The 57671-nt window shown below is 30.5% G+C and carries 62 protein-coding genes and 1 pseudogene (2 of these 63 running past the window's edge); 35 read left to right on the top strand and 28 right to left on the bottom strand.

All coding sequences use genetic code 11. The annotated features are described in order from the left end of the window. A protein-coding gene (gene soxB / locus B6F84_RS01135; RefSeq protein ID WP_148690516.1) for a proton pump complex quinol oxidase subunit SoxB crosses the window boundary here: on the top strand, positions 1-350 show its final stretch. Its footprint begins 1204 nt before the window's first position; only the last 350 of its 1554 coding nucleotides appear in the window; its start codon lies beyond the left edge, outside the window; the stop codon is at positions 348-350. A 58-nt stretch (positions 351-408) separates the two neighbouring features. After that, positions 409-663, top strand: a complete 255-nt coding sequence (locus tag B6F84_RS01140; RefSeq protein WP_148690517.1) for a 50S ribosomal protein L13e — start codon at positions 409-411, stop codon at positions 661-663. Here the strand turns inward: B6F84_RS01140 and B6F84_RS01145 are convergent. Next, positions 644-1081, bottom strand: coding sequence for a MarR family winged helix-turn-helix transcriptional regulator (locus B6F84_RS01145; RefSeq protein ID WP_148690518.1), 438 nt, complete (start codon positions 1079-1081; stop codon positions 644-646). The genes B6F84_RS01140 and B6F84_RS01145 overlap by 20 nt on opposite strands. After that, positions 1074-2747, bottom strand: coding sequence for an MFS transporter (locus B6F84_RS01150; protein WP_148690519.1), 1674 nt, complete (start codon positions 2745-2747; stop codon positions 1074-1076). Before B6F84_RS01150 ends, B6F84_RS01145 begins: the two co-directional genes overlap by 8 nt. A gap of 369 nt (positions 2748-3116) precedes the next feature. Here B6F84_RS01150 and B6F84_RS01155 point away from each other — a divergent pair, with 369 nt between their 5' ends. Continuing rightward, complete coding sequence (locus tag B6F84_RS01155) at positions 3117-3527, top strand: hypothetical protein (protein WP_148690520.1); 411 nt, start codon at positions 3117-3119, stop codon at positions 3525-3527. On the opposite strand, the gene B6F84_RS01160 is transcribed toward B6F84_RS01155, so the two are convergent. From B6F84_RS01160 to B6F84_RS01170, 3 genes are all read right to left on the bottom strand, one after another. Next, positions 3524-3835, bottom strand: coding sequence for a hypothetical protein (locus tag B6F84_RS01160; RefSeq protein ID WP_148690521.1), 312 nt, complete (start codon positions 3833-3835; stop codon positions 3524-3526). The genes B6F84_RS01155 and B6F84_RS01160 overlap by 4 nt on opposite strands. 75 nt (positions 3836-3910) lie before the next feature. Continuing rightward, positions 3911-4390, bottom strand: coding sequence for a hypothetical protein (locus B6F84_RS01165; protein ID WP_148690522.1), 480 nt, complete (start codon positions 4388-4390; stop codon positions 3911-3913). Between the two features lie 84 nt (positions 4391-4474). Continuing rightward, on the bottom strand, positions 4475-4954 hold the full coding sequence (locus B6F84_RS01170) for a PaREP1 family protein (RefSeq protein ID WP_148690523.1): 480 nt from the start codon (positions 4952-4954) through the stop codon (positions 4475-4477). 128 nt (positions 4955-5082) lie between these two features. Between B6F84_RS01170 and cbiG the strand changes: the two genes are divergently transcribed. From cbiG to cbiD, 5 genes are read left to right on the top strand one after another with little or no spacing between them, the layout of a single operon-like run. Continuing rightward, on the top strand, positions 5083-6081 hold the full coding sequence (gene cbiG, locus B6F84_RS01175) for a cobalt-precorrin 5A hydrolase (protein WP_148690524.1): 999 nt from the start codon (positions 5083-5085) through the stop codon (positions 6079-6081). A gap of 1 nt (position 6082) precedes the next feature. After that, positions 6083-6748, top strand: a complete 666-nt coding sequence (locus B6F84_RS01180) for a cobalt-precorrin-7 (C(5))-methyltransferase (RefSeq protein WP_148690525.1) — start codon at positions 6083-6085, stop codon at positions 6746-6748. Next, the gene (locus B6F84_RS01185) at positions 6741-7727 is read left to right on the top strand and encodes a precorrin-8X methylmutase (protein WP_236749001.1); all 987 of its coding nucleotides are present in this window, start codon (positions 6741-6743) and stop codon (positions 7725-7727) included. The genes B6F84_RS01180 and B6F84_RS01185 overlap by 8 nt, the downstream gene beginning before the upstream one ends. Beyond that, on the top strand, positions 7724-8488 hold the full coding sequence (locus tag B6F84_RS01190) for a precorrin-3B C(17)-methyltransferase (RefSeq protein WP_148690526.1): 765 nt from the start codon (positions 7724-7726) through the stop codon (positions 8486-8488). Before B6F84_RS01185 ends, B6F84_RS01190 begins: the two co-directional genes overlap by 4 nt. Before the next feature lie 9 nt (positions 8489-8497). Next, positions 8498-9550, top strand: a complete 1053-nt coding sequence (gene cbiD, locus B6F84_RS01195) for a cobalt-precorrin-5B (C(1))-methyltransferase CbiD (protein ID WP_148690527.1) — start codon at positions 8498-8500, stop codon at positions 9548-9550. A 253-nt stretch (positions 9551-9803) separates the two neighbouring features. Here the strand turns inward: cbiD and B6F84_RS01200 are convergent, their stop codons facing one another. After that, positions 9804-11306 carry a glycosyltransferase family 2 protein gene (locus B6F84_RS01200; protein ID WP_236749002.1) on the bottom strand — a complete coding sequence of 501 codons (1503 nt, stop codon included), beginning with the start codon at positions 11304-11306 and terminating at the stop codon, positions 9804-9806. 8 nt (positions 11307-11314) lie between these two features. Further along, positions 11315-12700, bottom strand: coding sequence for a tyrosine-protein kinase family protein (locus B6F84_RS01205; RefSeq protein WP_148690528.1), 1386 nt, complete (start codon positions 12698-12700; stop codon positions 11315-11317). Between the two features lie 593 nt (positions 12701-13293). On the opposite strand from B6F84_RS01205, the gene B6F84_RS01210 reads away from it, so the two are divergent. From B6F84_RS01210 to B6F84_RS01225, 3 genes are all read left to right on the top strand, one after another. Then, entirely contained in the window at positions 13294-13665 is a 372-nt protein-coding gene (locus B6F84_RS01210) for a DUF302 domain-containing protein (protein ID WP_236749003.1), read from the top strand. 107 nt (positions 13666-13772) lie between these two features. Next, the gene (locus tag B6F84_RS01215; protein ID WP_148690530.1) at positions 13773-14486 is read left to right on the top strand and encodes a hypothetical protein; all 714 of its coding nucleotides are present in this window, start codon (positions 13773-13775) and stop codon (positions 14484-14486) included. Between the two features lie 206 nt (positions 14487-14692). After that, on the top strand, positions 14693-14983 hold the full coding sequence (locus B6F84_RS01225) for a hypothetical protein (RefSeq protein ID WP_148690532.1): 291 nt from the start codon (positions 14693-14695) through the stop codon (positions 14981-14983). Between the two features lie 40 nt (positions 14984-15023). On the opposite strand, the gene B6F84_RS01230 is transcribed toward B6F84_RS01225, so the two are convergent. Together B6F84_RS01230 and B6F84_RS14165 are read right to left on the bottom strand one after the other, a co-directional pair. After that, a complete protein-coding gene (locus B6F84_RS01230) occupies positions 15024-16001 on the bottom strand; it encodes an MFS transporter (protein WP_250638082.1) in 978 nt (325 codons plus the stop codon). 26 nt (positions 16002-16027) lie between these two features. After that, positions 16028-16456 (bottom strand): MFS transporter, encoded by a 429-nt coding sequence (locus B6F84_RS14165; RefSeq protein WP_250638083.1) that lies wholly within the window; start codon positions 16454-16456, stop codon positions 16028-16030. 273 nt (positions 16457-16729) lie between these two features. Here B6F84_RS14165 and B6F84_RS01235 point away from each other — a divergent pair, with 273 nt between their 5' ends. Beyond that, the gene (locus B6F84_RS01235; protein WP_187152726.1) at positions 16730-18880 is read left to right on the top strand and encodes a molybdopterin-containing oxidoreductase family protein; all 2151 of its coding nucleotides are present in this window, start codon (positions 16730-16732) and stop codon (positions 18878-18880) included. A 39-nt stretch (positions 18881-18919) separates the two neighbouring features. Here B6F84_RS01235 and B6F84_RS01240 read toward each other — a convergent pair whose 3' ends face one another. Continuing rightward, positions 18920-20542: a cbb3-type cytochrome c oxidase subunit I gene (locus B6F84_RS01240; protein WP_148690533.1), complete on the bottom strand. Its 1623-nt coding sequence runs from the start codon at positions 20540-20542 to the stop codon at positions 18920-18922. A gap of 426 nt (positions 20543-20968) precedes the next feature. Between B6F84_RS01240 and B6F84_RS01245 the strand changes: the two genes are divergently transcribed. From B6F84_RS01245 to B6F84_RS01255, 3 genes are all read left to right on the top strand, one after another. Next, positions 20969-21526, top strand: a complete 558-nt coding sequence (locus B6F84_RS01245) for an acetate uptake transporter (protein ID WP_148690534.1) — start codon at positions 20969-20971, stop codon at positions 21524-21526. A gap of 99 nt (positions 21527-21625) precedes the next feature. Then, positions 21626-22507, top strand: a complete 882-nt coding sequence (locus B6F84_RS01250; protein ID WP_257788613.1) for an NAD(P)-dependent oxidoreductase — start codon at positions 21626-21628, stop codon at positions 22505-22507. Positions 22508-22584: 77 nt separating this feature from the next. Beyond that, on the top strand, positions 22585-23034 hold the full coding sequence (locus tag B6F84_RS01255; RefSeq protein WP_148690536.1) for an HPP family protein: 450 nt from the start codon (positions 22585-22587) through the stop codon (positions 23032-23034). 111 nt (positions 23035-23145) lie between these two features. Here B6F84_RS01255 and B6F84_RS01260 read toward each other — a convergent pair whose 3' ends face one another. From B6F84_RS01260 to B6F84_RS01270, 3 genes are read right to left on the bottom strand one after another with little or no spacing between them, the layout of a single operon-like run. Further along, entirely contained in the window at positions 23146-23709 is a 564-nt protein-coding gene (locus B6F84_RS01260; protein ID WP_148690537.1) for a DUF3501 family protein, read from the bottom strand. Further along, positions 23687-24874: a heterodisulfide reductase-related iron-sulfur binding cluster gene (locus B6F84_RS01265; RefSeq protein WP_148690538.1), complete on the bottom strand. Its 1188-nt coding sequence runs from the start codon at positions 24872-24874 to the stop codon at positions 23687-23689. The genes B6F84_RS01260 and B6F84_RS01265 overlap by 23 nt, the downstream gene beginning before the upstream one ends. Positions 24875-24878: 4 nt before the next feature. Further along, positions 24879-25310, bottom strand: a complete 432-nt coding sequence (locus B6F84_RS01270) for a rubrerythrin family protein (RefSeq protein WP_148690539.1) — start codon at positions 25308-25310, stop codon at positions 24879-24881. Between the two features lie 211 nt (positions 25311-25521). Here B6F84_RS01270 and B6F84_RS01275 point away from each other — a divergent pair, with 211 nt between their 5' ends. Both B6F84_RS01275 and B6F84_RS01280 read left to right on the top strand, forming a co-directional pair. Then, a complete protein-coding gene (locus B6F84_RS01275) occupies positions 25522-27180 on the top strand; it encodes a thiamine pyrophosphate-dependent enzyme (RefSeq protein WP_148690540.1) in 1659 nt (552 codons plus the stop codon). Between the two features lie 4 nt (positions 27181-27184). After that, positions 27185-28219 carry an NAD(P)/FAD-dependent oxidoreductase gene (locus tag B6F84_RS01280; RefSeq protein WP_148690541.1) on the top strand — a complete coding sequence of 345 codons (1035 nt, stop codon included), beginning with the start codon at positions 27185-27187 and terminating at the stop codon, positions 28217-28219. An 88-nt stretch (positions 28220-28307) separates the two neighbouring features. Here the strand turns inward: B6F84_RS01280 and B6F84_RS01285 are convergent, their stop codons facing one another. The 4 genes from B6F84_RS01285 to soxA form a co-directional block, all read right to left on the bottom strand. After that, positions 28308-28865: a DUF1404 domain-containing protein gene (locus B6F84_RS01285; protein ID WP_148690542.1), complete on the bottom strand. Its 558-nt coding sequence runs from the start codon at positions 28863-28865 to the stop codon at positions 28308-28310. A 70-nt stretch (positions 28866-28935) separates the two neighbouring features. Then, entirely contained in the window at positions 28936-30678 is a 1743-nt protein-coding gene (gene soxC, locus B6F84_RS01290; RefSeq protein WP_148690543.1) for a proton pump complex cytochrome B SoxC, read from the bottom strand. 1 nt (position 30679) lies between these two features. Next, positions 30680-32356: a proton pump complex quinol oxidase subunit SoxB gene (soxB, locus tag B6F84_RS01295; RefSeq protein WP_148690544.1), complete on the bottom strand. Its 1677-nt coding sequence runs from the start codon at positions 32354-32356 to the stop codon at positions 30680-30682. 1 nt (position 32357) lies between these two features. After that, the gene (gene soxA, locus B6F84_RS01300; RefSeq protein WP_187152727.1) at positions 32358-32885 is read right to left on the bottom strand and encodes a proton pump complex quinol oxidase subunit SoxA; all 528 of its coding nucleotides are present in this window, start codon (positions 32883-32885) and stop codon (positions 32358-32360) included. A gap of 282 nt (positions 32886-33167) precedes the next feature. Here soxA and B6F84_RS01305 point away from each other — a divergent pair, with 282 nt between their 5' ends. The 6 genes from B6F84_RS01305 to B6F84_RS01325 all read left to right on the top strand — a co-directional run bounded on the left by B6F84_RS01305 (position 33168) and on the right by B6F84_RS01325 (position 35991). Next, positions 33168-34151: a Rieske 2Fe-2S domain-containing protein gene (locus tag B6F84_RS01305; RefSeq protein WP_148690545.1), complete on the top strand. Its 984-nt coding sequence runs from the start codon at positions 33168-33170 to the stop codon at positions 34149-34151. Next, on the top strand, positions 34148-34294 hold the full coding sequence (locus tag B6F84_RS13790; RefSeq protein ID WP_187152728.1) for a hypothetical protein: 147 nt from the start codon (positions 34148-34150) through the stop codon (positions 34292-34294). Before B6F84_RS01305 ends, B6F84_RS13790 begins: the two co-directional genes overlap by 4 nt. A gap of 2 nt (positions 34295-34296) precedes the next feature. Further along, positions 34297-34485 (top strand): hypothetical protein, encoded by a 189-nt coding sequence (locus tag B6F84_RS01310; RefSeq protein WP_148690546.1) that lies wholly within the window; start codon positions 34297-34299, stop codon positions 34483-34485. Positions 34486-34540: 55 nt separating this feature from the next. Further along, positions 34541-34963, top strand: a complete 423-nt coding sequence (locus tag B6F84_RS01315) for a hypothetical protein (protein ID WP_148690547.1) — start codon at positions 34541-34543, stop codon at positions 34961-34963. A 76-nt stretch (positions 34964-35039) separates the two neighbouring features. Then, positions 35040-35444: a hypothetical protein gene (locus B6F84_RS01320; RefSeq protein WP_420807165.1), complete on the top strand. Its 405-nt coding sequence runs from the start codon at positions 35040-35042 to the stop codon at positions 35442-35444. Between the two features lie 16 nt (positions 35445-35460). Beyond that, positions 35461-35991 carry a hypothetical protein gene (locus B6F84_RS01325; protein ID WP_148690548.1) on the top strand — a complete coding sequence of 177 codons (531 nt, stop codon included), beginning with the start codon at positions 35461-35463 and terminating at the stop codon, positions 35989-35991. A 27-nt stretch (positions 35992-36018) separates the two neighbouring features. On the opposite strand, the gene B6F84_RS01330 is transcribed toward B6F84_RS01325, so the two are convergent. After that, the gene (locus B6F84_RS01330) at positions 36019-36942 is read right to left on the bottom strand and encodes a lactate/malate dehydrogenase family protein (RefSeq protein WP_148690549.1); all 924 of its coding nucleotides are present in this window, start codon (positions 36940-36942) and stop codon (positions 36019-36021) included. Positions 36943-37024: 82 nt separating this feature from the next. On the opposite strand from B6F84_RS01330, the gene B6F84_RS01335 reads away from it, so the two are divergent. From B6F84_RS01335 to B6F84_RS01360, 6 genes are all read left to right on the top strand, one after another. Then, positions 37025-38299, top strand: a complete 1275-nt coding sequence (locus B6F84_RS01335) for an MmgE/PrpD family protein (protein WP_148690550.1) — start codon at positions 37025-37027, stop codon at positions 38297-38299. Beyond that, positions 38289-39122: a methylisocitrate lyase gene (gene prpB / locus B6F84_RS01340; RefSeq protein WP_187152729.1), complete on the top strand. Its 834-nt coding sequence runs from the start codon at positions 38289-38291 to the stop codon at positions 39120-39122. Before B6F84_RS01335 ends, prpB begins: the two co-directional genes overlap by 11 nt. 25 nt (positions 39123-39147) lie before the next feature. Further along, positions 39148-39573 (top strand): CBS domain-containing protein, encoded by a 426-nt coding sequence (locus B6F84_RS01345; RefSeq protein ID WP_148690551.1) that lies wholly within the window; start codon positions 39148-39150, stop codon positions 39571-39573. A gap of 2 nt (positions 39574-39575) precedes the next feature. Continuing rightward, positions 39576-40709 (top strand): citrate synthase, encoded by a 1134-nt coding sequence (gene gltA, locus B6F84_RS01350; RefSeq protein ID WP_148690552.1) that lies wholly within the window; start codon positions 39576-39578, stop codon positions 40707-40709. Positions 40710-41083: 374 nt separating this feature from the next. Continuing rightward, a complete protein-coding gene (locus tag B6F84_RS01355) occupies positions 41084-41389 on the top strand; it encodes a hypothetical protein (RefSeq protein ID WP_148690553.1) in 306 nt (101 codons plus the stop codon). Further along, positions 41386-41847 (top strand): hypothetical protein, encoded by a 462-nt coding sequence (locus B6F84_RS01360; protein WP_148690554.1) that lies wholly within the window; start codon positions 41386-41388, stop codon positions 41845-41847. Before B6F84_RS01355 ends, B6F84_RS01360 begins: the two co-directional genes overlap by 4 nt. A gap of 20 nt (positions 41848-41867) precedes the next feature. On the opposite strand, the gene B6F84_RS01365 is transcribed toward B6F84_RS01360, so the two are convergent. The 3 genes from B6F84_RS01365 to B6F84_RS01375 form a co-directional block, all read right to left on the bottom strand. Continuing rightward, positions 41868-43217 carry an MFS transporter gene (locus B6F84_RS01365; protein WP_148690555.1) on the bottom strand — a complete coding sequence of 450 codons (1350 nt, stop codon included), beginning with the start codon at positions 43215-43217 and terminating at the stop codon, positions 41868-41870. Between the two features lie 81 nt (positions 43218-43298). Continuing rightward, positions 43299-44297 carry an alcohol dehydrogenase catalytic domain-containing protein gene (locus tag B6F84_RS01370; RefSeq protein ID WP_148690556.1) on the bottom strand — a complete coding sequence of 333 codons (999 nt, stop codon included), beginning with the start codon at positions 44295-44297 and terminating at the stop codon, positions 43299-43301. A 203-nt stretch (positions 44298-44500) separates the two neighbouring features. Next, on the bottom strand, positions 44501-44776 hold the full coding sequence (locus B6F84_RS01375) for a hypothetical protein (protein WP_148690557.1): 276 nt from the start codon (positions 44774-44776) through the stop codon (positions 44501-44503). A 307-nt stretch (positions 44777-45083) separates the two neighbouring features. On the opposite strand from B6F84_RS01375, the gene lrs14 reads away from it, so the two are divergent. From lrs14 to leuS, 5 genes and pseudogenes are all read left to right on the top strand, one after another. Continuing rightward, complete coding sequence (lrs14, locus tag B6F84_RS01380; RefSeq protein WP_148690558.1) at positions 45084-45434, top strand: Lrs14 family HTH-type transcriptional regulator; 351 nt, start codon at positions 45084-45086, stop codon at positions 45432-45434. 185 nt (positions 45435-45619) lie between these two features. Further along, positions 45620-46204: a precorrin-6Y C5,15-methyltransferase (decarboxylating) subunit CbiT gene (cbiT, locus tag B6F84_RS01385; protein WP_148690559.1), complete on the top strand. Its 585-nt coding sequence runs from the start codon at positions 45620-45622 to the stop codon at positions 46202-46204. 3 nt (positions 46205-46207) lie between these two features. Further along, entirely contained in the window at positions 46208-46870 is a 663-nt protein-coding gene (locus B6F84_RS01390) for a cobalt-factor II C(20)-methyltransferase (protein WP_148690560.1), read from the top strand. A 1-nt stretch (position 46871) separates the two neighbouring features. Beyond that, a pseudogene (gene cobM / locus B6F84_RS01395) lies at positions 46872-47654 on the top strand (precorrin-4 C(11)-methyltransferase); the annotation flags it as partial. 240 nt (positions 47655-47894) lie between these two features. Next, positions 47895-50657: a leucine--tRNA ligase gene (leuS, locus tag B6F84_RS01400; protein ID WP_148690562.1), complete on the top strand. Its 2763-nt coding sequence runs from the start codon at positions 47895-47897 to the stop codon at positions 50655-50657. Positions 50658-50677: 20 nt separating this feature from the next. Here the strand turns inward: leuS and B6F84_RS01405 are convergent, their stop codons facing one another. Then, the gene (locus B6F84_RS01405) at positions 50678-51040 is read right to left on the bottom strand and encodes a PaREP1 family protein (protein WP_148690563.1); all 363 of its coding nucleotides are present in this window, start codon (positions 51038-51040) and stop codon (positions 50678-50680) included. A gap of 179 nt (positions 51041-51219) precedes the next feature. On the opposite strand from B6F84_RS01405, the gene B6F84_RS01410 reads away from it, so the two are divergent. Beyond that, complete coding sequence (locus B6F84_RS01410) at positions 51220-51486, top strand: hypothetical protein (RefSeq protein WP_148690564.1); 267 nt, start codon at positions 51220-51222, stop codon at positions 51484-51486. A 1-nt stretch (position 51487) separates the two neighbouring features. Here B6F84_RS01410 and B6F84_RS01415 read toward each other — a convergent pair whose 3' ends face one another. From B6F84_RS01415 to B6F84_RS01440, 6 genes are all read right to left on the bottom strand, one after another. Beyond that, the gene (locus B6F84_RS01415) at positions 51488-52819 is read right to left on the bottom strand and encodes an ATP-binding protein (protein WP_148690565.1); all 1332 of its coding nucleotides are present in this window, start codon (positions 52817-52819) and stop codon (positions 51488-51490) included. Positions 52820-52823: 4 nt separating this feature from the next. Next, entirely contained in the window at positions 52824-53327 is a 504-nt protein-coding gene (locus B6F84_RS01420) for a hypothetical protein (protein ID WP_148690566.1), read from the bottom strand. A gap of 66 nt (positions 53328-53393) precedes the next feature. After that, on the bottom strand, positions 53394-54722 hold the full coding sequence (locus tag B6F84_RS01425; RefSeq protein ID WP_148690567.1) for a hypothetical protein: 1329 nt from the start codon (positions 54720-54722) through the stop codon (positions 53394-53396). Positions 54723-54827: 105 nt separating this feature from the next. Next, entirely contained in the window at positions 54828-56273 is a 1446-nt protein-coding gene (locus B6F84_RS01430; RefSeq protein WP_148690568.1) for an MFS transporter, read from the bottom strand. Between the two features lie 188 nt (positions 56274-56461). Continuing rightward, positions 56462-56872: a hypothetical protein gene (locus B6F84_RS01435; RefSeq protein ID WP_420807166.1), complete on the bottom strand. Its 411-nt coding sequence runs from the start codon at positions 56870-56872 to the stop codon at positions 56462-56464. 136 nt (positions 56873-57008) lie between these two features. Continuing rightward, positions 57009-57671: the 3' portion of a glucose 1-dehydrogenase gene (locus tag B6F84_RS01440; RefSeq protein ID WP_148690569.1), read on the bottom strand. 108 nt of this gene lie beyond the right edge of the window; 663 of the gene's 771 nt are visible here — the last part of the coding sequence; its start codon lies off the right edge, out of view; the stop codon is at positions 57009-57011.

The following is a 57671-nucleotide window of genomic DNA, read 5'->3' on the forward strand; positions in this document are numbered from 1 at the left end:
TAGCTAGGGGAATGATTGGAGGGGGAATTGGAATGTGGACTTTAGGAGCTTTAGCTTTAGGTTATACTATGAGTTATGCTGGTTATGAAGGACTTATTAGAAGATGGGTTGCTTATCCAGTAAAATTCTTACCATTCATGGAGGCTATGAGTTATTTCGCAGTTTTGATGGGTGCAAGTTTTGTAATGTATGCTATTCCTGTGCTATTTACTTTAATTCCTGTGAAGACTTCTGCGTTCTGGACTGGAGAGATTACTGCTCCAAGCAATATCTCTGGCATTATGCAAGTGAAACCAGCTGACGGAAATAAGAATGTTACGGATGAGTTTCACTCTCAAACTAAAAAATAACAAAGCTTTTTCTTCTTAAGCATAAGTTTTATATTTCATTTTTTATTTTTTTCTTCATATGGATAGACCTCAAGCAATTATTAAGAGGCCTACCTACTATTTTGAGTATTCTCATGAGAGAAAGCAAAATAGAGTCGGAAGAGGTTTTAGTTTAGGAGAATTGAAAAATGCTGGAATTACTTTGCAGGAAGCTAAAAAGTTAGGATTAAGAGTAGACATAAGAAGGAAAAGTATACATCAAGAGAACGTAGATTCATTAAAAAAGTATAAAGAAAGTTTGGGGAATCAAAAAGTTAGTCTTTCAAAGAGTTAATTTTTTCTAATATTTTTTCTAGATTGTTTATTGTTTCCATTATAAGTTCTGTATCTATTCCGTTGAGTATTTCTTCTGCTAATTGTAAGTATACTTCAATAGCTTTTTGAAATATTTTTATTCCTTCATCTGTTATTTTTACGTAAATTACTCTTCTATCTTGTTTGTCCCTTTCTCTTTTTACTAATCCATTTCTCTCTAATCTGTCTATTGCTATTGTCATAGCTGATTGAGTAACGTAAAATCTTCTTGAAAGTGATACCATAGTCGACTGTCCTTCAGTTAATGCTCTTAATACTAGAAAGTCTAGGTAGGTTAAGCCTATTTTGTCTAATCTTTTATTTAATTCTCTTTGCATTGCTCTATTTATTTTTGCAATATTACTGAACACTTTTACTTTTTCTTCATTTTTAAGCATTTTTAATCACTTCCTTTTCTTCTTTCTCTTCTGCAATAACTCTCTTTCCTCTTAGAGCTGAAGCTATTGCTGCTATAAATGTCATGATTCCTCCTATATAGAATGCATTTCTTAAGGCTCCCATAAATGCTGGTGCTATTGCTGTGGGGAACCAAGTTCTTTGTTCCATTATATGGATTGCTGTTGCTGGAATTAAATTTGACGGAACGTTAGCTAATAATGCCTTTACTGGATCATAACCTAAAAATGCTGCGAATAATGCTCCAGTAACTGGTACATTATGCACTAATGGAACTAGTTGAGGCGCTCCTGCATTTGTTACTGCAGTAGCTAATGCTGTTGGTAACGATGATTCTAATGATAGAATAACTATTGTAAAGAATAATGCTATACTAGCTGTTTGTCCTGCGTTTTGTAATGTTGATCTCATACCTGATGCAGTTCCTCTGTATTTTGCTGGTACTGAGTTCATAATTGACGCAGTATTTGGTGAAGCAAACATTCCGTTGCCTAATCCCATGAAAAATAGCATTAAGGCAAATTCTGTATAATTAAAATTATAAGGCAATGTTGTTAGTAATAGAAATCCTATTCCAACTATTACCATTCCTAATGTTGCTAGAAATCTTGAACCGTATTTATCTGATAACCATCCGCTAATGGGTCCCATTGCTACAAAACCTAGCATTAATGGTATTGTGTAAACTCCTGCCCAGAATGGTGTTTCAGAATAGGAGTAACCATGAAGTGGTAACCATATTCCTTGTAAGAATATTACTATCATTATCATTAATCCACCGTAAGCAAATGATCTCAATAAGCTGGCTATGTTTCCTGCTGCAAACATTCTGTTCTTAAATAATTCTAATCTAAACATTGGATATTTTACTTTTCTCTCAATAAAGACGAAAGATACTAAGAGTGCTGCTCCAGATATCATTGATGCCATTACGTAGGGATCTGTCCAACCTGTTTGTGAAGAACCATAAGGCATTAGCCCGTAAGTTACGCCTATGAGGAGGAGAATTAAGCCTAAACCGAATGCTGTATTTCCTGCCCAGTCTATTCCTTCTCCTTTTGATCTTAGGCCTAATTCTTTCAATTTAAGATAACTCCAGGCTGTTCCAAATATTCCTACTGGTACGCTTACTAGAAATACGTATCTCCAGTAGTATACTGAAAGAATTCCTCCTAAGATTAAGCCTATTAATGAGCCTGCTAGTGCTGCTATTTGGTTTATTCCTAATGCTTTTCCTCTTTCTTTGGCAGGGAATGCATCTGTTATTATTGCTGCACTGTTAGCAAATAGGAATGCCCCTCCTATTCCTTGTACTATTCTAAACGAAATTAGTTCTATTGCTCCTAAGTCTCCAGTATTTGGAGTGAGAAATAGTAAGATTGATCCTATTGTAAAAATTAGAAATCCTAAGTTGTATAGTCTTACTCTTCCATATATATCTGATAGCCTTCCAAAGGATACTAATAATGTGGCTGTAACAATGTTATATCCCATTAATATCCAAAGTAAGTATTGAAATGAGGTCAAAGGATTAATATCTATTCCTCTAAATATTGCTGGTAAGGAAATAATTATTATTGTTCCATTTATTGCTGCCATTAACACTCCTATTGTTGTATTACTTAGGGCTATCCATTTGTATTCCATAAATTAATAATCTGATGATTAAGTATTTAACTTTTTTCTTGTTAATGGTTTTATGTCCAATTTTGATGTTGTAAAAATGTTGAATAATTATATATTTTTATAATGTTGTATGGAAACTTTTAGCATGTTCAATATATTTTTAGTAATTGTATACTACTTTAGATAGAGATTTTGTATAGTATTTACAGCTTTGTTAGAAGTCTTATATAATCTAATACTGGAATCTTTATTTTGTTATCAGTCAAGTTTTTCTATATAGACTATATAGTTTATATAAGTTATATATGGAATTATATATTGTTTGATAATGATATATTCATTTCTTTTTCTAAGAAAAGCTTAAATTTGGTCGAATTAATATTATAATTTATGGTCACCAAGTTTTTATTTATAACTAAAGATAAGAAGTTTTATTTTGATGGAAAGAAGATTAAGGAGGTTAAAAGTCTTGATGATCTAAATGGAGTTAAGATTATTTTTGCTAGGCCTATGATTGTTTATGATATTGATAAGATTGGCCTAGCTTATTTTGAGGAAAATTACGGTAATCTAGTCGTAGGTGATTATACTGTTCAAAACTTGATTGACATTATCCTATCATATAATTTTATTGTATATGTAGATCATGGGAGTAAAAGTATATCTTTAATTTCCGAGAGTAAGGGAGGAGTAATAATTTCGCTCAATTATTCTGCTTTAGATTTCTTAAGGTATTTCTTCGCTAAGGTTCCTAAGGGAATTTTGCTGGAAAGTACTGATTTTGATTTTATAAATAATTAACAATACAGGATTTTATATAATAAGTCTGAATGTTTTCTATCTTTATGATTTAAAAGATGATAGTAAAAGTCTATTATATTACAAGATTTAAAGTTACATAATGGACATTGATATTTATTTTCTACTAGAAATAGTTCTATATTATTTATTACTGTACTTAAGTAATTTTGTTTTATTTTTTCTATATTTTTCTTCTTTAATGTAATAAGTTGTTCTATCATATAATTTTGTAATTTAGCTCTTGCATTTATATCTCCTAAATTTGACATATAAACTAATTTTTCCAAATCCATAATTTCATTTTTCATTTTTTCACCTCTTTTTAATCAAAGGCATGATATTTTTTATTATCAATATATTGTTGTAACGAAAATTTTTAAGCCTTATGGTGTTTTTCCAATCATTTGTGACGTTAATTCTTCCAAATATTCTTTATGGAAATAATTCAAATGATTATAAAAATGACTCGTAGACATCATTCTTCTATTGCAAACTGGACATCTCATTCCATTTTCTCTTAATATTTTTTGCAACTGTGGAAGAACTATTTGATTAATGAATGAAATAGCTACGTGAGAAAATTTTGTTGATTCTTCTATATCTTCTCTGAAATCTAAACCTAATGTAGCTAAATAATCTAAATCTTCATTGCTTATTGCTCTTAACTCGTATAATCGTTTAACTAAGCTTTTCTGATTTGAGTATACTTCTTTAGTATCAGTTGTCTCTAATTCCCAGTTTACTTCGTAACTAAAATTAATAGATACTTTAATGTCTCCTTTCTGTAATGTCCTAGGGCCTATTTTCTGAAATCCTATCATCATTAGTGCTTTAAAAAGAGTTAGCCTCCTAGAGCTGTTCATGATTATTATCTTACAATTATCAGTTTTAAGGTTTTGTTTTATTTTATGCTTTTAACTTATAAGAAAAATTGAAAGGAAAATTTTCTAATTAGAATGATTATTTATCAGATATGGTCTTAGTTTTTGTATTAAACTCTTTAAATTCTTTTCTCTTATTTCAAAGGAATTTTCTTCTTGGGGTCTTGGATGAAATTCTCCATGAAGCTTTTCAGCATTCGAAAAATTTATTATTAATTCCTTATCATTTGTTTTATATGATAAAAAATCAATTAGAGAAAAATAGTCTTGATAAGTAACTATTTCCAGATCCATTATTTCTGCTACTGCTTGCATAATCAATGATAAGGCTTTCCAATAATATTCTCCTGCGTTAATTAGATCTCCTCTTTGCTTTAGATCATCCCCTAACTTTAGATATTCATCAGATATTGACAAGACTAAATTGTTTTTTTCTTTTTGATTATCTATATTTCGTATAACAAGTTTAATTATTGTATTAGTTACATCATCATTAATTTTTTCTAAATACTCATATAGAGAATCTGGAATTTTAACTTCTTTCATCTTAACTAACTTGTTTTTGTATGTTATAAATTTTTTCTTTTCTTTACATTTTTAAACTAATAATATAGAAGAAGTGGAAAGGATCTTAAAAAGAAAAGTATAAAAACCAAGCTGGATAAGATATCCAAATGTTAGAAAATGTTTGGAGAGGCATCGCAATAATATATGCTTCGAACAGAGATTCAGCAGAAAAAATTTATAGGATATTGAGGGAAAATGGAGTTCCTTCCTCACTATTTCCTTTTAATCAAGTTGATTTTGATAACGTTTGGAATTGTTATGATGGAGTAATCTTTGTAATGGCTTTAGGAGGAGTAGTTAGAACAATTTGTAAATATGTAAATAAGAAAAATTTGGATCCCCCAGTTATAGCTATAGATGATTCTTTAAATTATGTAATTCCAATTTTAGGAGCCCATTGGGGAGCCAATGACATAGCAAAAGAAATCTCAGAAGTGCTTAACTCTCAGTTGATTATTACTACCGCAAGTGAATTGAAAGGCGTTACTCCCATAGAATACTTTGCTAAGAAAATGCTTTACAAAATAGAAAACGTTGATGGTGTAGTCAAAGTAGATTCTACGCTGGTAAAAGGAGGTAAAGTATGCATTTTAGGAATAGATAAACTTCCAAATTTAAATGGAAACTATTCAAATAATTTAGATGAAGACTGCGAATCTATTGTTCTTATAGATAATGCAGAAAACGAAAAATTAAAAGGAATTAAGAAAATTGATCTATTACTTAAACCCATTCAACTTTCCATAGGTATTGGTCTTAAAAAGGAAGCTAGCAAAGAAAAAGTAAAGGAAGCTATTTATTTTGCTTTACATAAACTAAATTCAAATTTAGATAGAGTTAAAGTAATTTCTTCAGTAAAAGAGAGAGTAAGTGAAGTTTCTAAAGAATTAGGTAAGCCATTTAAACTTGTAAGTATAGATGAATTGAATTCGTTTTATGATCCTTGCCTCTCTCCTCAGTCTGAGAAATTAAAGGAAATAGGAATTAAAGGTGTAGCAGAAATTTCTGCTTTGATTGCAGGAGGGAAGGATAGCACGCTCTTAATGAGAAAAATCCCTTATGAGGGAGAAGTAACTGTGGCAATAGCTTCTTATGAAGGTGATTAGAATGATTTACGTAATAGGTGTAGGACCTGGAGATCCAGAATTAATAAGTGAAAAAGCGTTGAAAATAATTAATAAGGCTGAAGTAATTACTGGTTGGAAGAGTGTAATTGAGAGATTTAATTTTGATAATGAGAAGAAAAAAGAGGTAATTCCTTTAAATTATAAGGAAGAAAAAAATCTTCTAGAAATAGTATTTGAAAAAGCTAAAAACAAGGAAGTGGCTTTTCTAGATCATGGAGATCCTTCAGTCTCTGATTTTGAACTTATGAGTAAATTAAGGGATTTATCTAGAAAGTATAATGTAAAAATTTCTTTTATTCCAGGCATAAGCTCTGTCTTAGCTTCTTTAGCTTACTTAGGAATTGACTTATCTAAAGTAATTTTCATTACATATCACGTTAGAGGACCTACTGAAGATATTAAAAAATATTTGAATTGTGGTAGAGATTTACTCATAATTCCTTCTCCTTATCCTGATGGAGTTGTATCATTAGCTAAAGAGTTAGAGAAGAATGGATGTGGAGAAGGTAAAATTACAGTCATGCAAAAATTAACTTATCCAGACCAAATAATAAAAGAATACAAAGTTAAAGAATTATCCAACAGCAATGAGAAATTTTCTGATTTAACTATTGTATATGTTTCTTGTGGTGATAAAAATGAATGAAGCAATAGTTATCATAACTCATGGATCTAGAAGAGGAACTTTCGTTGAAGATATGCAAAACGTAGCTGAGTTTTTAGAGGATAAACTATTGAGAGAAGTTATTCTTTCTCATAATGAATTTACTGAACCTAATTGGAGAAACGTATTAGACGAATTAACTAGTAAAGGAGTCAAAAAAATAGTGTTCTCTTTAGCTTTTCTGGGCAGAGGAAATCATATAGCAAAAGATATAATGGGGTCTTTAGGTTTAGAAATGGAATTTTATACATGGAAGAAAACAAATTGGAAAGGAAAAGATATAGAAGTTTACTTTACTAGGCCATTAGCAGATTCTAACTTAGTAAAAATCGCTTTATTATCTAGAATTTCTAGGGCATTTAATGAAATTCATGTAGATGCTGTAGAAGATCCTTACGAGATAGAAGACAGAACAATGAACATTATCAAAGAAATGATAAAAGATAAAGTAGAAAATAAGAGATACTTAGAATTATACGCTAGATCAGTTTACGCTACTGGAAATCCTGACATAATAAATCATATATACATTTCTGATAATTTTCTAGATTCAGCAATTGAAGCATTAAGAGGAGGAATAGAAATATTAGCTGACATAAAAATGGTCTCAGTAGGAATTAGGTGGAAAGTAAGAACTTTAATTGACGATGAAAGAACAAAAGAATTATCTAAAAAACTTGGAATAACTAGGGCTGAAGCATCAATATCTTTAGGATTAAAAGAAGGATCTTACGGAATAGTTATAGGCAATTCACCAACAGCAATCTTAGGATTACTAAAAGAAGAAGCAGAAGTGCCTTTTGTTATTGCTACACCTCCAGGTTTTACTAATGCGAAAGAGTTAAAGGAGGAATTAATAAAGAGAAAACAGTATCCTTCCTTCGTAGTTAAAGGAAATTTAGGTGGAAGTAATATTGCAGTTTCAGTTATGAACGAAGTAATTAGGGAGGCTAAACAATGAATAACGAGGAGAAAAAAGAAGGAGGAAAACTATACATAGTTGGAGTAGGTCCAGGAAATCCAAGAATAAGAACTTTAGAAGCAATTGAAAGCATTAAGAAAAGTAATGTTATTGTAGCATATACAACTTACGCTGAATTAATAAAAGATCTTACTGAAGGGAAAGAAGTTATAACAGCAAAAATGAAAGAAGAAATATTCAGAACTAAAGTATCAGTAGAGAAAGCATTAGAAGGAAATGTAGTTAGTTTAGTATCAAGTGGAGATCCTCAAGTTTATGGAATGGCTGGATTAACTTTAGAATATATTTGCAGAAAAGGTATAAATCTAGACGTAGAAATTGTGCCTGGAGTTACCGCAGCTAATGCAGCTGCTGCTAGATTAGGTTCTCCGCTTTCCCTAGATTACGTAGTTCTAAGTTTAAGTGATTTGCTAATTCCTAGGGAAGAGATTTTACATAAAGCTAAAATGGCTACTTTAGGAGATTTTGTAATAGTACTATATAATCCTATAAATAAGCCTTTATTACTTGAAACAATGAAAATAATTAGAGAAAATAGAAAAGAAGATACTCCAGTTGGAATAGTAAAGAAAGCATATAGAGAAAACGAAAAAGATATTATAACAAATTTGAAAGATTGGGAAAAATATGTTAACGAAATAGACATGATTACTACAATCATAGTAGGAAACTCTAGGACATTTGTATGTAATGGAAAAATGATAACACCGAGAGGATATTCTAATAAGTATGAATTCTGATTTTTAACTATGAGTGTTATTGAGACTTTAAAGAGGTTTGGAATAACTACTGGAGCTACTGCTGCAGCTGGAGCTAAGGCTGCTACAATTATGTTATTACAGAACAGAAAAGTTGATAGAGTAGTTATTCCTACTCCAATAGGATTAAGAATAGAAATACCAATAGATGATGTTAATAAAATTGAAGAGGAAAATAAGGAAGAGGCTTGCGCTAAAGTAACCAAATTTTCTGGAGACAATCCAGACGTTTTAAATAACTTAGAAATAATTTCATGCGTTCAAAGAAGCCAATCCGATATTCAAGTTTTCGGTGATAATGGAGTAGGAAGAATAACTAGACCAGGATTAAGAGAAACTAATGGTTATGCTATAAGTCCTACTGCAACAGAAATGATAATTAATGCAGTAAAAGAAGTAACAGAAAAAGGAATAATAGTCAGAGTAAAAGTTCCTAATGGAGAAGAAATTTCTAAGCATACAATGAACCCATTAATTGGAATTCAAGGAGGCATATCAATCTTAGGAACTACTGGTATAGAAATGCCAGTAAGTGATGAGGATTTTATAGCTCATATTGTAGCTGAATTATGCTATTTAAAGAATAAGACTGATCAAGTAGCTTTAGCATTTGGAAATACTAGCTTTGAAATAGCTAAAAAGTTAGGATATGAAACAGTAAAAATAGGAGATAGAGTTGGAGATTCTATAAATTCTGCCATAAAAGAAGGATTCCAAAAAATTGTATTAGTAGGACTTCCAGGAAAAATGACTAAAGTTGCTGCAGGAATTTTCAATACTCATCACTCTTACGGAGATGCTAGGATTGAAACTATTACTTTTGCTTCTGTTTTAGCTGGTATATCAAGAGAAAAACTAGAGAAAATTTCTCGTTCTAAAACCGTATCTGAAGCTTTATCTTATTTATCTTTTGAAGAAAAGAAAGAAGTTATGAAAATAATTGCAAACAGAATTTTAGAAAGACTTAACGTAAATTGGAAGGCCAATTTTACTGTCTTGATATTTGATGAAAAAGGAGAAGAATTAGCTTCTGCTAGTAAGTAAACTACTCAGCCCTTAATGACGAAGCATCTCGCGATGAGGATTTCCTGCTTCTTTGAGGAAACTTGCTGTACACCACCTCACTAGGTGATATACAGTAGAGGTTTTCCCTCCACAGGCAATCAGGCAGTCCCAACACTCATCAGCTAGCTCTTACAGCCAAGCAGGGCTAAACAAATAATAATTTTCTTAAAAACTTTCTATAAGGGGCTATTCATCTCACTGACTTCCGCCCCTTAACCACAATTTAAGTTAATTATTTGCTAACTATTTCTGTATATTTTGGTTTCTCTATGTTATAAGTCCTGCTAGCTAATATACCTCCTAGCAAGAATGGAATTTGGTACGTTGACCAAAATATATTTACTATGATAGCTGCCTTTAGTATTATAGACGTAGAAGTTAAGTACCATATTATTCCGAGGATATCACTTAAACTTAATAATATTATAAAAATTAAATGTGGTATTATAAGTTTGAAATTTCTAGATACTACACCTTTAGGAGTTACTTTAAATGGAATCTTTCTTCTAAATATCCACGATATAAAAGAGAGTGTTATAGCATAAAACTCCAAATATTCTACCACTTGGTGATAATAAAATCCTTTCAAACCGTATTCTCCTTTCTCTTTTACAGAGAAAGAAAACAAGACAATAGTTATAATTAGATAAGGAATATATAACAATACATAAAGAATGGGATTTATTTTAACTATTGGAATCCTTAACGAAAGAAATATAATAGGAGATATGAATTCTAAAATAGTTATAGGACCTTCTTTAACCCAGTATAGAAATCCAGAAAAATAATCAAAAAATTGAGAAAAGCTAAGATTACTTTTCAACATTTCTCCAAGCAATTGAAAATATCCAAAGGACCATCTTGACTGTTGAGTTAGATAAGCAGACAAGTCTTCTGGAGGCTCACCATACCAAATGAGACCAACATCAGCATATACTGTTTTATATCCTTTTTCATTAAGTTTTATTGACGTAGCAGCATCTTCTGTTATACTATATTCTGCAAAATAACCTACATCCTTAAGTGCTGATATTCTGAATACTGAACCAGAACCTAAAGAAAAAGCTGAATAACCAGATCTACCTCTCATTATAATTCTAAGGAATGGCTCTTGTTGGTATTTAGCTCCTTGAGCTATTTTGGTATACGTTTCTGTATAATTTTGAGGTATCTGCACTAATGCTACTTTAGGATCGGAAAAATAAGGAATTACTTGTTCAAAGAATCCTTCTAATGGTCTTTGATCCGCGTCAAATATAGCTACTAGATCAAATGAATCCTCAATTTTCTTCAAAGCTTCATTAATTGCACCGGCTTTAAAACCTTTTCTGTTTTCTCTATGAAAATAAATAATATCATTTTTCTTGCAAAAGTTCTCTAATTCTTTTCTTATTTCCTCATTTGTAGAATCGTCTAGTAAGAATACTTTACCATATTTCTGAGTAACATTTTTTACTGAAATTAAGGTACTTTCTACAATTTTAGGATCTTCATTAAAAGAAGTAACAAAAGAAGCTATTCTATAATTTTGAATTTTTCCTGCAAGAGGCATATAGTATTTTTTGGACCTCTTTGATACTGAATAGTAATTAATAAAGATAAAAAACCCTACTACCATGGAAAGCCATACTCCAAAAGCTATCCAAACAGTTAGCAGATTTACGTAGGTAAAGTAAGTAAATATAACAGAAATTATAACAGGAAGAACAAATAATAATAAGTTAGATAATTTCATTATTATCATCATATAATTTCTTTTATTTTATATAACCCATCCTCGCTAATCTTTACTAGATAATTTACGTGAGGTTCAATTTCCTCGCATTCGTCTTTTATATCATCGCATATAAGAACAATTGAAGCTTGACTCTTATACTTTAAGGAAGAAATAAGGGTATTCCAAAACTCATACTTTTGTGAAGTCATATCACAACAATTAGATGCTGGAGTTACATCGTTTGTTCTATATAATATTATAATCTTTTCATCATTATTTAATTGAGATAGAATATCAGTTGATAATCTCTTAGCTAATTTCAGTACATCAGCAATGTTTTTACTCATAAATCTTTCTTCTCTATACTTAGGTAAAACTGTAATATTAGTGAATTTAATTTTAGGTAAAGTTTTATCATTAATCTCAGAAAGAATTTTATCATTAGTAGTTATCAGAGCAACAGAAATCTCATTTCTTTGCTGAATATATTCTAAAACATTCTTTGCAAAACGCAGTTTTCCGGAAGACGGTAATCCTCTAACTAATATAACTGTATTAGAATTTACTACCTTAGCTAATTCATTAATTGGATCTGAGGAAATAATCTCTTTTTTATTTTGCTGATTTTCTTGTAACAAAAGTTCAACTAAGTTCTTTATCTCATTTATTTCCGGTAAATCTGTAACACCATAATTTTGAGTATTAAGTGAAGGATAGAGGGGTATTATTAATCCAAATCTAACTAGACTCGTTTTAACTATTTTATCAAGTTTTTCTCTAGCTTTATTAATACTGTCTTCTAAACTAGGCACCATATTTATTATAAATGAGAACGGATAACCAGGCACAGTTGAGTTATTTTCTACATCATTCATGTATTTAACTGTAGTATTTATCACATTTTCAGAGAAATTGGATACATACATCCTTAAACTTTTTGCATTAGTATAAATCGAATAAAAATTTTCCACTTCATGTTTAGCAATTTCGGAATTAAGAAGTATATTAGGTGGATTATCGATTATGAAATATTCGTATTCATCCTTAGATATGAACTCTTTGTATAAAGAAGAAAATTTTTCCTTTAAATCTTGATGCTTATGTATATAGTCAAGATCTTCGTAAGTCCTCTCTCCATCTCCAAACAATTTTAAATTTGCCAATAACCCCTCATTTATATAAATTTTCTTAATACAGTTTTCAAAATTATTTTCTCCAGAAACTACTTTGGTTAATAATCCAGCAGAAGATATATTAAAGACAGAAGAAGAAAAACCAATTATATCTCTATCAACTATTAGAACTTTCTTACCTCTAGAAGCTAATTCTTTGCCAATCATCAAACTTATAGTTGACTTGCCTACTCCTCCTTTTATTCCTAAAACTGTGATTCTATAAGGATTATCAATCATAACCAAATATCACTATTCGTAAACATTAATAAACTTAATATAAAAATATATAAGAACACACCTAACAAAAATATATTAACATGTACATTGCTTTCTATAATTTGTAGAGATATGATATATTTATTTCGATAAAATTATTTTAATATTTTTAATGTATCTATTCACTATTAGTCTGAAAGCTACATTATCCCTTACCGTCCGAAGTTACACAAATCTCATCTGAGGATCAAGACGCTCGTAGGTTCCTCCATTATTACGAGAAAGATTGTAGATATTCATTTGAATCAGCAAGACTTTCTGTTAGCTAGTAGATAAAAGGATTTTTTATAGGAATTTCTCATAGTATCATTAGAGGAGTATAAAGTATTTAAAAGTTAGTTTTTCATAAACTCAACTCATATAGATCTCTATATAGAGAAAATATACATGTAAAACTAATACCTAATAACTGCACAATGGACTTTCTAGACTATTTTAAGGTAATTTTGATAAAGTAAAAAATCTATATTGATAATTTATTAAAAGTTTGCATATGGACTATTAGTACTGAATTTTTAGGATAATTTATTATGTTGTTATTCTCTTTAGTTATTATGATAAGGGAATGCAAGTATAATTTTGATCAATGTGTATCAAATTTAATAAACGCAATAAAATCATTAAATGCTCAAATATTCTGTGAAATAGACCATAGGGAAAATGCAGAAAAAGTGGGTTTAGAAATGAATAAAGCAAAAGTTATATTTTTCGGAAATCCTAAAGTAGGGACTTTACTAATGCAAGAAAAAATAGAGATATGCTATGACTTGCCTTTAAGAATTGCAGTATTTGAGAAAAATAATAAATGTTTTCTGGAATATAAATTACCTAGTGATTTCACAGAAGAATATCAAATAAAAAACGTTGATGTTATAAAAAAGATGGATGAATTCATGGGTAATATTATTAAAAATCTGACAGTATAATATATTTTTTCCTGTTACATTATCTGTAATTACTTTACAATTTATAAAGAATAAAATTTTTTTATAACTAGAAAACCTTAATATGTAGAGTAGTAAGAAAAAATACAATGCTATATAAACTTTCACAGTTGTCTGATTTGCCTATCAGAGATAATGAAATTTCCCTTTTAGTTGATTCTCATGATTATATGAGAAATCTTAATAAACTTGCACTTTTAGATAAAATACATCTTTATACTTTAGATGATTTTTTAATGGAAACTTTAGAATTAGCCGGATCTTTGAGAGAGCTGGGAGTAGTTACTTCTATTAATGATCTACCAGAAAGTAAAGAAGAAAAACTTATGAATGATAATATTTATTTAAACGTAAATATAACTGAACTCAATAAAGAAACTACTTGGAATATAGGTTCTAACATATTCTTATCTGATAATAAATATATAATAGGAAAAGATTTTCCAATACCTGATCCTAGAACAGGAATAATAGGAAATATATTAAGGAAAAATAAAGTAGTAATCTTTCGTAAAATTAAAGAAAATGAAGGAATAGGAGAATTAATAGGAGGAAAATATGATGGAGAAAAATTACTAATAAGACCTAACAGATGGTTAAGCGATTTATCAGTAATCAATATAAAAAGAAATGAGAATAATAATAAAATAATTTCTGATGTCAGAGAATTATTCTGTAGGCCTTTGGGCTCAGCTTATATTCCTGTAACTGAGGATGAATTATTTTCAGTTTTAATTAAATTTAATATGAGAGCTGGTGGATTTCCAAAAGATTGCTATAAAGTCCTAGGTTGGTTGGATTGAAGATAAGTGTAATAGGATATAAGGGAGGAGTAGGGAAAACTACAATAGCTGAATATATAACTAATAGACTAAAAGAGAATTATTATAAAGTAAAGCTAATAAATTCTGATTAAGAAAAAAAGGAAAACGAATATTACGACTTCTATGTATATGATTTAAATTTTAGATTTCCTAGAGATTCATTAAAGATTTTTGTATGTAATCTTATGAGCCTAGATATAACGCATAAGTTTAGCTTATTTGAGGATGGAGATAAAATTTTAATAGTTAATCAGATTTCTCCTATACCTAAGGATATAATAAGTGTAATAAACAAAGTAAATTCAGTTTTGATTGATTTCAACATCGTATATCTTGTTCCTTTTAATGGAGGATTCTTTAACGGCAAAAAAGTAAGAGAACCAGTGCTTGATCACTTAGTAAATACTATCATTCAAGAAGAAAGAGGAATAAAGGAGCATAAGAACGAGAAAGAAATTATTTATCCTTTTGTATAATATATGTAACAAAAATATTTTTATCTTGATTAGTTTTTTCTCAGATTCCAGCTTCAGCTTCGTTTATTTCTTCTAAGCTTCTGTTAATTGTATTAGGTAATATGAATATTAGCACAATACCCATTATTACCATTGGTATTTGGAATCCTATCCAAATTGGAATAGCGCCATAAGTAGAAATTAATGAAAGAATTATAGCTGTCGATATTGCTGCTCCTAAATGCGCAACACCGTCCATAAAAGCGAAGGCTGTAGCTCTAGCATATGTAGGAACATTTTCTGTACCATTTATATAATCCATTTGATTACTCCAACCTACTCCTATGAAATTAGTTAATAGAAATCCTCCTAACATTAAAGGTAAATTAGTTGAAACTGCACCTATAATTGCAATCGTCACTCCTAGAAGCATTCCAACGCCATAGGCTATAGTAGTTAATATTCCTCTTCTTATCTTCTCTACGATGTATCTTAATGCTATAGCTCCTAAGAATGTTGCTACTCCAGCATCTCCGTAGTAAAGCGTAACAGTGTTTGCTATAGAGCTTAATGAGCTTACGCTACTGGTCCACAGTAAAAATTCTGTTAAATATGGATATTCTCCAAAGTAGAAAAAGAATATTGCTAACATAATTACTATTACTCTTAATCTATATTTTGGATTTTTAAATACATAGAATGGATCTACTTTCTTAGTTTGAAAATTATACACTTTAGGTTCTGGTAAAGAAGTTAATCCAGTTTTCTCCATTGCTTTTTTCTCCATATCTTCTACAACTTTTTCTGCTTCTGCTACTTTGCCTTTTAATGCTAACATTCTTACTGTTTCTGTCGCATGTCCTCTAATTGCTAAAACTATAAATGCCAAAGTAGCACCTATACCAAAAATTATCCTCCAGCCTATCACTGGATTCAATACATCAATATAAGATGCCATGAATGGACCTAAACCTAGTCCTGCCCATCCTGCTATATATACTAGGTTAAAGTATTTTGCTCTATTCTTTGCTGGAACCATTTCAACTAGATAAGTTGGGACTAAGATTAATCTCCACCTATTCCCATTCCAGTTAGAAATCTAAATACAGCAAACTCCAAAAATCCATAAGAAAGAGCATTACCTAAACTTCCTATTGCTGTTAAAAACGCTGTAATCATTAACATTGGTTTTCTTCCTATTCTATCTCCTAAGTATCCTAATATTATAGCTCCAGGTATATAGCCAAATAATCCTAGAGATACTACAAAAGATGCTTCTCCGCTAGTTAATCCAGTATATTTCAGTGAAGTAGCTGAGAAAGCTATTCCAATATCTATTACGTCATATAATGCTATGAAATACCCAAAGGCTAAAGCTAGGATTACTGATAAAGGTAATACCATAGTAGGCAATCTATCAATTCTTGCAGTTAATTTAGAGACTATGTTTTGATTTTTATCGGCAGGATTACCAGAAGGATTTCCACTTTGCATAAATTTTATAAAGAAATTAAGTTGCTTAAAAGGTTTATGTTCGCTTTTAAAATTAAAGTATTCCATATATTTCAATAAGTATGACATAATGATAGAACTAAGGTACTAAACATTAATATTAATACTTTTTACTAAAAATTAATTAGATAAGTATAGATTTGAAATTAAAAATAAAAATAGTTAGAATGAATATTTGTATGAAATGACTTACAGTTATAAGCAACTAAAAATCTATTTATATTATTAATAAATTAATTATAACAGTGATAAAAAATGGCTACATTACCTCAAGCATTAACTACCAAATCCTCATTCTTACGATGTTATATGTGCAAAAACATGTGCGGAGTTATTGGAACAGTAGAAGGAAAAACTGTAAGAGTTTCAGCAAATAGGAATCATCCACAGCCAGGCATATGCGGAAGAGGTGCAGCAGGACCATATTTACTAAATCACCCAGATAGATTAAAATCGCCTTTAATAAGGCAAGGAGACAAATTAGTTCCAACTAGTTGGGATAGTGCATTAAATAAAGTAGTAAATTATCTTAAAGAACTAAGAGATCAAGGCCATCCTGAATATCTAGCCATTACATTTCACGATTATGGAAAAGAAATGCTAGAAAGATTTTCTGCGCTTTATGGAACTCCGAATTTAATAGGTCATGAATCAGTTTGCCATGGACCCAGAACAGTAGCTGCTGAATTAGTTTTAGGAGCAGAGGGACCTAGAAGTATAGACCCTGATTATCCAAATTCCAAATTTGTAGTATTTATAGGAAGAAATCCTTTAGAAGGAATAGTACCTGATATAGTTAGAAGAATTGATGAAGGTAGAAAGAAAGGCATGAAAATTGCTGTCATAGATCCAAGAAAATCTGCTATTGCACAAAGATATGCTGATAGATGGATACCAATAAAACCTGGAAGCGATACGGCATTCTTACTTTCTGTAATTTATTATATGATAAATAATAAATTATACGACGAAGATTTTCTGAGCAAATATAGTAATGCAGGTTTACTAATTTACGAGGATAATTTAGCATCTTCTGGAAAATATTCCTCTGACTTACTATATGAAGGAGAAGAAAATGGTAGAAGAGTTTCTACAGCATTTAGATTGCTAATGAAAGAAGGAGAAAAAGTATATCCTAGATTAAAAGATATAACTGGAGCTAATTACGATGATGTTAAGTATATTGCAGAAAATCTATGGGAAAACAGACCATCAGCAGTAATAGACGATGGATGGCACACGTCATTTTCAACAGATTCTAGCTATACCTGGATGTCAGCATTTATCATAGACGCAATGATAGGAAATTTAGACAAGCAAGGTGGATTAATTTTCTCTAAAAAGCCAAAAATTAAATTATATGATTATTCTAACGTAAAAGCAAAAAGGATTGATAAAATAAGATATCCATTAACTTACGCAGCATTCCAAGAAGTTTATAGAAGCATACTCACGGGGAATTCATATCCAATAAAAGCTTTAATGGTAGTAGGAACAAATCTAGATGGCAGAGATCCTAATAGTGACTTAGTTAGAAGAGCTTTAGAAAAAGTTGACTTCCTAGTAGTTATTGATGTAATGCCTTCTGATGTTACACAATACGCAGATGTAGTACTAGCAGAATCTACTTATTTTGAAAGAGATGAATTACCTTTACCAGTAGGATGGACATTGGAAGGATGGATTGACGTTCATCAAAAAGTTATTGATCCATTATATGATACTAAACCACTTTGGTGGATACTATTAGAATTAGAGCATAGATTAGGATTATCTGATGACACTTTTGAAACCCTAGAAAACAGAATACTAAAACAATTCAATATAAATAAGGAAGAACTGTATAAGAAAGGATGCATAAAAATACCATCAGAAATATATGAAGTTTATCCATATAAAGAGAAATTAAATACTTCTTCAGGAAAAATTGAGATATATTCAGAAGAACTAAAGAATAATGGTTATTATCCTATACCTACATATATTGAAAAGAATATAAAACCAAGAGATAAAGACGAATTTTACTTAACTAGCGGACATACACTATACCACACTCAGGATAGTATAACCTTTGACATACCTACACTGATTAGAATAGCTCCAGATAATCCAGTTACTATAAATGAAGAAAAAGCAAAAGAGTTAGGGTTAAAAGATAACGATGTAGTAGAATTAATCTCTTTATCTACTGGAGAAAAAGTAACGTGCAAAGTAAAAATAACTAATGACATAAGAGATGATACAGTATTTACATACTTTGGATTTGGAAGACACTCTAGAGGAGAAAAATTTGCCTATGGACATGGCTTTGACGTTAATAGTTTAATTAGTGACCAACTAACAGATCCAATTTCAGGAAGTATAGCTCAATCTCTAAACATAGTAAAAATAAGAAAAGCTAAATAAATAAGGGTATCTTATAAAAATATCTAAAATTATTTCATTTTAGTTTTTATTAGTTCTTGCTATTCTTAATGTTTTCTCAATTCTACTTATTTTTAAATCATTCTTTATTTCGGCTAGTGTTGGCGCTCCTAATGACATAGCAATACTATTTACTACGTTATCTACGCTAACTCCTTCATAGTTTACAGTTCTTCCTTTTAATAATGTTAAAACAAGATCACCAGCCCATAATAATGTAGCAAAATCAGCTATAAATGCACCAACTGTAGACATTACCTCTGGAGTTACATATGCTGGAATCAACGGGAAAATTTCTGCTTTCCTAATTAATCCTGCTAAACCTTCTAATTCGAAACCAACTATCACTAAAGCTGTTCCTATCATGTAGCCTATCATATGAATCCATCCTAATTTTGTCGAATACCACATTCTTCCAGTCAACATTGGAACCATGTAATATAATGTAGCAAATCCAGCTGGTACAATACTCCAGAATATCATAGCATGGAAGTGACCTGGAACCCACATGCTATCGTGAATTATCGCATCGAATGCTATATCAGCATTAGCTATTCCAGTAACACCTGCACCTATTGCTCCAGCAAAACTTATAGAAATCCATGCTGCTATTAAATTCATTTTTATATTAGCTCCCTTTACTGTAGCCCATAAGTTGAAGAATGTCATCATTGATGGAACAACTACAGCATATGTTAAAACTTCTTGAAGAATCTTTATATCTGTTGGAATATCTGTCATATACAAGTGATGTATTGGTACGTTGTTTGAGAATATTAAGTATAATAGAGCAGCTATTCTTCCGGCTCTATCGCTATATAGTGGTCTTCCAGCTAGTAGAGGAATTAAATAGTACATTGCTCCAACTGCTGGCATCCATGAGATATACACTATAGAATGCCATAGTATTCCAAATGCTATCTGGTTTGCTATTGGATCTAATCCAACTAATCCGTAATAAGCCAGAATATCCCAAGTATTTGCTGCTACTTCTCCGCTCCATCCTAATGCTATCATTAATGAAGTCATTAAAGCAAATACTGCAAATATTGGCAATTTTTCTTTCATTCCCTTAGTTGCCAAGTAGTAATGATAAATTAACCATATTACAAATATGTAAGTACCAATATCCATCAATTCCCAGCCAAAATACCATAAAGGACTAATTACGTATTGAGAGTAGCCTGGTAATCCATATGGATTTAGATAATACCAGCTATTTGCTGGGAAATAATTATCGTTAAACGATGGATATAATACTATTGGCCCTTCTATTAACATAAATGAAATATTAAACAGTATGAATCCAATATTTAAGAACCATTTAGCCCTTGGTTGAAGGTGTAGTAATCTAAATGAAATAAATATGAATATTGCTATCTCTAATTGTACTGCAAATCCAAATAGATCCCTCATTGCATGTAATGCAATAGACCCATAATATTCTTGCGATGTAAAAACTAAAGTAGCAGATGTAGCCCATGCAGCTTCTTGTATTCTAACCATTAACGCGTCTATAATTCCTAAGATTCCCCATATTAAGCTCATTACAATCATAGCCATGGTTATTCTGCTTACCCAATCTTTGTCAAGCTGAAATAATGCATTAACGAGGTTTACCAATACTTTAGTACCAGAATTCATACATAGACATTAACAGGATTTACTATATATCTTTTACTACCTAAGAAATATATACTATTATGTAAATTGATTTAAAAATTTTTGTGATTAATGCAAGATATTTGACCATATCAAGAAAGAATATTTTTTAAATCTATTTGATTTAGTTAAATGAAGAATTAGTATAAAAACAAAAACACAAAATTTGCTTATATTAATAGTTTCTATGAACGAGAATTAGTATAAAGATTATACAAATTTTATAGTGATCTTTAGTTAAAGCTTTAAAGTAATAACTTTTTAATTTATATGCTTGTTGAAAATCTAAACTGGTAGATATTATAATTTTGAACTAAATTAAATATAATATTTTAACAACGTTTTAAAAGCCTGTTGTTAATCTATACATAGGAAAACTTATAATCAAACTATAAATCTAAATTCTCTATGACAGAAGAGAAGAGGGCTAATGCAGCACCCCTCGGATTATCAGGATTCGCACTAACAACACTAGTTTTAAGCTTATACAACGCAGGAATAATAACTTCAGGAGCAGGAACAGTAATAGGATTAGCAGCATTCTACGGAGGATTAGCACAACTACTAGCATCAATACTAGAATGGAGAGCAGGAAACACATTCGGACTAGTAGCATTCTTCACATATGGAGCATTCTGGGAATGGTACTTCATATCATCACTAGGAATAATACCAATAACAAGCATAGGAGTAGGAATAACACTAATAGCATTCGGAATATTCACACTAGCAATGTGGTTCGGAACACTAAAAACAAACATAGGACTATTCACAACATTCCTACTACTATGGATAACATTCTTCCTACTAGGAGCAGGAGCAATGACAAGCAACACTACACTAACTCATGCCGGAGGATACGTAGGAATACTAACAGCAATAGCAGCATGGTACACAGGATTAGCAACAGTAGTAGCAGAAAGCCTAGGAACAAAACCACCAGTAGGAAGAGCAATCTTAAAATAAAGGAAAATTTTCTTCTCTTTTTAGATTTTTATTTGTATAAAATCTGTAAAAAGCTATGCGCTTATCTTAACATTATGCTTAATATTTTATGCCTACTCTATTACCTATATGAAAGTAGGAGTAGTTGGTTTGGGTTTAATGGGATATAGAATTGCTAAGAATTTTGCTAAGGATCAAATGTTAACTGTAGTTTGGAATAGAACTAGAGAAAAGGCTGAAAAATTTTCTAAAGAATTTAATGTTTCTTTTGTTCCTTTAGAGGATTTACCTAAATATTGTGATGTAATAATTTTAGTGTTATCAGATGATAATGCTGTTGAAGAAGTAATAGGAAAAATATTACCTAAAGTTAGAGGGAAAATTATAGTAGATATGTCTACAATTTCCCCTGAGACTTCGATCTCTTTAGCAAAAAGAGTAGATAGTATGGGGGGAATTATGTATGACGCGCCTTTAACTGGATCAGTTGGAATAGAAGAGAGAAAGGCTACAATTATGTTAGGAGGACCAAAAGAGAAGAGTGAAGAAGTAATAGATTTGCTTAAGCATACAGCTAACAATGTTCTTTATATAGGAGGAAATGGATCTGGCTTATTTATGAAATTAGTTAATAATTTGATAGCTAGCGCTTATATGACTGCATTAGCTGAAGCTTATTCCTTAGGAATTAAATCAGGTTTAGATGTGCATAAAATAAGCGAATTCCTTTCAAATTATTCTATTGTCAGCTCGCCTCTTTCTAAACTAAAATGTATAAAAATTGAACAAAGGGATTATTCACCTCAATTCTCTTTAAAACTAATGACTAAGGATTTAAAAATTATAAATAAAGAATGTGAAAATTTAGGTGTGACTAATTTTATATCTTCATTAGTATTAAAATTGCATGAACTAGCTATAAAATATGGTCTAGGTGAATTGGATATGAGTGCTATTGAGATGTTATATGAAAATAAGGATAGTGAAAATCTTAAACAGTAGTCAGTTTTATAAATTATATAATCTAGGTGCAAATTTCTCATATAAGTTTTTAATATAAAAATTCCTGATTTTTATTTATGTATTTTCCTTCAAAAAAGAAGAAAATTATTTCAATTATTAATCTTATAATCTCAATTTCTTTACTCGTTGCAATTACTGTATATACTCGTACAGAATTCATATTGCCACCTTTCTTGGCTACAGCTGCTACAAAATATCCTGATCCTGAGTGGAGAAGGTATAGAAGTTATAATATTCTTATTTCTTATCTGTTGTCTGGAGCTATTGCAGTGATTTTTTGTCTCTTTGGATTGTATGGATTAACGTTTGGCGTTTTAGCTTCTTTTATCTCTTTCATAATTGAAGTTGTAGTTAATATAGAGCATCCTCCGTCTATTTTAGCTTCTTTACTAGGTGTATTAGAAAAAGTTAATCCATTATACTTAATTCACCCAATTTTATCTGGAGTTATAGTTGTAGAGGGTATAAATTATTTATTAACTAAGTATGTTGAACCAAAAATTTGATAAAAAGATCAGTTATCTTGATAGTATTAAAGGCAAAATATCTAATTTTATTCAATTCATTACAATAACAATATGTTTCTATTCACATCTTACAATAGCATAGTTTTATGTTTAGCATTCAGTATATGCTTCTTCTATTAGTTTCTTTGCTAATTCTTCAGGTACTTTAACTTTTACTTTATAGTTCTCGTGAACTACGTTAACTTCAATATCTGTAGATTTCTCTCCTTCTAGATTAAAGGACAAAGGCTGAACTGTTGAGAAAGCGTGTCCTTGATTTCTTCCATTTTCTGGTTCTCCTTGAATTATTCTTTTTCCTACTCTTAAAAATATGGAATTATATATTCCTGGCAATGTATTAAATACGTTTTCTAGATCTTTTTCATCTTCAGCATATACATATAATGTAGCTTTGATTTTTCCATCACAAGGCAACCAAGTATAGTAAGTTTCTATTTCTTCTTTAATATCTTCAATTTTAGTTAACTTATCTAGATAAACCATTTCTTGAATTTGATGTAATACTGTGTCTCTATTCTCAAATAGTAGACCTAGCCTATCTCCCAGTTCAATTCTTCTACTTTTTTTAATTTCAACTATTTTTCTTATTACTTCATATCTTATTTTTTCATATTCATTCCAAGGTATTATATCACTTGGAGTTATCTGAATTATTCATCACCTCTTTTATTACTTGAATTGGATGTAATGGTTTTCTTCCAGATGCTTTTTCTATTTGTAATCCGGCTAATGGGCACTCTGTAACTAAAAGATCAGCTTTCGATTCGGAAAAGGCTTCCATCATTTTAGAACCTATTCTTTTTGCTTTAGAATAGTTCCTTAATCCCCAACCTCCGTCAATACCTGAACATCCTTTATCAGCTATTTCTATCTTTCCTTTTACTCCTCTCATTAATTGTACTCCAGGTAATCCTACTCCTAAGTATTTCAAATGACATGGAGTATGATAGAATATGCTTTTACTTAAATCTCCTTTTATGTCGATTTTACCTTCCCTTTTTAGTTTTAGTAAGTATTCCATTGCATCGTATACTTTTACTGGATCTTTATCTAAAATGTACTTATACTCTTTTGTTAGCATTAAAGTGCAAGTAGGAATTGGTGATATAATATCATATCCTTCTTCTACAAATTTTTTCAATAAATTAAAATTATACTCTGCATTATTCTTTAAAGTTACGGCATCGCCTACGTCTAGCATTGGAGCTCCACAGCATCTAAATTTTGCTGTTTTTACTTCTATACCTAACTTATTATATACTTCAATTAGATCATTTCCGATTTCAGGATAGAAATTTTCAACTAAACATGTATGAAATAGAACTACCTTAGCCTTAGGATTTTGGACTTCCTTAGGCTTTGCTGTAGATAAAAATCCTTCTTCAGAAACTTTTAATTCTGGGGCATCATCGCTCTCAAGAGTTTTAACCATTTGTTTTGCTAACGGTCTTACTAATCCTGCGTAATCCAACATTTCGTAAAATCTTTCTTTTAAAGGAATTCCTTTTTTTGATCTATAGTAAAGCCAAGCCCAACTCATTAAATGAGGAAAATCCATGTTAAATTCATGAGGAGGAGTATATGGACAATTAACAAAACATAAATTACAATGGAAGCAATCTTTTGAAATATCAAATAGATCCTCTAACGAAAGGGCTTTTGGTCCCTTTCCGTCAGTTAGTTTAAACATTTTGGGAAATGCATCACAATAATTAAAGCATCTTCGACAACCATGACATACGGAAGCTTGTCTTATAAATTCTGACTGTAATTTTTCAGTATTAAAAAAATCTGGATTATCTTTATTTAATGAGTACATACATTTATTCGCCTTTAAGCATCTTCAACGCTGAAGTATACTTTTCTGCGTGGCTCTTTTCTGCTCTAGCTAATGTTTCGAACCATTCTGCAGCTTCGTCAAATCCTTCTTCTCTAGCAACCTTAGCAAATCCAGGGTACATTTGGGTAAATTCGTAAGTTTCTCCAGCTACGGCTGATTGTAACATATCTTCTAAAGTCTTTATTGGCTTGCCTGTTGCTGGATCTACTGAATCACCTTGTCTTATGAAATCTAAATGACCGAAAGCGTGAGCTGTTTCACCTTCTGCAATGCTTCTGAATAATGCTGCTAATTCTGGATATCCTTCTTCATCTGCCCTCTTTGCAAAATATAAGTATCTTCTGTTCGCCATAGATTCTCCTATAAAGCCGTTCTTGAAGTTCTCTTCTGTTTTAGTACCTTTCAAGCTTTTCATGTTCTCATTATCTATTTTATTATGTTTATATTTAAATGTTTCTAATATCAACCAACTAGCATATAAGGTTAATTTTTATTTAATAATTATTCTAAGAATACGTTACATTTTTTACCTTAAAAAATATCTTGATAATAAAAATTATTAAATATTTTTCTCTTTATCATGAATATATACATAAAAATTTTAATTATGTTGTATTAGCTATGATATGGCAAAATCTGTAGCAGAAATAATAATAGAAACATTAGTTAAGGCAGGAGTAAAAAGAATATATGGAATACCAGGCGATTCAATAGATCCTTTAATGGATGCTATGAGAAGAAATAAAGAAATTAAATATGTTCAAGTTAGACATGAAGAAGGTGCAGCTTTTGCTGCGTCTGTAGAATCTAAGCTTACTGGAAATGTTACTGCTTGTATGGGAACATCTGGACCAGGATCAATTCACCTCTTAAATGGATTATATGATGCTAAAATGGATCATGCTTCAGTAATAGCTCTTACTGGTCAAGTTGAAAGCGATATGATAGGCCATGACTATTTTCAAGAGGTTAACATGGTAAAATTATTTGATGACGTATCAGTATTCAATCAGATCTTGATAAATCCTAAGAATGCTGGTTATCTAATTTGGAGGGCTATTCATGAGGCTAAAACTAAAAAGGGCGTAGCTCATCTTAACTTACCAGTAGATATTCTGAGAATGGATGGAGAGGAATATGATGGAGAAATTGATTCTCCTAGAATTAGCTATAATTTTCCGGATCTAGATAAAGCAATAGAACTTATAGATAACAGTAAATCTCCGGTAATTATGATTGGAGGAGGAGCTAGAGGATTTTCAAAATTAATAGATGATTTTAGTGAGAAGATTGGAGCTCCTATAATTTATGCTCTAAATGGTAAAGGAGTTCTATCAGATTATGATGAAAAAGTTATGGGTGGAATAGGTTTACTTGGAACTAAACCATCGGTTGAGGCATTAAACAAAACTGATTTATTAATCTTACTAGGTACTTCTTTTCCTTATATAAACTTCTTACCTAAGGACGTTAACGTCATTCAAGTTGATAATAACCCTGCTAACATTAGTAAAAGAGTAAGAGTTACAGTTTCTTTAATAGGCGATGTTGAAGAATTTTTATCCAAAGCTATATTGAAAATTAAGGAAAAAGATGATAAGTTCTACCTAAAAATGAAGGAGTCAAAAGAAAAATGGTTCAAAGAGTTGAATAAAGTAGAAACTGAAAATTCTAGACCAATGAAGCCTCAAAGAGTAGCTTATGAGTTATCTAAAGTGTTTACTGATGGAGTTATAGTAGTAGATACTGGGAATGTGACTATGTGGGGAGCTAGGAATTTTAAGGCTTCCGGAAATCAAAGATTTGTATTTTCAGCCTGGTTAGGATCAATGGGAATAGGAGTTCCAGGTGCTGTAGGAGCTTCTTTCGTATCAGATAATGTATTAGCTCTAGTCGGTGATGGGGGTTTCGCAATGACTATGATGGAACTTATAACAGCTAAGAAATATTCCAGACCTATCAAAGTAGTTATATTTAATAATTCTAAACTAGGAATGATAAAATTTGAAGAAGAAGTTATGGGATATCCAGAATGGGGTGTTGAACTTTATAATCCTGATTTTGCTAAATTGGCTGAATCTATAGGAATAAATGGTATAACTGTTGAAGATCCTAACGATCTTTCATCAGCTATCAAGGAAATGAAAGAAAGTGAAGGACCATTCGTACTTAACGCTATTGTCGATCCTAACGAAAGACCAATGCCACCAAAACTTACGTTTACTCAAGCCAAAAACTATGTTTTATCAATTTTTAGAGAAAAATTAGAGCCTACTGAAGAGTGAAAAAATGAGAACTGTTATAATAGGTGGTGGATTTGCCGGAATTTCTGCAAAATGCAAATATCCTGATTCGATTTTAATTGATAAAAATGAGTATTTTTTGATGACACCGAAGCTTGTTGACACTATTGCAAATGGAGAAAGTTCACTATTTTACAGAAAACCAGACGTTAATGCAGAAGTTTTAAACATAAATTTTCAGGAGAAGAAGATAATAACAAATAAAGGAAATATAAGTTATGATAAGCTAATAATAGCTTTAGGTTATTCTCAGGATTTGTCCAAAATAAAGGGAGCTAAAGACCATGTCATGAAATTAGAGACTTTCGAAGATGCCATGAAAATACGTAATGAAATAGAGAAAGCTAACACTTTAATAGTAATTGGAGGAGGAGATTTAGGAGTAGAAGTAATAGGAAGCACAGTAGAGTTATTAAGTAAAATAAAAAGAAAGGGAAAAGAAAGAGTAGTGTTAATAAATAGAGGACCAAGAATTTTGCCTCATATGCCTGAAAAAATATCTCTAGAAGCCGAAAGAATTCTGACTGAATTAGGAGTTGAATTGATTTTAAATGTATCTGTAGAAGAGATTAGAGGTAAAACAGTTATAACAAATAAAGGAGACTTTTCGGGAGATCATATATTCTATGCAGGAGGAATCAAAGGGCCAGATTTTTTAAGTAAACTTAAGATCAGTTTGAAAAACGAAAAAATAGAAGTAAATGAAGATTTATCTTCTGTTGATTATAAGGATGTATATGGAGCCGGAGCTTGTGCCTCTATTTTTTATCCTTCTACTGCAGAAGTTTCTATGCAATCTGGAGTTCATGCTATAACGAATGCGGTTGAAGGTAGAGATGACAAATTTGAACCAAAACCTTTAGCTGATGTAGTTGATATTGATAATAATTTTATGGGAGTTTTCATGGGGTTTCCAATAATTGGATCTTATGCAAAAATTTTAAAAAGTTTGGCTTTAATTAATGTTTATTATAAGATAAATAAAGTAAATTCTTTCTCAAATAAGTTTAATATATTATAAAATAGAATATATATTTTATAATAGTGTTTAATGTAACTTTATAAAATAAAAATTAAAATTCAGAGAAGGTTTTTACCATCATATTTATTCAAAATAATAGCTCTTTGAGAAATTTTCCAAATACATATATTATAATAGCTGACATATCTACCCACATTGCAATGGCAGTATTGATTTCTTGTGATAATGAATAAGGAGAAAAGGTATATACAGCATTGGAGTAAGCTGGAATTTGAAGAAGAAATACTACTGATAAAATAGTATCAACTGTCATCCATAATATAAGTAATGAAAATCTTGAAAACAAGGAAAGTTTGTAAGATCCTAGTCCAGCTAATATTCCTGCTAATATGAAGAAAATGTCATTTAAACCTCTAAAAAGTGGATAAGCTGCAGCTAAAGCAAAGAAATAAGGTATATGCCAAAAACCTATTATAATAGCTGAAGGAATAATCCATAAAGGAGAACTTCTTAATACCTTATAAGATAATAAGAAACCTCCTATGAATAACAGGTAGTGAGCAGTCATAAATAGCCATTGATATAAGGTTTCTTGAGTTTCTACGTAAGGATTCAAGACTGCGATCAAAAGTATAATAGGAGCTATAAAATGTGTAATCTTTAATTTTTTCTTATCAATCTCCATACTGTAATATTTGATTATAAACTAAAAAAGCTTTCTATTATAATTTAAGAAAAAAATAAATATTTTTATTCTAATCTTTTACATATACTAGATAATGATATAGATTTATTGCATATCCCCATAAGAACATTATTACTCCTAAATCTATTCCTGCGTAAGTGCTCGCTACTCCTACACTCGGCAATCTTAGCATTAGTACGAACAGTATTATAGTTATAACGAGGATTACAGGAATTGCGAAGAATGCCATCTTCTTTGTGATTGGAAATTCAGATTTTGTAGATAAATTATTATCATGATTGTTAAATCCTTTAACTAATTTTGATACATAATGATATACTAAAACTCCTAGTGGGAATAATAGCAATAGTCCAAGTAAATTAGGTTTCAATAAGAAGTCACCAAAAGTACCAGCAAATAATAAAGAAACAACAGAAGTACCTAGTATAGATGTTGGAGTTACCTTTGGAATTTGAGTATTAGCTAATTGCTTTTCTGTCTTTTTCTTTTTGCCTCCTAAGAAGTATATTAACACGGCCATTATTATTGCAGGTATACCTAGAACTTCAGCTTGTTCTGTAAATGGAGCTGGCACACCAGGATAGAAATATCCCCATACTGATAACGCTATTAAGGAATATATTAGAACACACATTACCCATGTCCAGAATTTTCTACTGTTTAAATACATAATATTGCTATTTTCAAAAAATGGTATCAACATAAGCACTACTAATCCTACTACTAATATAGCAACTACCATAGATGGCAGTAATGGTATTCCATTAGGTAGAAGGAAGTCTACAAATTTATATAAGAATAGGAAGAACCATGGAGGATAAGGCTGAGTATGTATTGCAGCAGTAGTAAATGCCTGAGGTGCAGGGAACGGATTAATAACTAATGGAAGTTGTATTTTAGTTCCAAATATTACAGCTCCGTTTAAATTAGCTAAAACATCTGGAACTATAAGTATTATACCCCAAGTCATAAGAACTAACGAAAGCATATAAACGAAATTTCTTGGCCACCATGGATTAAATCTTTGTTGCTCCTCCTTAGAATAATATGCTGGAACATATGGCTTCTCTTTTGATGATGGCGTCATTCCATATCTTTCTGAAAGCATTAGATGAAACACAAACAGAAGTCCAATTAATGCTACCATAATTATATGCCAACCCAATATCCTATCGAAGAATTCGCTTCTAACTATAGGATTACTAGATTCTACAGCATCAATACCAGGTCCAAATAACCAGCCAACAACTGTAGTAGCTCCAGGAAATCCAGTACCTATTAGTAATGAGCTTCCTATATCTACCGCGTTTATACCTAGTACGTCTCCGACCAGACTGTAACCGAAAAACGATGCTCCAAGAGTAAGAGCTAAAAGCAGTATACCAGTTACCCATTGTAATTCTCTAGGTTTTTTGTACGATCCTTTGAAAAAGTTTCTAAACATATGTATATATACAAGGATTATCATTATGTATGCTCCATATAAATGACTAAATAAAATAACTGCACCATATGGAATTGTATTAATTATAGCTTGAGTTTGAGCATAAGCATTAGCAGGCTCATAAAGTAAAAGCAGTATAAGACCCGTAATTACAGTATAAACGAAACTAGCAGCAACTAAACCTCCTAACCAATACGATACATTATACATATAATCTGGAGTCCTGAATAATGGAGCTTCATTTATACCTACTCTATCTAGTATAGCATTAAAGAATCCTTGGCTTTTATTATTTTTTTCTTCTCTTTCTGTTTCTTCATTTTTGTTTTTCTCTTCCCTTTCTTCCATTTTAAGACCCTCCTAATATATCTTTTCTTATTATATTCTTGAGACCGTTTAAATCTATTTCTTGTTTATTTATATTATTTAATAAATCATTATTATTTTTATTATAAACTTTAATTTCCTTCACATAGCTCATTGTTCCAGGCATTGAGGGAACAGACAATGATATTCCAGAGGGAGTAGAAGTCCTCACATATTCTGCTATTGCTGTAGATATTGTAACAACTAAACCAGGAATTCCTATTTCAGCTAAGAATGACATTAATTCCATATATGGAACAAACATAGGAGGATAAGCGATTACTCTTCTTAATAATCCTAAATATCCTGCTGCACTCATTAAATATCCTACAGTAACGAAAGGAATTGTCCACCAAATGATTCCTGCTAACATTAGTTTTGTAGCTTTAGCGCTAAAGTTAAGATTAGGATTAGTAACTTTCAATAAATCTATAAACACTCCAGTAAATCCTACTAATATTAATGTCCATATAATTAAATGGAAATGTCCAACTACATAGTACGTATTATGTATTACTCCATTTATTATGTTTATAGGTAACGGTAGGGCTTGAACTCCACCTATTATAAATCCTATTAATGCTACAAGAAATGTTAAACCGAGGGGATCTTTGTAATTATATCCATTAGAAGTTAATATAGTAAGTCCTAAATTAAGTACAGTAAGCCCTGAACCTGATGCTAGAATTAATGTAGATACCGTTATCCATGCTCTTAAATCTACAGGTAATGGGAAAGTTTGTAAATGATGTACCCATATTAGCATAGAACCTATAGCTAAGAGAAAGATATTCCATCTAGCCCACTTTTCACTAAATAAACTTCTCTTAGCGTAGATTGGTATATAATAATATAATGCTCCGAAAAGAGGAAAAGGAACATAGTAGACTACTGGATGCCCATAGAACCAGAACAAGATTACCCATAGTAGAGGATTAACCTTTACTATACTTGGTAACCATATTGCCATAGTATACCATAGTTCTGATGCAGTTAATGCAGGTAAAGTTATAGCGATAACTAAAGAGAAAGCTACTCCATAAGCTGCGAAGATATTTATTTTCTTATCTTTAGGTTTAGTTAAATAAGCATCAATTACTAGAGTTAAAGCTGCTATAGCCCCGCATGCACTGTTAAATGCTAGTGCTAAGTAACCAGCACCCATCATTGCTCCATGATATATTCTAAATGCTTGGAATAGTGAATTGTCTTCTATCGCTAATGGTGGATACATGTACCATCCCATATCAGGACCTCCAAATAATGCAAATACTAGGCCAAGATTAGATATCCAGAACATTGAGGTTACAAGTCTTCTATGAACTACAGATAGTCCAGATTTGTACATTGAAAATATTATTATTCCTAAAGCTGCGTCTGGTACTAGTCCTAACATAGCACTCCAACCATGTATAGTTAACATAGTGTAGTAAATTGGACCTACAGCAGGAGAATTTTGACTATATACTAGGTAGGTTCTCATATTCATTGCTGCAGTACCTAATGTTATCAGCCAAGCTACAGCGCCAAACATATATAACCATACTAAGCCTATTGTATCCTTTGGATTAGCTACTTTCTTGGCTTTATCTAGAAAATTTACTATTACTTTTTTTGTATTATATAAGATTAAACTTAAAATTGATAAGTAGGAACTCATTTTATTTCACCTCTAATATTCCAGTAAAATACGAAAAATTGTATGCTGAATATTCTGGATCCCTCCAAGTATAGTTACCTGGTTGAGAAGGAGTAACAAAATATACGTAATTGTCATAACCTGGAGGAGCATTTATGTTTATAACTCCATCTGGCAGTCTCATGAAAAACCCTGTAATAACGTCAGGTGAATGTAAGATTATTACTACTGGTTGGCTTGTATTTGCTATAATAATATTTGGTGTAAATCCTTTTAATTGAGTTATAGTCATATTAACTACTAAAATTCCATTAACAACTTCCCATGAACTGTTAGCTGGAGGATGAGAATCGAAATATATTACTGCAGTTTGAGCATTTTTCGGCATTCCAGAAAATAATGGCAAACCGTATCTATATGTAGTGCTAGTTCCATGGGTTACGCCATAAATGTTCCATCCTACAAATATTGCCACAAGAATTAACATTACTATAAACCATGCTAACTCTGCATGGTGTTTAAGTTTTTCTGGAAAAGTCATTTTAATCATGTTAATTGTCATTAACAGAGGTTATAAATGTTATTTTTAATAACTTTAATGATTACGATATTTTTGTGTCTAAGTTATACAGAATAACATTCTAAACATAATTAATTTATTTAAAAATATTTCTTTTAACTTAGTTCAATTATACAAAGTTTGAACAATATATAGATTTTAAAGATATTTCTTAAATTTTTTTAGAAAGTTTTTATTTACTTTTTACATTAAAAAAGATATAAGAAAAGTTTTTATAACTTGCAGATATAACTCAAAACATGTAGATGAGGTATGAAAGATAAGATAATTATCAAAAGATCAGATTTCATATTTGCAAAACGCTTACTATGGAAAATGAGAAATAAAAACACCCAGTTTGACGCTAAACAGTTTATGTCAAAGGGTAGAGATTACTTATATGAGTATGCAGAGAAAAACGCTGGACCGCTCGATCCTAGCAGAAGAGCATTTTTAAAAGGAATATTAATAGGCATAGGAGTAATCACAGTAGCGTCTGCGATACCATTAGTAACATCATTAAATCCTCAAGAAGTATCGATTAAGAAGTTTCCATGGATGATAATAGTGGATTCTAATGGAAATCCTATCCAAGCTTCAACTTATCCAGTTAATGATCCTACTATAATGCTATTTCAATATCCTCTTTTAGGTGACATAACATTTTTGCTTAACATGGGAGATGAGAATAATAAACCAGTAAGTATTCCTCCAACAGATGTAGTTATCCCTCAAACCGGCCAAAAGTATCACTTCCCAGGAGGAGTAGGTCCTTATAATTCTATTGTAGCATATAGCGCAATATGCCAGCACTTAGGATGTACTCCACCAGAAATTCATTTCTATCCTCCTCAATATTTTAAGCCTGGAGGTACTCCGCCAAACTTTCTACCTCCAACCGCTTATTCTGCGGCAGTAGCAAATAATGCAAAAAGCGTTATACACTGCGATTGTCACGGATCAACTTACGATCCTTGGCATGGTGCTGCTGTTATTACTGGACCAACTGTTAGACCATTACCATATGTTCAGTTATACTGGGACTCATCTACAGATTATTTATACGCAGTTTCAATGAATCTTGACGCACCTCCTATAATGGATCATCCTTCTGATTTACAAGGAGCCGCCTACCTAGATTCTTATGATGAATCTACTGGATGTCCAAAATTGTTATTAAGTAAAAATCAAACACCAAGTAATTGTTATACAGAAATGCAAAATGATGGAGATACTTTCAATGGTGGTTCTTCATGAGTAGATTAGGACTAGCAATAGTAATTTTAATATTCGGTGTCACTGCTGCTTTAGCAGGCTTTATAATTTATACTATACTCTGGGACTCTTCTCCTATTAACTTAGTATTGCCTATGGTAAAAATACTGGAAGCTTGGTGGTAGCTATGAAGTTGCCTAGTAGAACACTTTTGCTTATCTTTACAGTAATATTTTTCATTGTTATATCTTTACCTCTTGATTTTATCTCAGCATCGACTATAGGTGTAGAAAACACAACTATCTTGGCTGCAGCAATTTATATGATTCTTACTGGAGCTACGTTCATAGTAATATTTCTAAAAGATTTTTACTGAAAAATATGAAGTTTTTAAAACTAAGTTTTTATAACCTTTTTCCAAATCTATTATTATGAGTTCCAGATCAGTATTGGATATTTATAACTCTATGGCTACAAAATTTTCTAAAAATCAATATACTCCAGCTTTAGCTGCGGCTGAACTAGCTAGTCTTATTATTACTTATGTTGCAGGAATGGGTATAGCAATATTCAAAATGCCTTTATTAGGAGCTCCTATAACGGCTCACATATATGCTGCAGCATTTGACGTTATATTTGCAATAGCACTATATGGATCAAGTACTAGAGCAGGAAATTTACCTCTTAGAATTCTATCTGTATTAGATATCTTTTCTGTACTAGGAGCTGCATTTATGGGTTTATTCTTCTTTGGAGGATTTTCCACGCCTACATATGCTTTAGGAATGGGCACTGGATTTATTTTCACAATCGTTTTTACTTCAGCTATACTTTTCTATTCTCTTAGAAGATAATAACTTTTTTTATTTTATTTTCATAAAATGAGATCTTTTAATGAAATATTTATTTATGTGAACTCATTATATTATTTTGATAATAATGACTGAATCTAGAATAGGTAGAAATACTCCAGTTTTAATTGCATCAAGTGTAGAAACAATACTTTTAACTGGTGCGTTTTTAGCTGGGACTGCAACTATGCTCAACGATAATTTTCCAATAAAAGCAACATGGATGGCTGCACTTCTTTCATCTCACTTAAGTTTAGCGATATTAAGCGGACTTGGTGCCGTTTTACTTTTTGCAATATCTTATCTGAGTAATAGAAAGGACTTATTTTACTTATCTGCTATTACTGCACTATTTGTAGGACTTGCAGCGGGAGGAGGATTAGCATTTTATGCTACGTACAATTATATGTTCTCTTATCTTATGGCTTTATCGTTTATTTTAGCTATAATATGCTCTACTGGATGTATAGCTTACTCAGTATAACACAAGGTGTAAAAAATTGGTTCCTATTTCTTTTTTACTTAATGCAATTCATGGATTCTTTTCTTTAATATATTATGGTGCAATAATGATTTTTGGAGTAGTTGTTGCTCCAAAATTCTCTAAATTATCAGAATCAACGATAACTGATTTGATGAGAAGTGTATTTCCCACACTTTTAAGTTTTATAGAAGCTTCTGGAATGATTACTATTGTCTTTGGAGCAGGAGAATTTTTTCATTATATGATAGGATATTATAAAGATGGTGGATTAAACGAAGTAAGTACTATTTTATTTTCAACCGGATGGGGAATATGCGTGTTTACTGGAGCGATATTAGGTTTTGTAGGATTTAGTATAGGACTTATAATAGCTAGTAACTTTGAAAAAATATTTAAATTGTATAAATCTATAGATCCATCATCTATAAATGAAATTCAATTTCTACAAATAAAGCTTAGATTCTATTCTATATTAGGAGCTATATTCTTAACAGTAACAGTGATTTTAATGATATTGGCTGTATCATTTTTGCCTTTACCTGGTTAAAAAGAAAGTAAAAAAAAAAAAACGTTTTTATCTAGCGTTTTCTACGCTTTCTAATGATTTAAGCATATCTTTATAAACATCATAAAAGTCTTTCATTGCACTTGTTAGATGCCACCTATCTTGTTCATCTATCAGAGATTCAATTGATGGTCCTATTTTTCTTCCCACAATAGTTGGAACGCTTACGTGAATAATTTCATCTTCAAATTTTCTGGGCATGGCTATACTCATTAATCTGTTCTCGTTTAATGTAATAGCTTTTATTATGTCAGCAATTATTGTACCAGGCCCCCATGTAGTGCCTCCCATAACTCTAATTATTTCTCCAGGAATTTCCTTTACGTATTTTTCTACTTCCTCTTTGTTAATATTATATTCAGATATGGGTAAACCTTTGACTGAGACAGTACTCCATAATACTACTGCATCTTCTCCATGTTCTCCGCCTACAAATCCATCAACTTCATTTACAGGAACGTGAAGTTTCTTTGCAATAAATGATCTCATTCTCATCGTCTCTACTTGATCTCCAGTACTTATTACCATTTCCTTAGAATATTTTGCGAAAACTGATGCGTTCATATCTACTGGATTAGCTACCATAACGTATATTGCACCATGATTCTTACTAGGTAATTTACTCGCTAAATCAATCATAATTTTTGCGTTGTCTTTAAATAAGTCTCTTCTACTCATTCCTGGTTTTCTAGGCTTTCCTGCTGCAATAACTACTATATCTGAATTACTAATATCATCTATATTGTTTGTTGAGATAATCTCAGTTTTTACTCCTCTGCTTGCAAAGGCATGTCTAAGTTCATGCTCAAATTTATCTGGAAGCTCTGGAATTATATCGTAAAGCATTATCTCGTCAAAAATTCCATCTATTACTGAAGAGTAAACTATTGTTTGACCTATTTTTCCTACACCTATAAAGGCTATCTTTGTCATATTCTATCATTATAAATATTCTCGCGAATTTATTTAAACTTTTCTTAGAAAGTTTATATTGGATAGTTGCCAAAGTTATCATATGGAACTTGCAAAAATAATTTCTGAATACGTTACGTCAGTTAACTATAGTGATCTGAAAGATAAAGAAATTCATGAAGCAAAAAGAAGAATAATAGATAGTATTGCAGTAGGTAAAGCGTCACTAAACTCAGAACCATCGAAAATTACTGAAAGATTATTTAATAGATACTTAGGTGATGGACTTACTTTATCTGGAAATTCTATATCTCCAGATTTAGCTTCATTCTACAATACTTTAGCTATAAGATATTTAGATTTTAATGATACTTATCTTTCGCTTGAACCTTTACATCCAAGTGATATGCTAGGAGGTTTATTCTCATTAGGGAAAGATAAAAAAGGAAAAGATTTAATTTTATCTCTCATTGTAGGTTACGAAATAGGAACTAGGTTATGCGATTCTGCTTCTTTAAGAAAAATAGGTTTTGATCACGTTAATTTTCTAGAAATAGCTACAGCTGCTGCTCTAAGTAAATATTTGAATCTTGATAGAAATGCTACTTATAATGCAATATCTATATCTATAGTTCCACATATAGCTCTAAGACAAACTAGAACAGGTAAACTCTCAATGTGGAAAGCTGGAGCTGCAGCTGAAGCAGTAAGGAATGCCACTTTTTCTGTATTGCTTGCTAAGGAAGGATTTACTGGACCAGAAAATCCGTTTTCTGGTAATATGGGTTTCAATAAGCTTATTACTGAATTAGATTTATCTAAATTTGATAATCTAGGTACATCAAAAATACTTTCTACCAGCATGAAAAAGTATCCTGTAGAATACCATGCAGAAGCTGCAGTAGAAGCTGCTCTTAACATTCAGTATCAAGGAGAAATTAGAAGAATATATGTAGAAACGTATGAAGCAGGTGTAAGTATATTAGCGGATAAAGAAAAATGGAGGCCAGAAAATAAAGAAACTGCAGATCATAGTCTTCCATTTATAATTGCTTCTACATTATTATTTAGAAATATGTGGTTAGATAATTATTCTAAAATTAAAGACGAAAAAGTTATAGAATTAATGGATAAAATTCAAGTTCTAGAAAACGACGAATATACTAAAATTTATCCTAAAGAATTACCAATAAAATTAGAAATAATTACTGATAAGGGAAAATTTGAAACTGAAGTAAGGTCTCCTAGAGGATATTATAATAATCCTATGTCAGATGCAGAAGTAGAAGAGAAAGCAATGAAACTAGGTTTAGGCAAAGAAAAAATTAGTGAATTATGGAATATGGAAAATATGGAGGTGGAAAAAATTGTTGCCTAAAGAATTTACAATTGTTCCTGGTGTATTCAATCCTTTTACTGCTTTACTCGCGGAAAAAGTAGGATTTAATGCAGTATATTTATCTGGAGGAGCATTAACATCATCGTTAGGAATTCCGGATATTGGTTTAATTACTTTAGATGAATTAGCTTACATGTTAAGAAAGATTAGAGATGTAACAAATATCCCAATTATAGTTGATGCCGATACTGGATTTGGAGAAGCAATAAATGTATATAGAACAGTAAAAATCTTGGAAAGAGCTGGAGCTAATGCAATTCAAATAGAAGATCAAAGAATGCCTAAAAAGTGTGGACATTTAGATGGTAAGGAAGTAGTACAAAAAAGCGATATGATTTCGAAGATAAAAGCTGCATTAAAAGCAAGGAAAGAAGCGTTAATAATTGCTAGAGTTGACTCAAGAGATGTTATAAGTCTAGATGATGCTATAGAAAGAGCTAAATCATACGTAGAAGCAGGAGCGGATATAATATTTCCAGAAGCTTTACATTCAAAGGAAGAATTTGAGAAATTTGCTAAAGAAGTTAAAAAAGTTCCCTTATTAGCTAACATGACTGAGTTTGGAAAAACCCCATTTATTACAGCAGAAGAATTTAAAGAGATGGGATATACTTATGTTATTTTCCCAGTTACGATATTTAGAGTAGCAGCAAAAGCCATGAAAGATGCGTTAGAAGTGTTAAAGAAAGAAGGCACGCAGAAGTCGCTAATAGATAAAATGATGACAAGAAAAGAACAATATGAAATTATTAATTATACCTACTATGAAATGTTAGATAAAGAACTTGAGAAACTTTTATAATTATCGAAAAGTATAATATATATTTATGACAGCAAAAGTATCATATTTAATAAGTAAACCAGTAGTTACAATCAACAAGGGTACACATAGCATAGATGCAGCAAAGAAAATGGCTGAACATAATATAGGATCATTAATAATCATGGATAATGAAAAACTTATAGGAATAATAACTGAAAGAGATATAATCAGAGCATTAGGAAAAGGAATTTCGTTAGACTTACCGGTAGAAGAAATAGGAACTACGAAAAATCTTATAACAATAAATGAAAATGATAGCATATATAAAGCAGCAGAGCTAATGGCAAAAAACAATATTAGACATCTTATTGTAACAAACAATGACGGTAAACTAGTTGGAATAATATCAATTAGGGACTTGATACGTGAATCTCACGTTCTAAAGGCACTTTCAGTTACGTCAGAACAAGAATGGATAGGAAGTGATTAAAGATGAGCGAAATAAGTAGAGGTTTAGAAAACGTATTTATCAAGGCAACATCATTAACATACATAGACGGAGAAGAAGGAATTCTGAGGTATAGAGGTTACAATATAGAAGATTTAGTTAGTAATTGTGATTACGAAGAAATTATATATCTTATGTTATATGGAGAATTACCTACACAAAGTCAATTAAAGAAGGTAAAGGAAAAAATTAATGAAAGTTATGAGCTACCACCTCAAGTAATAAAAATTCTAGAAGAATTACCTCATGAGGCTGATGCAATAGCAATGATGGAAACTGGATTTAGCGCATTAGCTTCATACTACGATTACTCATGGAAGAAAGAAGAGAATAAGGAAAGAGCATTAGAAATAATTGCAAAATCAAATAGTATAGTAGCAAATGTATATAGAATTAAAGAAGGATTAAGGCCAAAAGTTCCAGAGCCTTCAGATAGTTATGCTAAAAGTTTTCTAACAGCAGCATTCTCAAGAGAACCATCAGAAAAAGAAGTAAAAGCTATGAATGCGGCACTAATTCTTTATACAGATCATGAAGTTCCTGCTTCAACAACTGCAGCATTAGTAACTTCTTCCACTCTTTCGGATATGTATTCGTGCATAGTAGCTGCATTAGCAGCATTGAAAGGCCCACTTCATGGAGGTGCTGCAGAAGCTGCGTTTAAGCAATTTATGGAGATTAAAGATCCATCAAATGTTGATAAATGGTTTAATGAAAATATTATACAAGGAAATAAAAGGTTAATGGGATTTGGGCATAGAGTGTATAAAACATACGATCCTAGAGCTAGAATATTTAAGAAATACGCAGAAGAAATAGCTAAAACTGATGATGCTAGAAGATACTTGGAAATAGCTAAAAAACTAGAAGAGAAGGGAATAGAACATTTTGGTGGAAAAAGGATTTATCCTAATACTGACTTCTACTCTGGCATAGTATTCTACTCGCTAGGATTTCCAGTATATATGTTTACCTCTTTATTTGCTCTTTCAAGAGTACTAGGATGGTTAGCACATATTATAGAATACGTTGAAGAGCAACATAGATTAATAAGACCAAGAGCTTTATACGTTGGTCCAATAAAAAGAGATTTTATCCCATTAGAAAATAGACAATAATTTTTTATACAATTTGTAGCTTTAAATGAAAGTTACAATACAAAATATTTTTTCTTTCATATAAAACTATTAGACCTTCAAACATTAATATTAGGTATAGATCCACAAATTTTCGGATATCTAGGATCGTGAAAAAGCTAAAACCATTAAATTAACAAAGATTGTACTCGCATATTTTAGCTTTTGATGTAGATATTTTCTTAAAAATCAATAGACTTACTATTTTAAGTTGAGTCTTTATGTTATCATCAATGTAATATTTAAAGTATCAAAACTTTGTTTATTAAAAATAAAAAAGTTGATTATATATTTCATAAAACTTTCTAAGATAACATTTATTAACTAATATTCACATATATATAATTTGATAGACAATGTCATACCAAGATATACCTGGATTGATAGGCGTTTACAAGATTTCCGGTAATGGATTGTCTAAGATTTATGGAGAAGATCTGAAAATGGACTCCAATAAATTAATAAATTTATTGATGGAAAATATGAGAATAGGCGAAGAAGAGTTCAAAAAACTAGGTTTTGGTCCATTTCTAGGTTTCGCTATGATATTAGATAATACTGGAATAGCTTACTTAAACGGTATTGTTGTAGTAGTAGACGCAACAAAAACCGACTGGTCAAAAGTTATAGAAGAAATGCAAAAAGGGGTGGTTACGGCATGAAAATCAAGGGTTATTTAGGCTCAGTAGAAGTTGATAATAACGGCAATGTAAAAAAATCCGATATAGATGAAGCGGATAAAATAGCTGAAATAATAAAAGCTAACGTAGAAAAGGGAAACCAGGAAGCTAAAGAACTAGGATTCTCCAAACTTAACGGATTTGCTATGCTAGGATCTAGTAAGAGTTTAACTTTTATGAAAAACAAAGCCCTAATTGTAGATACGCATAAAGCCGATTGGCAAGATCTATTCGTAACATATACTTATATAAAATCTTGGCTAGCTGGAGGTATTGCATTATTAGCAATCTCAATAATTTGGTACATTATCGCTTTTACAACTCCTTATCTAGATTATTTTGCACCTGAGCCAAGAGTATATACTCCTACGATACTATTATTAATAGGAATATTTATGACTGCATTATCCAAAACTCGTTACAGCTATAGATTAGAATAGTTTCCTTTTTTTTAAAAAAATTAAATTGATGTTTTTTCTGTTTGTTGAGAAGTTTCTTCTATCGGTACTAGATTAGTATCATATCCCTTAGTGAACCACAATCCGGCTCCAATTGCTCCTAAAATCCATAAAGCCAAATTGAATTCTACAAATTGAAGCTCATTAAATGAACTAGTAAGGTACACTGAAGCTGCGTATGACAACATAGGAAATATTCTGACTAAACCTATGTAAAATGCTCTAGAACTAGTAGGCATAAGTACTGGTTCAAAAATTGTTCTAGTAGCCCATCCAAATTCACTAAAGAACATATTAGCAAAAAGTAATCCATAAAACGTTATCAGTGAAAATGGAATTATATGAGTTACTAATAAAATTATTGGAATAATTGTTAACGTTCCACCTAGAAAAGATGCAAAACCAAATGATTTACTTCCTACAAATTTGACTAAACCAGCAGCTACTAAACCAGCTAATGAAGCACCTAAGTTTGCTACAAAAACTATGAAGTCTACTGTAGCTCCTTTGAAATAGTAATCAGCAATAACATATGCCATTAATCCATAAGTTAAGTACTGTGATACTGCAATTAAAACTAGGAATAAGAATCTTATTGGGAATGGCACTTTTTTATCTATATGGACTATCTTTTCTCTGCTTTCCTCTAGAATAAAATACCCTTTTTTAACTTCTTCTTCGGCTTTATGTTCCTTTCCTTTATTTATTAACCATCTTGCACTTTCTGGCGTTAAATATCTTATTATAATTGCAACTCCTACCAAAATTAATGATAATACGCCTAAGATTCTTAGTTCTATCAAGTAAGAATTTGAAATTGAATAAGTTATATACGCTACTAACCCTGCAAACATCGCTCCTACGTTATCGAAATTAGGTAATAATACTAACATAGTTTCTCTTAATCTTAATGGCATAGTTTCAGAAGCATAAGATAATGCAGTTGGAACTTCTCCTTCTATCCCTAAATCTGCTAAAATTATTCCAGCTAAAATTATTATGATGAAAGGAAGAGATGAAGAGGATAATAATGAGGGATAAGCTAAAGAGATACTAGATGCGATAAATATTATTAATGCTCCAGTACCATAAAGTCCCATCGTTATGAAAAATGTCCCTTTTCTACCTAGTTTCCTATCAGAAATAAATGAAATACCTAAGTCTCCTATTAGCTGAGCTATTATCGGTGCGATTAGAAACCAGACTATATTTACAGAAGGATAAAATAATGGTGCTATACTAGCTATAACTCCCCACATAAAAAATCCTATTAATAATGACGAGAATAAGCTCCAATGCCCTTTAGACCACTTAGAGAAATCTATGTTAGTTAAAATCGTGTTATCTTTCATCAATTAGTAGTAAGGAATAACTAGATTATAAACTTACTTATAGGATTTAAATTATCCTATAAAAAATAAAGATAAAAAAGTTTAACTAATTTTTAAAAGTATTCTTCCATCTCTTTCCTTATCAAAAAGTGAATTCAACGCTTTTTGCCCTTCTTCTAATGAGAAAGTCTTCCATATTTTTACTTTACAGTTATTTTTGCATAGATCAATTAATTCTATTAAATCTTTTCTGCTACCTCCAGTAGTACCTATAAGTTTTGCATGCATTCCGTAAATTTGACCTAAATTTAATTTAACATCTGATCCCGTTATCCCTCCAAAGAAGACTATTTTTCCATCCATTCCTAAGGTTTGGAGACTTAAATCCCAAACTGAAGATCCAACTGAATTTATTACTACATCTGATTTTTTGCCATTAGTTATCCTTTCTATTTCTTCTTTTGCTTTATCATAAGGAACAACGTAATCTGCACCATATTCCTTTACCCATTGTTTATTGCTTACAGCTATTACAGTAGCTCCCATTTTCTTTGCTAATTGTGTAGCGAACTGCCCAGTATTTCCAGATGCCCCAAATACAGTAACTACGTCAGTAGCACTGATTCCTGACTCTTTAATTGCATGGTAGGCAGTTAAGCCTGCAACAGGTAAGCTTGTTGCTAACTCATCTCCTATTTCATCTGGTATCTTAAAAGCATTTTTACTTGGAACTACAAAATACTCTGAATACCCACCATTAGTTATTACGCTCATTATTCCTCCATTTCTGCATAGCATCTCTTTAGATGACAAGCACATATCACATGAGCCATCAAAAACTCTATTGAAAACTACTACTCTATCTCCTTCTTTTACATCTTTCACATGGCTTCCAACTTTTTCTACTTCTCCATAAATTTCTGCACCGGGTATATGAGGAATAGGATTCACTTGAAGATAATTAACTACGAAATAATCTATTGGATTTACTCCTGCCATTTTAACCTTTATTTTCACACTATGCTCGTCTACAGTTGGCTCTTGAATATCACTCACTTTTAGATTTTCAATTCCATTTTTTTCAAAAAGTAACGCTTTCATATTTAAGAATTATTCAAAAGCACTAAAAAATTAACTTAATTTAAGTAAAGTTAGTTACTTTAGATTCTCTTATAGAAAATTAGCATTTATTGATATTTAAAAATAAAGATTATTTTATTATATATAAATATATAAGTAATTATAATATTAACAAAGTCTATAACATTTATCTTGAAAGTATGTAAATTATTTAGTTGAATATATTATTGTTTGTTCACCTTATGATTAATATACATCTGTTTTCCGTCTTTAAGCGTTATTTTAAAGCATTTTTCTCCAGGTTTAATATTAAAGTATGATATTTTTCCATCAACTGTACTTCCTGCAAATATTACACCGGGTTTATTAGTAAACATTCTACAAATTTCGTCCGGCGGATCTACTTCCTCTATTTTAACTATAGAGGATTTTTGAATTTTAATGGGAGAAAAATTAGGGATATTAATTATTATTTCTTTATCAGTTTCTTCTACTGACATAATTATTACTTAATGTTATAACTAATAAATTTTGCTAAGTTAAGTATAAAAACAATACTCTACTTAATGCGTTCATGAGTATGCTTTAGCTAATATAATTATACTTAATTTTTAGGTTTTTTAATCGCGGATGCAAGATCCAGAATTTAACATTTACTAGTGTAATCATACTTTATAGAATAATTTAATTAATAATATTGAGTTAAAATGGAAGTTAGAGTTAAATAAGAAAATATTAAATCATTTAAAAACTCGTTAGTTCTATATGAATAAAAACTTTTTTTACTTTGATAATCTATTTTAATATATGGAAGAAACAATAGAAAGAAGCAATATTGTAGAAAATGAAGAAAAATGGCATAATATTAAATGTTGTTATAGATTAACTGAAACAGAAATAGCATGTTTCGTTAAATTATTACAATTAAGAAAACCAATAACTTCAATAGAATTAGCACATGAAATGAAATATAGTAAAACTACTGTTGAAACTAGTTTAAGAAAGCTAGTAGAACTAGGTTTGATAATCAGAGAAAAAATAGAAGGATCTAGAATAGGTAGGCCAAAATACATATATCGTCTACCAGATGTTATATGGGAAAAAATAGAGAAAGATCTCAATAAATGCAGTGAAAGTATGAAGAACACAAAATTATGATTATTATTTTTATATCTATATAAATATAAGATAAGATTTTTTAATGTATGCTCATTTAATGATATTTAAATTTAAGAATTAGCATTTTAATAAATTGTGACTTCAGTTTACTAAAACCTATCCTTAACTAGATAAATTATAATTCGACAAAAGATATATAGTAGTGGATAGCTTATCCAAATATAATGACATGGAATTATGTAACACCTGGCATACCAGATGAAGAATTTGTAAGAGATGAAAAAGTACCTATGACCAAAGAAGAGATAAGGTCTATTTTAGTCTCAAAATTAAGACTAAATAAGGGATATAAGGTTGTAGATATAGGAAGCGGTACTGGTAGTGTAACTATAGAGTTAGGCTTATTAGTTGGTCAAAACGGAAAAGTTTATTCCATAGAAAAAGATGAAAAAGCGTTAAACTTAACAAGGAAGAATATAGAAAAATTTGGTTTGAAAAACGTAAAAGTTATCGAAGGAGAAGCTCCTAAAGCTCTAGAAGAAATTGATGAAAAAGTACATTCAATTTTCATAGGTGGTAGTGAGAACTTAGAAGAAAATATAGAAAAAGCTAAAACTCTTCTTCTTCCTAATGGAAGAATCGTAATAGATGCTATATTAATTGAAACCATTGCTAGAGCATTATCGGTGTTAAGTGATTTCAAAGTAGAAATTACAGAAGCAATAATAGCTAAAGGGATGAAGACATCAAAAGGATATGCTATGCTATCTAGAAATCCAATATTTATAATCTCTGCAGAAAAGGTGTAGATAATGAAATTATATGTGCTAGGCTTAGGTCCTGGAGATCCAGAATTAATAACCCTAAAAGCTTACAATATTCTTAGAAGTGCTAAGTTAATATTTGTACCTTATTCTACTGGAACTAATAGAAGTTTAAGTGAAGAAATAATTAAAAAATATGCTAATAATGCTCATACTGAATATTTAGGATTTCCAATGAAAAAAGAAGTTGAAGATGAAAAACTATCTGAACTTGGAAAACATATGTGTGACAAATTGGAAAAATTTAATGAAGGAGTCTTTGTTACTTTAGGCGATCCAACACTATATAGTACATTCTTTAGGGTAAAGGATTTTATGAATTGTACTTACGATCTTGAATTAATACCTGGAGTAAGTTCAATCACTGCTTGTGCTTCTAAAGCTAAAATATCTTTAGGTATAAAAAATGAAAAGATAGCCTTAGTTACTGCAGGAGATTTCTCAATTAAAGACGTAATCAATTATGATACTATTATTATATTTAAAGCAAATGAAAGAGTAAAAGAGATAATAGAAGATCTTAAGAACGCTGGATTTAACAATATAATATTTGCTAGAAGATGTTTTATGCAAGGAGAAGAAATAATCTATAATTTAACTGATATTGAAGATAAAGATTATTTTTCGACAATAATAGCTAGGAGGAATTAAAATGGAAGGTAAAGTAGTATTTGTGGGTGCTGGTCCAGGAAATCCTGAGTTAATCACTGTAAAAGCTAGAAATTATATTGAAGATGCTGACGTTATTTTATATGCTGGATCATTAGTTAATCCAGAAATACTTAAATGGGCAAGAAAAGATGCTGAGTTAATAAATACTGCTGAATTAACCACAGAAGAAGTAACTAAAATAATGATAGAAAAAGCTAAGGAAGGAAAACTGGTAGTAAGATTAAAATCTGGAGATTTTTCAATTTATGGTGCATTAACAGAAGAATTATGGGATTTACAAGATGCTAAAATTAAGTACGAGTTTGTCCCAGGTATAACAGCGGCTTTGGCAGCTGCTTCATCATTAGGTATAGAATTAACTTTACCTAAAATCTCTCAAACCGTTATTATTACTAGAGCATCAGGAAATGTACCTATGAATGGATCTCTAAAAGACTTTGCTCCTTTAATATATAAGGGAGCTTCTCTGGTCATTTATACTGGAGTTCATATTATTGATAAAGTTGTGTCAGAGTTAAGAGAAGCTGGAGTTAAAGAAGACCAGCCTATTGCAGTAGTTTATAAAGCTACTTGGGATGAAGAGAAAATAGTTAGAGGAACGTTAAGTAATATAGCAGAAAAAGTTAAAAAGGAAAAAATAACTAGAGATGCAGTAATAATTGTAGGAGAAATAGTTACACCAGAAAAATATAAAGGTAAAATAAGATCTAGCGCTTATGATCCAAATTTTGTTACCGGATTTAGATCTGATAAAGTTAAAGATCCTTTAAAGTACTTTGAGTTGCGATACAAGGTAGATAAAGGATTTGGCGAAGAATACTTAAAATACTTAATCTTGGCATTAAAGGAAAACATAAACAATAAGGATAAAGTTAGAGAACTTAAAGAAAAAATGGAAAAAGTGCTGGAAGAGGCTAAAGTAAATCCTAGGCTTAGAGAAGAGGCAGAAAGTTTACTTAAAAAATTATGAGTGTTTATAATCTTCCACTTTATTTTATTAATTATGGACTTTAATCAGATAGCAGAAAAGTGGCAAAAAGTTTGGGATGAAAAGAAAATATTTGAAGCAAATTCTGACCCTTCTAAACCTAAATTCTTTATAACTGTACCATTTCCTTATACTAACAGTCCATTTCATATTGGTCATGGAAGAACGTACATTACAGCAGATATTTACGCTAGATATATGCGAATGAAAGGATACAACGTTCTATTTCCTTTTGCGTTTCAATTTACTGGAACGCCTATACTATCAGTATCTGAAGCAATAAAGAGAGGAGATAATGATATTATTCAATCTTTCATTAAGACCTATGGATTATCTGAGGAAAAAGTTAAAGAATTTGAGGATCCATTAAAATTAGCTGAATATTTCAAACAAGAAATGGAAAATACTGCAAAGAAAATTGGATTAAGTGTTGATTGGAGAAGAACTTTTGATACAATGGATAAGAGGTTTGCATCATTTATTCAATGGCAATTTAAAAAACTGAAAGATAAAGGAAAACTGGTAGTAGAAAGTAATCCAGTAGGATATTGTCCAATAGATAATTTTCCAGTAGGTATGCACGATACCAAAGGAGACGTAGAACCTGAAATAGGCGAATTAGACGTCATTATTTTTGATGGTGAAGAAGGGTACTTATATCCTATGGCTACTTCAAGGCCAGAGACTGTCTTTGCTGGAGTAGGAATAGGAGTTAACGATAATGCTGAGTACGTTATTGCAGAATATTTTGATAAAAAATACGTTTTATCTTACGATGCATTTAGAAAATTATCATATCAAAGAGAATTAAAGGAATTAAAGAGAATTTCAGCTAACGAATTGATAGGAAAGACTGCAATTAATCCTATTACTGGAAAGAAAGTTAAAATTATAAAAAGCAAATACGTTGATCCATCTTATGGTACTGGCTTAGTTATGCTTACACCAGCTCATGATCCATTTCATAAAATAGTTGCGGAAAAAGAAGGTTTGCAAGAGATTTATCCAGTTATTTCAACACCTGGCTATCCAAAAATACCTACAGAAGTAGTAGAGACTGAGGATCCGGCTGAATTGAAAGATTATGCTGAATCCTTATATAGAGAAGAATATTATAAAGGAAAAATTTTAGACGTGTCAAGATTAGTTCCAGATTTTATGAAAGAATTTGTAAAAAATAAGATAGAAGGTAAACCGGTAAAAGAAGCTAGAGATTATGTAATAGAATTATTAAAAACAATTGGAAGATATGATAAAATCTATGAGATAAATAATGGACCTATTTATTGTAGATGTGGAGCAGAAATAGTAGTAAAAGTTGTTAAGGATCAATGGTTCATAAAATATGACGATCCTGAATGGAAAATGCAAGCTCTAAAATCATTAGATAAGATTAATATAATTCCTCCAGAAGCTAGAAAAGAATTCGAAAAAGTTATATTCCAGCTTAAGAGAAGAGCAGTAGGAAGAAGCAGAGGTTTAGGTGTTAAATTACCTTGGGACGAATCTCAGATAATAGACAGTTTAAGCGATTCTACAATTTATACTGCATTTTATACAATTTCTCACTTAATTAATAATAGTAATGATGAATTGTTTGATTATATATTTTTCGGATTAGGTAATGCAGAGGAATTAAGCAAGAAATTAAACATAACTACAGAAGAAATACAAAAAATGAGGAACGAATTTACTTATTGGTATCCAGTAGATGTAAGAAGTAGTGGTAGAGATTTAGTTTTGAATCATTTACCTTATTATATTTACAATCACATTGCAATCTTTGATACAGTTCCTAGATCTATAGTAGTTAACGGATTTATGAGAGTAGGAGGTAAAAAGATGAGTAAAAGTTTTGGAAATATTTATCCTTTAGATAAGGCTATTGAAGAATTTGGAGTTGATCCTATAAGATTAGGCTTAACTATAATGTCTAAATTATACGAAGACATAGAGTTTGACCCTAATAGCATAAACGCAATAAGCCAACAATTAAATAAGATAAGTAGCATGATAAACGAAATAACAAACTTTAAAGGAAATAATTTCGGTATCGCAGAAAAATGGTTATCAACAATTATAAAAAGAAACATAGAAAACTTTGACAAATTTATGAAAGAGTTTGATTATAATTCTGCATATAAAATCGCTCTATATGATATTTACAACAACATTAAAGAGTACATGAGTTTAACGAATTCTCCAAATGGAGAATTATTGAGAAAAGTAGCATCTGCATGGTTAAGATTATTATATCCTGCAGTACCTCATTTTGCAGAAGAAAACTGGAAATTTGAAGGATTAGTAGCTACATCAAAATTCCCAGATAATGAATTTGAAGAATACGAAGATTCAATTAAAATAGAGTATTTAGAAAACATAATTGAAAGAGCGAGAGAACTTCAAAAAATAAGTAAAGCAGAGACTGCAGAGAAAATTATTATTTACGTTAATCCAAATATAGATTTTGCCAAGGAAGCTGCAAAAGCAATTGAAAATAAGGAAACTTTAAAAGAATTTACAAGTAGAAATAAAACTCCAAATGCAGAGAAAATGTATACAGTCATGAAAGAATATAGTGATTATTTCAGAAAAACAATATTAAAAGAAAGTGAATTTGATGAAATGAAAATATTAGCTGATTTCTCACAATATATTATATCAGAATTAGATATATTACAGATGGCTGTCTATGACTCAACAGATAACTCCATTCCAGATATAAAGGGTAAAAAATCTCAAGCATTACCATTATATCCCGCAATAGTTTTAATATAACTTTTACAAATATACATGAATTACTGATTTTTTAAAATATTTTTTGAGTTAAATTTCTCGTCAGCTAATTCTATTAATCTTATTAAATCGTATCTATATTCATCAACAACATCTATTGGTAAATCTACGGTCAGTAGAGCAATAGCTTTACTCCAGGAAGTAATTATCCAATCCCCATAGTTCATAGCTAATCTAAGAACAATATCATTTAAAATGTCTGCATTCCATTCATTAATTTGCTCTCCTTCGCTTATTGCTAGAATCTTTATAGCTTCTTCAGCAGCTTTATAATACTTCTTACTAGCCTGAGTAATAATACCCTTATCCAATAATTCATTAGCTTCTTCATAATAAATTCGTGCAGAACTCTTTGCTAAAGTCATATATCATATATAGTCTAAGTGGAATTTAAATACATTTTTAGTTAATTCTAATGCACTTAAAGTATATTTCTATATCTAATATTGTTGCATAGCACCAAAGTTAAGTATACTATAAATGTATTAGCAGTAAGAATAGATATGTTAATAAATTTTTTATTATTATATTCTAGTTTATCCTAATGTTTAGGTTTGATAAATTATGTAAGGCAAGCCAAATAAGATTTTTAGAGCAAGCTAAAAATAATGATGAATATGCTAAACTTATAGGATATCATGTAGGTATAGCTTATAATAATCTAGATGAAGATATAAAGAATAAAGTTATACAAGTTGCAAGAAATTCTAGAGTATTTTATTCTAAATTCATTGAAGGAATAAAACAGACTATGCCAGAAGAAAAGGTTAAACTCATAGAGAATGAAATTGAATATACTAGCAAAAGATGAGCTAAATTTCTGCTATAGATTTTTGTACATTATACAACATTGAATTGAATACCTTTACTTTTTCTTCAAGTATATCTGCATCTCCTTGTAAAATCCTTATAGCCTCTATTGTATTTATTTCTATTTTATTTACATTATTTGTATTTAATTTTTGTGAATTAGTTATCACAAATTTGTTTCCTACAACATATTCCTTTTTGTCATGCTCTACTTTTTCTAACTGCGATAGTAGTTCTACTTCTTCATCATTTTCCTTATCATCACTCATTAATTTTACTAATCCGACATATGCCAAGTTATCCTTTATAAAGAATATTCCTGCAACTATATATTTACCTTTAACTTCAATTCTTTTTCCTCTAGGATGAACATATGTTATACCAAGCTCTTTTGATAATGAATTTAACATATCTCTAATCATTTTCTCTAAGTTTCTTGATTCTTCCTCTGGGTTCTTTAACGTGTGTGAGTTCTTCAATTTCTCTTTTACGCAATTAATATCTTCGTTGCACTCTTTCTCCATTTTTTCTATGTCTGATTTAATAAACTGTAATATCGAACTAACTGTATTTAATTCCCTTCCGTTCCACATTGAAAGAATGATTGGAAATAAATCTTCAGCTATTGGATGGCAATAAGCGTCTATTATTTCGCTTATATCTTGTGGAGTGAGCGCGCTATCTAATGATATTCTGCTTTCATCAAGCCTTCTTCTTATTGCTAAATCTGTTATTTTGCTATATGAATCAGTTGGTATAGCCATTATAACAGGTATTCCTAAGCCAGAATTTATCAGCCTATGAATTTTAGGAATATGATTATCTCTTATTTCATCTATAAGTAAGGATAAGTCTTCAAATTTCTTTAAATCAGATATTAATTTCAGCATTCCATCAAAATTCTTTTCGTAAGATAAACAATATATTCGCAGTTCTACTTCATCAAATTTATTACAAACTTTCTCTAGCCAATCTTCAAATTTTACTCCTAGTAATCTTTTAAAGAATGAATAACCATATTTTCCTTTATTTTGTGATAATAAAGGTAAAACCATATTTCTTAATTTAAGCTGATCTATTTTGCTCCAAAATTCGTCTTCTATTTCCGTTTTACTAGCCAAATCTAAGTAAAATGAATTATTTACATTTTCTTGAAGTTTCTTTAATATTGTTGTTTTACCCATACCTGGCTGTCCTATTATTGACGCAATATCCTTATTTTTTATAGCATCTAATGCTTTCTGAAGATATTGCCTATATGTTGGTCCAGCTAAAACCACATTTCTGCTACTCCACGTTGTTACTGTTACTTTTGGTATATTACAAATAGCCATTTAATCACCTTTTTTTAATTATCCCGTAAATGGAACCTTTTCTAACATATCCTTCTTCTCCTCCTGCTATAAGATCGTAGAATTCCTCAATATGTTTTCTCATTTTTGAGTAAAATTCTTCTTTACTTAATCCTAATTCTAGCCTTATAGCTTCTAAGTGAGCATAACCTAAATTATCTTTAACTTTTTCGTAAACTTCATCAAACGAATTCTCATTTATTTTTTTCTTTTCTACTAAAAATTCTTCTAGTTTCTTAATTTCATCTTTTAGTTCTCTTATTTCTTTTATAATTAAATCGTTTTTTTCAACATTATCTTCAATTAGTTCGTAAGATTTACCTCCTCCATTATTAATTCTTTTTATCTTTCCTTCTTTTTCTAATTTTTCGAGAATAGAAGAGAGTTCTTCATTATCAGCTTTCAATTTTTTCTTAATCTTAGAAAAGGAAACTGCTTTGCCATCATAAAGTTCTTTAATGGCAGAAATTACTTGAAGCTCATCAATCATGAATTATACGTTATTAGGAAATCCTTTATACCATATTGGCATGATAATATTAAGAGAAATCATTTATTAGAAATACTCTTCATAACTTCTTTTTACATTCCAACCTTCATCATATAATTCTTTCAATCCTTGGTTTATCATTTCCTTGTAATTATCTAGTGGTTCTCCAACATCATCTATTTTAGGTAGTAATTTTTCTGCTCCACTTATCAAATTGGAAATCTCTAATGGATCTCTTCTAAAAATACCTAAAAAGGATTTTTTTGTACCATTATACATTTGAGGAGAAATTATACTTTTACCTATTGAAGTATAAACAATAACAAAGGGAATTATAACTTCTAATTTTTCATCGGCATAAGGTAGCTTCTTAGGAATAGATTCAATAGTATTTAAGATTTGATTTTGAGTTTCCTTTACTTTTTCTAGCTTAGATAATATTTCTTGTCTTTGATTATCTAATTTTTTAATTTCATTATCTATAGTATCTAACTCACGCTTTTTATTCGAAATTAGAGAGTTTATTTCTGATTTTATATTTCGTATATCAGCTTTATATTTTTCTTTAATTGTAGAAAGTTTATTATTAATTTCAGATAAATACTGAGTTTTTATCATATTTGCGCTATTTACTGAGTCTAAAAGTTCAGCTTCTTTTTCTAGCTCAGCTTTTCCTATTATAACTTCAATATCAGCTAATTTAGAATAAAGTTGAGAAGCTTGAGATTTTAACTCTCCCTCTAAGTTTTTCTTTGCGTCGCTTAATACTTGTTTTAGTTCAGATTCTTTACTGCTTATCTCAGAATCGTATTTATCCTCTATATTTTTCTTTTCTTCTGATCTTTTTCCTTTTATTATATTTATTTCTGTTCCAATTTTTTCTTCTATTTTATCTATTATTCTGATATTTTCTTTAATTTGTTGCTCTAACTTCCCTAAATCCGCCAAAGCTAATTCTACATCTATATCCGATAAAACTTTAGGTAATGTTTTTATTGTAATTGAAGAAGGAGGTATTTTGAAAATATCTTTTAAATCTTCACTTACTAATCCTTCTAATGTAATACTAGTTATACCTCGAAATTCTTCCCATCTTATGCTACTTAGATAATTTAATTTTTCATCATCTGAATTCATTTTGTCTAATGATAAAAGTAACTTATTATAATCTTGTATAACATAACTATCTATTTTACTTGAAAGCTTTCTAGTTTCATCAAAAATGTAGTATCCACCTATCTCATTTCTAACTAAAAGAAAAGGCCATCCAATGATCTCAGCTTTTATAACTTTATCTTTTCCCGCACCTTTTACGAACGCAATAGCTAGCTGTTTATTAACATCTATTGGAGAAAAATTGTCACTCGTAGCTAATGATAAATATAAACTTTTCATAAGAATAATCTAGCTTAAGTATAATTTATTTTTTGTTGTGTCCTTTATTCCTTAATCAGAATAATTTTAACGAAATATAGAAAAAGCGAATTAAAAAGGATAAAATTATTCTGCAACCTCCTCTTCTACTTCAGTTATTGGTTTTGCTACCTCCTCCAAGCTTTTCCTCTCTGCATTAACTCCAAATAATATTTCTACTACTCCAGCAGCTGCCATTAGTCCAGCTCCTAGTAAGTATCCATAAAATAGAAATAATGGTTGCTTCGTAGCTATTAACGCACCAAATATTGCTGGCGATGCTACTCCTCCTAATGCTGTTCCCACTGCATAGAAAAATGCTATTGCCATTGCTCTAATTTCTACTGGAAAAACCTCACTAACGGTAAGATAAGCTGAACTAGCTCCTGCTGATGCGAAGAAGAATATTACAACCCAGGCTAATGTTTGAGTTAATGCATTCAGTATTCCTAAATAAAACAAATATCCAGTAAATGCTAATAATCCTCCAGAGAGAATATAGGTTACAGATATCATCTTTTTCCTTCCATAAGTATCGAATAGCCTACCTAATATTAATGGTCCGAAGAAGTTACCTACAGCGAAAGGAAATATATATAGACCTACTTGATCTGCTGGAATATGGTAGAACGTACTCAATATTAATGAATAAGTAAAGAATATTGCATTATATAGAAAAGCTTGTCCAGCCATTAACCATAATCCTAAAACTGTTCTCTTAGGATATGTCTTGAAAACTGTTTTTCCTACAGTCTTAAATCCTATCACATCTCTAGGAATTATAGTAATATATTTATGTACATTATCCAATGTCTTTTTAGTTTGATCTTTTACCTTATTTTCAATTTGTGAAACTACAGAATTAGCTTCTTCTTCTCTCCCATGAATTAATAGCCATCTAGGGCTTTCTGGAAGATATCTTCTAATTAATAAGACGGCAAAAGCTAAAGATGCACCTAAGAAGAACGCTAACCTCCAGCCTAAATTTATGGGAAATATAGCAGGATTCAATATGTACAACGATAATGCTGAACCCATTATAGTGCCAATCCACCAACTACCATTTATAGCTAAGTCTACCCAACCTCTAACTCTAGCAGGTATTAATTCATCTATGGCTGAATTTATTGCAGAGTACTCTCCACCTATTCCTAATCCAGTTATCGTCCTAAATGTGGCTATGCTTATAAAATTGAATGAAACTGCAGAAAGTAGAGTTCCTGCTATATAAGTACCTAACGTTATCATAAATAGTTTTTTCCTTCCATATTTATCCGTCAAGTAAGAGAAGAATATAGCTCCAACTACAGCTCCTATAAGATATGCAGTACCTAAAAATCCAGCTTCAAAATCGGTTAATGCTAAAGTACTAGGTTTAGTTAGAACATCACTAATAACTCCAACTATAGTAACTTCCAGACCATCTAAGATCCATGTTATTCCTAAAGCTATAACAACCAATACATGCCAAGGAGACCAAGGAAGTCGATCTAATCTAAATGGTATGTTAGTGCGTATTTTCTTCTTCTCCATACAAAAGACACCAAACTATAATATATGACTTAAATATACTTATACTTTTCTAGAATAATATCATAGTTTAAACATGCTTATTCTATTTTAATGTTTATTTTTATATATACTTATATGTAAAGATATTTAGAAAAATTAATTTAAAAATAGTATCGTAAATATTCTCTGGTTATGTTCAGAAATTATTCTTAATTGCTCCATGATATTTTCTTAAATAAAATTATTAGTATAGTTAATTCTAATAGATCTGGAATAGGTGTCCCATAATACACGGGATAATACCAACTCCAACTATACGGAATACGAAGCGATAAAATCCAATAAAATATATCTTCTAATAAAAATCCATAAATTGCAAACCAAATCGTTTTTAATGAAAATAACTTTTTAGATGCTAGATAGGCTGGATACATAAAAATTGATATGTATAAAAAACGATAAAAATACTGAGCTATAGAATTATTCGAAAATACGCTTAATGCACCACCATGCGGATCCCAATTTATTCCAATCTCTAACATAGCATAGAAAAAGGAAAAAGTAGTCATTATTATTATTCCTCTTCTTAAATTAGTAATATTAGACTTTCCTCTCTGCATAAGTTTAATATATTCGTTTTACGTAAAATTCTTTCTTTCATAAGTTTATGAAAAACTATGTTTTTAAAGCTAAAACAACTTAATTAATTCTTCACACTTTCATAATTATGAAGATATAGAGTCAATTTATAAAAAATTATACGCTATGTGTTAAATTATCAGTTCTTCCTCCATCTATTACTACTACTTGTCCAGTCATATAATCTGCTACTGCTAAGAATAATGCTGCTTTAGCTATATATTCTGGTTTACCTACCATGGAAAGTGAAGTTCTAGTTTTAAACCATTCTTCTAGTTCTTTAATTTCGTTTTCACTTTTGCCTCCTATTGTCATATCAGTCTCTATCCAGCCTGGAGCAATAGCGTTAACTCTTATATTATATTTTCCTAGTTCAAAAGCTAGTCTTTTTGTAAGCATAATTACGGCTGATTTTGTTATTGCATAAAAAGTATTAGTTGGAGCTGACGTACCTATACCAGCATTGGAAGCCATATTAATGATTACACCTTTTCCCTTCTCTTTCATATGGGGAAGAACTTCTAGCGTAGTATAAATCATTCCTTTGAAGTTTATTTCCCACATTTTGTTAAATTTTTCTTCATCATATTCTTCAAATGGCATTAAATACCATATACCTGCATTATTTACTAGGATATCTATTTTTCCAAGTTTTTCTTCAATTTCTTTTACCATATTATGTACTTCTTGTCTTTTAGAAACATCTGCCTTAAATATCTCAACACGGTCTTTTAACTCTTCTTTAAGCTTTATTGCTTCTCTTTCTGAAGAAGAATAATT

The sequence above is a fragment of the Acidianus manzaensis genome (assembly GCF_002116695.1).
Classification (GTDB): Archaea; Thermoproteota; Thermoprotei_A; order Sulfolobales; family Sulfolobaceae; genus Acidianus; species Acidianus manzaensis.

Excerpts from the sequence above, each read along its gene's own strand:
- B6F84_RS01140 (WP_148690517.1), top strand. The coding sequence starts at position 409 with ATGGATAGACCTCAAGCAATTATTAAGAGGCCTACCTACTATTTTGAG.
- B6F84_RS01145 (WP_148690518.1), bottom strand. The coding sequence starts at position 1,081 with ATGCTTAAAAATGAAGAAAAAGTAAAAGTGTTCAGTAATATTGCAAAA.
- B6F84_RS01150 (WP_148690519.1), bottom strand. The coding sequence starts at position 2,747 with ATGGAATACAAATGGATAGCCCTAAGTAATACAACAATAGGAGTGTTA.
- B6F84_RS01155 (WP_148690520.1), top strand. The coding sequence starts at position 3,117 with ATGGTCACCAAGTTTTTATTTATAACTAAAGATAAGAAGTTTTATTTT.
- B6F84_RS01160 (WP_148690521.1), bottom strand. The coding sequence starts at position 3,835 with ATGAAAAATGAAATTATGGATTTGGAAAAATTAGTTTATATGTCAAAT.
- B6F84_RS01165 (WP_148690522.1), bottom strand. The coding sequence starts at position 4,390 with ATGAACAGCTCTAGGAGGCTAACTCTTTTTAAAGCACTAATGATGATA.
- B6F84_RS01170 (WP_148690523.1), bottom strand. The coding sequence starts at position 4,954 with ATGAAAGAAGTTAAAATTCCAGATTCTCTATATGAGTATTTAGAAAAA.
- cbiG (WP_148690524.1), top strand. The coding sequence starts at position 5,083 with ATGTTAGAAAATGTTTGGAGAGGCATCGCAATAATATATGCTTCGAAC.
- B6F84_RS01180 (WP_148690525.1), top strand. The coding sequence starts at position 6,083 with ATGATTTACGTAATAGGTGTAGGACCTGGAGATCCAGAATTAATAAGT.
- B6F84_RS01185 (WP_236749001.1), top strand. The coding sequence starts at position 6,741 with ATGAATGAAGCAATAGTTATCATAACTCATGGATCTAGAAGAGGAACT.
- B6F84_RS01190 (WP_148690526.1), top strand. The coding sequence starts at position 7,724 with ATGAATAACGAGGAGAAAAAAGAAGGAGGAAAACTATACATAGTTGGA.
- cbiD (WP_148690527.1), top strand. The coding sequence starts at position 8,498 with ATGAGTGTTATTGAGACTTTAAAGAGGTTTGGAATAACTACTGGAGCT.
- B6F84_RS01200 (WP_236749002.1), bottom strand. The coding sequence starts at position 11,306 with ATGAAATTATCTAACTTATTATTATTTGTTCTTCCTGTTATAATTTCT.
- B6F84_RS01205 (WP_148690528.1), bottom strand. The coding sequence starts at position 12,700 with ATGATTGATAATCCTTATAGAATCACAGTTTTAGGAATAAAAGGAGGA.
- B6F84_RS01210 (WP_236749003.1), top strand. The coding sequence starts at position 13,294 with ATGATAAGGGAATGCAAGTATAATTTTGATCAATGTGTATCAAATTTA.
- B6F84_RS01215 (WP_148690530.1), top strand. The coding sequence starts at position 13,773 with ATGCTATATAAACTTTCACAGTTGTCTGATTTGCCTATCAGAGATAAT.
- B6F84_RS01225 (WP_148690532.1), top strand. The coding sequence starts at position 14,693 with ATGAGCCTAGATATAACGCATAAGTTTAGCTTATTTGAGGATGGAGAT.
- B6F84_RS01230 (WP_250638082.1), bottom strand. The coding sequence starts at position 16,001 with ATGGTTCCAGCAAAGAATAGAGCAAAATACTTTAACCTAGTATATATA.
- B6F84_RS14165 (WP_250638083.1), bottom strand. The coding sequence starts at position 16,456 with ATGCAAAGTGGAAATCCTTCTGGTAATCCTGCCGATAAAAATCAAAAC.
- B6F84_RS01235 (WP_187152726.1), top strand. The coding sequence starts at position 16,730 with ATGGCTACATTACCTCAAGCATTAACTACCAAATCCTCATTCTTACGA.
- B6F84_RS01240 (WP_148690533.1), bottom strand. The coding sequence starts at position 20,542 with ATGAATTCTGGTACTAAAGTATTGGTAAACCTCGTTAATGCATTATTT.
- B6F84_RS01245 (WP_148690534.1), top strand. The coding sequence starts at position 20,969 with ATGACAGAAGAGAAGAGGGCTAATGCAGCACCCCTCGGATTATCAGGA.
- B6F84_RS01255 (WP_148690536.1), top strand. The coding sequence starts at position 22,585 with ATGTATTTTCCTTCAAAAAAGAAGAAAATTATTTCAATTATTAATCTT.
- B6F84_RS01265 (WP_148690538.1), bottom strand. The coding sequence starts at position 24,874 with ATGTACTCATTAAATAAAGATAATCCAGATTTTTTTAATACTGAAAAA.
- B6F84_RS01270 (WP_148690539.1), bottom strand. The coding sequence starts at position 25,310 with ATGAAAAGCTTGAAAGGTACTAAAACAGAAGAGAACTTCAAGAACGGC.
- B6F84_RS01275 (WP_148690540.1), top strand. The coding sequence starts at position 25,522 with ATGGCAAAATCTGTAGCAGAAATAATAATAGAAACATTAGTTAAGGCA.
- B6F84_RS01280 (WP_148690541.1), top strand. The coding sequence starts at position 27,185 with ATGAGAACTGTTATAATAGGTGGTGGATTTGCCGGAATTTCTGCAAAA.
- B6F84_RS01285 (WP_148690542.1), bottom strand. The coding sequence starts at position 28,865 with ATGGAGATTGATAAGAAAAAATTAAAGATTACACATTTTATAGCTCCT.
- soxC (WP_148690543.1), bottom strand. The coding sequence starts at position 30,678 with ATGGAAGAAAGGGAAGAGAAAAACAAAAATGAAGAAACAGAAAGAGAA.
- soxB (WP_148690544.1), bottom strand. The coding sequence starts at position 32,356 with ATGAGTTCCTACTTATCAATTTTAAGTTTAATCTTATATAATACAAAA.
- soxA (WP_187152727.1), bottom strand. The coding sequence starts at position 32,885 with ATGATTAAAATGACTTTTCCAGAAAAACTTAAACACCATGCAGAGTTA.
- B6F84_RS01305 (WP_148690545.1), top strand. The coding sequence starts at position 33,168 with ATGAAAGATAAGATAATTATCAAAAGATCAGATTTCATATTTGCAAAA.
- B6F84_RS13790 (WP_187152728.1), top strand. The coding sequence starts at position 34,148 with ATGAGTAGATTAGGACTAGCAATAGTAATTTTAATATTCGGTGTCACT.
- B6F84_RS01310 (WP_148690546.1), top strand. The coding sequence starts at position 34,297 with ATGAAGTTGCCTAGTAGAACACTTTTGCTTATCTTTACAGTAATATTT.
- B6F84_RS01315 (WP_148690547.1), top strand. The coding sequence starts at position 34,541 with ATGAGTTCCAGATCAGTATTGGATATTTATAACTCTATGGCTACAAAA.
- B6F84_RS01330 (WP_148690549.1), bottom strand. The coding sequence starts at position 36,942 with ATGACAAAGATAGCCTTTATAGGTGTAGGAAAAATAGGTCAAACAATA.
- B6F84_RS01335 (WP_148690550.1), top strand. The coding sequence starts at position 37,025 with ATGGAACTTGCAAAAATAATTTCTGAATACGTTACGTCAGTTAACTAT.
- B6F84_RS01345 (WP_148690551.1), top strand. The coding sequence starts at position 39,148 with ATGACAGCAAAAGTATCATATTTAATAAGTAAACCAGTAGTTACAATC.
- gltA (WP_148690552.1), top strand. The coding sequence starts at position 39,576 with ATGAGCGAAATAAGTAGAGGTTTAGAAAACGTATTTATCAAGGCAACA.
- B6F84_RS01355 (WP_148690553.1), top strand. The coding sequence starts at position 41,084 with ATGTCATACCAAGATATACCTGGATTGATAGGCGTTTACAAGATTTCC.
- B6F84_RS01360 (WP_148690554.1), top strand. The coding sequence starts at position 41,386 with ATGAAAATCAAGGGTTATTTAGGCTCAGTAGAAGTTGATAATAACGGC.
- B6F84_RS01365 (WP_148690555.1), bottom strand. The coding sequence starts at position 43,217 with ATGAAAGATAACACGATTTTAACTAACATAGATTTCTCTAAGTGGTCT.
- B6F84_RS01370 (WP_148690556.1), bottom strand. The coding sequence starts at position 44,297 with ATGAAAGCGTTACTTTTTGAAAAAAATGGAATTGAAAATCTAAAAGTG.
- B6F84_RS01375 (WP_148690557.1), bottom strand. The coding sequence starts at position 44,776 with ATGTCAGTAGAAGAAACTGATAAAGAAATAATAATTAATATCCCTAAT.
- lrs14 (WP_148690558.1), top strand. The coding sequence starts at position 45,084 with ATGGAAGAAACAATAGAAAGAAGCAATATTGTAGAAAATGAAGAAAAA.
- cbiT (WP_148690559.1), top strand. The coding sequence starts at position 45,620 with ATGACATGGAATTATGTAACACCTGGCATACCAGATGAAGAATTTGTA.
- B6F84_RS01390 (WP_148690560.1), top strand. The coding sequence starts at position 46,208 with ATGAAATTATATGTGCTAGGCTTAGGTCCTGGAGATCCAGAATTAATA.
- leuS (WP_148690562.1), top strand. The coding sequence starts at position 47,895 with ATGGACTTTAATCAGATAGCAGAAAAGTGGCAAAAAGTTTGGGATGAA.
- B6F84_RS01405 (WP_148690563.1), bottom strand. The coding sequence starts at position 51,040 with ATGACTTTAGCAAAGAGTTCTGCACGAATTTATTATGAAGAAGCTAAT.
- B6F84_RS01410 (WP_148690564.1), top strand. The coding sequence starts at position 51,220 with ATGTTTAGGTTTGATAAATTATGTAAGGCAAGCCAAATAAGATTTTTA.
- B6F84_RS01415 (WP_148690565.1), bottom strand. The coding sequence starts at position 52,819 with ATGGCTATTTGTAATATACCAAAAGTAACAGTAACAACGTGGAGTAGC.
- B6F84_RS01420 (WP_148690566.1), bottom strand. The coding sequence starts at position 53,327 with ATGATTGATGAGCTTCAAGTAATTTCTGCCATTAAAGAACTTTATGAT.
- B6F84_RS01425 (WP_148690567.1), bottom strand. The coding sequence starts at position 54,722 with ATGAAAAGTTTATATTTATCATTAGCTACGAGTGACAATTTTTCTCCA.
- B6F84_RS01430 (WP_148690568.1), bottom strand. The coding sequence starts at position 56,273 with ATGGAGAAGAAGAAAATACGCACTAACATACCATTTAGATTAGATCGA.
- B6F84_RS01435 (WP_420807166.1), bottom strand. The coding sequence starts at position 56,872 with ATGCAGAGAGGAAAGTCTAATATTACTAATTTAAGAAGAGGAATAATA.